The 44,937-nt window shown below is 45.0% G+C and carries 35 protein-coding genes and 1 pseudogene; 29 read left to right on the top strand and 7 right to left on the bottom strand.

The window, feature by feature from the left end:
- The coding region (gene ltrA, locus LKD42_RS08205; RefSeq protein WP_248835389.1) for a group II intron reverse transcriptase/maturase at positions 1 to 1,179 on the top strand (1,179 nt) is incomplete at its 5' end.
- Positions 1,180 to 1,310: 131 nt separating this feature from the next.
- Here the strand turns inward: ltrA and LKD42_RS08200 are convergent.
- Entirely contained in the window at positions 1,311 to 1,556 is a 246-nt protein-coding gene (locus LKD42_RS08200; protein ID WP_022117961.1) for a TIGR03905 family TSCPD domain-containing protein, read from the bottom strand.
- Positions 1,557 to 1,831: 275 nt separating this feature from the next.
- Between LKD42_RS08200 and LKD42_RS08195 the strand changes: the two genes are divergently transcribed.
- From LKD42_RS08195 to LKD42_RS08185, 3 genes are all read left to right on the top strand, one after another.
- On the top strand, positions 1,832 to 2,545 hold the full coding sequence (locus tag LKD42_RS08195; RefSeq protein ID WP_248835388.1) for a 5'-methylthioadenosine/adenosylhomocysteine nucleosidase: 714 nt from the start codon (positions 1,832 to 1,834) through the stop codon (positions 2,543 to 2,545).
- A 200-nt stretch (positions 2,546 to 2,745) separates the two neighbouring features.
- Positions 2,746 to 3,672, top strand: a complete 927-nt coding sequence (locus LKD42_RS08190; RefSeq protein ID WP_248835387.1) for a magnesium and cobalt transport protein CorA — start codon at positions 2,746 to 2,748, stop codon at positions 3,670 to 3,672.
- Positions 3,673 to 3,724: 52 nt separating this feature from the next.
- Positions 3,725 to 4,654 carry a D-2-hydroxyacid dehydrogenase gene (locus tag LKD42_RS08185; protein ID WP_248835386.1) on the top strand — a complete coding sequence of 310 codons (930 nt, stop codon included), beginning with the start codon at positions 3,725 to 3,727 and terminating at the stop codon, positions 4,652 to 4,654.
- A gap of 46 nt (positions 4,655 to 4,700) precedes the next feature.
- Here the strand turns inward: LKD42_RS08185 and LKD42_RS08180 are convergent, their stop codons facing one another.
- A complete protein-coding gene (locus LKD42_RS08180) occupies positions 4,701 to 4,967 on the bottom strand; it encodes a hypothetical protein (RefSeq protein ID WP_022118153.1) in 267 nt (88 codons plus the stop codon).
- A gap of 125 nt (positions 4,968 to 5,092) precedes the next feature.
- Positions 5,093 to 6,250, bottom strand: coding sequence for a serine hydrolase (locus LKD42_RS08175; RefSeq protein ID WP_248835385.1), 1,158 nt, complete (start codon positions 6,248 to 6,250; stop codon positions 5,093 to 5,095).
- 283 nt (positions 6,251 to 6,533) lie between these two features.
- On the opposite strand from LKD42_RS08175, the gene LKD42_RS08170 reads away from it, so the two are divergent.
- The gene (locus LKD42_RS08170) at positions 6,534 to 7,589 is read left to right on the top strand and encodes a PTS sugar transporter subunit IIC (protein ID WP_248835384.1); all 1,056 of its coding nucleotides are present in this window, start codon (positions 6,534 to 6,536) and stop codon (positions 7,587 to 7,589) included.
- A gap of 100 nt (positions 7,590 to 7,689) precedes the next feature.
- Positions 7,690 to 8,226 (top strand): cob(I)yrinic acid a,c-diamide adenosyltransferase, encoded by a 537-nt coding sequence (locus LKD42_RS08165; protein ID WP_022118370.1) that lies wholly within the window; start codon positions 7,690 to 7,692, stop codon positions 8,224 to 8,226.
- Positions 8,227 to 8,543: 317 nt separating this feature from the next.
- On the opposite strand, the gene LKD42_RS08160 is transcribed toward LKD42_RS08165, so the two are convergent.
- Entirely contained in the window at positions 8,544 to 9,548 is a 1,005-nt protein-coding gene (locus LKD42_RS08160) for a S1 RNA-binding domain-containing protein (protein WP_248835383.1), read from the bottom strand.
- 207 nt (positions 9,549 to 9,755) lie between these two features.
- Here LKD42_RS08160 and deoD point away from each other — a divergent pair, with 207 nt between their 5' ends.
- The 4 genes from deoD to LKD42_RS08140 are packed head-to-tail and all read left to right on the top strand — an operon-like array spanning position 9,756 to position 13,186.
- Positions 9,756 to 10,469, top strand: coding sequence for a purine-nucleoside phosphorylase (gene deoD, locus LKD42_RS08155; protein ID WP_248835382.1), 714 nt, complete (start codon positions 9,756 to 9,758; stop codon positions 10,467 to 10,469).
- Between the two features lie 16 nt (positions 10,470 to 10,485).
- Complete coding sequence (locus LKD42_RS08150; RefSeq protein ID WP_022118373.1) at positions 10,486 to 10,890, top strand: cytidine deaminase; 405 nt, start codon at positions 10,486 to 10,488, stop codon at positions 10,888 to 10,890.
- 16 nt (positions 10,891 to 10,906) lie between these two features.
- Positions 10,907 to 12,565: a putative manganese-dependent inorganic diphosphatase gene (locus LKD42_RS08145; protein ID WP_248835381.1), complete on the top strand. Its 1,659-nt coding sequence runs from the start codon at positions 10,907 to 10,909 to the stop codon at positions 12,563 to 12,565.
- A 15-nt stretch (positions 12,566 to 12,580) separates the two neighbouring features.
- Complete coding sequence (locus tag LKD42_RS08140; protein WP_248835380.1) at positions 12,581 to 13,186, top strand: flavin reductase family protein; 606 nt, start codon at positions 12,581 to 12,583, stop codon at positions 13,184 to 13,186.
- A 4-nt stretch (positions 13,187 to 13,190) separates the two neighbouring features.
- Here LKD42_RS08140 and LKD42_RS08135 read toward each other — a convergent pair whose 3' ends face one another.
- Complete coding sequence (locus LKD42_RS08135) at positions 13,191 to 14,429, bottom strand: DNA polymerase Y family protein (protein ID WP_248835379.1); 1,239 nt, start codon at positions 14,427 to 14,429, stop codon at positions 13,191 to 13,193.
- 232 nt (positions 14,430 to 14,661) lie between these two features.
- On the opposite strand from LKD42_RS08135, the gene LKD42_RS08130 reads away from it, so the two are divergent.
- The 15 genes and pseudogenes from LKD42_RS08130 to ftsH all read left to right on the top strand — a co-directional run bounded on the left by LKD42_RS08130 (position 14,662) and on the right by ftsH (position 32,559).
- Positions 14,662 to 15,219, top strand: coding sequence for a hypothetical protein (locus LKD42_RS08130; protein ID WP_248835378.1), 558 nt, complete (start codon positions 14,662 to 14,664; stop codon positions 15,217 to 15,219).
- 250 nt (positions 15,220 to 15,469) lie between these two features.
- Entirely contained in the window at positions 15,470 to 16,621 is a 1,152-nt protein-coding gene (locus LKD42_RS08125) for a class I SAM-dependent methyltransferase (RefSeq protein WP_248835377.1), read from the top strand.
- Positions 16,622 to 19,084 (top strand): hypothetical protein, encoded by a 2,463-nt coding sequence (locus LKD42_RS08120; RefSeq protein WP_248835376.1) that lies wholly within the window; start codon positions 16,622 to 16,624, stop codon positions 19,082 to 19,084. It abuts the gene before it with no gap.
- A 116-nt stretch (positions 19,085 to 19,200) separates the two neighbouring features.
- Complete coding sequence (locus LKD42_RS08115) at positions 19,201 to 19,671, top strand: RNA polymerase sigma factor (RefSeq protein WP_147632871.1); 471 nt, start codon at positions 19,201 to 19,203, stop codon at positions 19,669 to 19,671.
- A 15-nt stretch (positions 19,672 to 19,686) separates the two neighbouring features.
- The gene (locus tag LKD42_RS08110; protein WP_248835375.1) at positions 19,687 to 21,744 is read left to right on the top strand and encodes a beta-propeller domain-containing protein; all 2,058 of its coding nucleotides are present in this window, start codon (positions 19,687 to 19,689) and stop codon (positions 21,742 to 21,744) included.
- 66 nt (positions 21,745 to 21,810) lie between these two features.
- Positions 21,811 to 22,740: pseudogene (locus LKD42_RS15385) on the top strand (Mbeg1-like protein); the annotation flags it as partial.
- Between the two features lie 246 nt (positions 22,741 to 22,986).
- Entirely contained in the window at positions 22,987 to 24,378 is a 1,392-nt protein-coding gene (asnS, locus tag LKD42_RS15380; protein ID WP_243871942.1) for an asparagine--tRNA ligase, read from the top strand.
- A 174-nt stretch (positions 24,379 to 24,552) separates the two neighbouring features.
- Complete coding sequence (gene vanR, locus LKD42_RS08095; protein WP_248835374.1) at positions 24,553 to 25,248, top strand: VanR-ABDEGLN family response regulator transcription factor; 696 nt, start codon at positions 24,553 to 24,555, stop codon at positions 25,246 to 25,248.
- Positions 25,238 to 26,395, top strand: coding sequence for a sensor histidine kinase (locus tag LKD42_RS08090; protein ID WP_248835373.1), 1,158 nt, complete (start codon positions 25,238 to 25,240; stop codon positions 26,393 to 26,395). Before vanR ends, LKD42_RS08090 begins: the two co-directional genes overlap by 11 nt.
- A complete protein-coding gene (gene srtB, locus LKD42_RS08085; RefSeq protein ID WP_248835372.1) occupies positions 26,396 to 27,187 on the top strand; it encodes a class B sortase in 792 nt (263 codons plus the stop codon). It begins immediately after the preceding gene.
- A gap of 50 nt (positions 27,188 to 27,237) precedes the next feature.
- On the top strand, positions 27,238 to 27,951 hold the full coding sequence (locus tag LKD42_RS08080) for an NAD-dependent protein deacylase (protein WP_248835371.1): 714 nt from the start codon (positions 27,238 to 27,240) through the stop codon (positions 27,949 to 27,951).
- Positions 27,952 to 28,007: 56 nt separating this feature from the next.
- Positions 28,008 to 28,190, top strand: a complete 183-nt coding sequence (locus tag LKD42_RS08075) for a DUF951 domain-containing protein (protein ID WP_147632865.1) — start codon at positions 28,008 to 28,010, stop codon at positions 28,188 to 28,190.
- A gap of 248 nt (positions 28,191 to 28,438) precedes the next feature.
- Complete coding sequence (locus tag LKD42_RS08070) at positions 28,439 to 29,950, top strand: sensor histidine kinase (protein WP_248835370.1); 1,512 nt, start codon at positions 28,439 to 28,441, stop codon at positions 29,948 to 29,950.
- The gene (locus tag LKD42_RS08065) at positions 29,922 to 30,611 is read left to right on the top strand and encodes a response regulator transcription factor (RefSeq protein ID WP_022119239.1); all 690 of its coding nucleotides are present in this window, start codon (positions 29,922 to 29,924) and stop codon (positions 30,609 to 30,611) included. The genes LKD42_RS08070 and LKD42_RS08065 overlap by 29 nt, the downstream gene beginning before the upstream one ends.
- 94 nt (positions 30,612 to 30,705) lie before the next feature.
- Complete coding sequence (gene ftsH / locus LKD42_RS08060) at positions 30,706 to 32,559, top strand: ATP-dependent zinc metalloprotease FtsH (protein ID WP_248835369.1); 1,854 nt, start codon at positions 30,706 to 30,708, stop codon at positions 32,557 to 32,559.
- A gap of 133 nt (positions 32,560 to 32,692) precedes the next feature.
- Here the strand turns inward: ftsH and LKD42_RS08055 are convergent, their stop codons facing one another.
- Entirely contained in the window at positions 32,693 to 33,325 is a 633-nt protein-coding gene (locus LKD42_RS08055) for an SGNH/GDSL hydrolase family protein (protein WP_248835368.1), read from the bottom strand.
- 161 nt (positions 33,326 to 33,486) lie between these two features.
- A complete protein-coding gene (locus tag LKD42_RS08050) occupies positions 33,487 to 36,432 on the bottom strand; it encodes a glycoside hydrolase family 3 N-terminal domain-containing protein (protein WP_248835367.1) in 2,946 nt (981 codons plus the stop codon).
- A 596-nt stretch (positions 36,433 to 37,028) separates the two neighbouring features.
- Here LKD42_RS08050 and ileS point away from each other — a divergent pair.
- The 4 genes from ileS to LKD42_RS08030 all read left to right on the top strand — a co-directional run bounded on the left by ileS (position 37,029) and on the right by LKD42_RS08030 (position 44,860).
- Complete coding sequence (ileS, locus tag LKD42_RS08045; protein WP_248835366.1) at positions 37,029 to 40,172, top strand: isoleucine--tRNA ligase; 3,144 nt, start codon at positions 37,029 to 37,031, stop codon at positions 40,170 to 40,172.
- Positions 40,173 to 40,184: 12 nt separating this feature from the next.
- On the top strand, positions 40,185 to 42,644 hold the full coding sequence (locus tag LKD42_RS08040) for a glycogen/starch/alpha-glucan phosphorylase (protein WP_147632859.1): 2,460 nt from the start codon (positions 40,185 to 40,187) through the stop codon (positions 42,642 to 42,644).
- Positions 42,645 to 42,788: 144 nt separating this feature from the next.
- On the top strand, positions 42,789 to 43,709 hold the full coding sequence (locus tag LKD42_RS08035; protein WP_248835365.1) for an Abi family protein: 921 nt from the start codon (positions 42,789 to 42,791) through the stop codon (positions 43,707 to 43,709).
- 344 nt (positions 43,710 to 44,053) lie between these two features.
- Positions 44,054 to 44,860: a peptidoglycan DD-metalloendopeptidase family protein gene (locus LKD42_RS08030; protein ID WP_248835364.1), complete on the top strand. Its 807-nt coding sequence runs from the start codon at positions 44,054 to 44,056 to the stop codon at positions 44,858 to 44,860.
- Positions 44,861 to 44,937 lie beyond the last annotated feature (77 nt).

Raw genomic sequence — 44,937 nt, 5'->3', positions numbered from 1 at the left:
ATTGAAGAGGCTCTTCCATATCTAAAGGAGCATCAACAAGAGATAACCGACCGCATTTATCGTGGAAAGTATACTCCGTCTCCAGTAAGACGAGTTGAGATTCCCAAACCAGAGGGTGGTGTGCGAAAGCTTGGCATACCAACGGTGATAGACCGTACAATCCAACAGGCAATCACGCAAGAGTTAGTGCCAATCTATGAACCGCTGTTTGCAGATGGTAGCTTTGGCTATCGTCCGGGCAGAAGTGCGAAGGACGCAATACAAAAAGTGAAAGAGTATGCAGAACAAGGATACACATATGCAGTATCCTTAGATTTATCAAAATACTTCGACACACTGAACCATGAAATTCTCCTTAACTTACTCCGTAAGAATGTAAAGGACGAACGGGTGGTGCAGTTGATTAAGCGATATCTGAAAAGCGGGGTAATGGAGAACGGAGTAGTCATGGAAACAGAGGAAGGTTCGCCACAAGGAGGAAATCTATCCCCACTACTGGCGAATATCTATCTCAATGAGTTTGACCAGGAGTTTTTGAAGAGAGGAGTCCCATGCGTCAGATATGCAGATGACATCGTGCTCCTTGCGAAGAGCAAACGGGCATCGGAGAGACTTCTGGAAAGCAGTACGAAATACCTTGAAGAGAAACTGAAACTTACAGTCAACAGAAAGAAAAGCCGTACTGTCAGTGTGTTTGCAATCCGAAATTTTAAGTATCTAGGCTTTGCATTGGGAAGGAATGGAACGGGTATTTATGTTCGCGTTCATCCAAAGTCATGGAGAAAGTTTAAGTCGAGACTGAAAGAGTTGTCTTCCCGTAAACGATGTCAGTCAATCAAGCCAAGCCTTGAGAAAATCAAGATATATGCAAGAGGATGGCTGAACTATTACGGAATAGCAAGCATGAAGAACAACATCGAAGAGATCAACGGATGGCTCTACCACAGAATACGTATGTGTATATGGAAACAGTGGAAACTTCCAAAAACAAAGAAAAGAAATCTGATAAAGATGGGAGTACACGAATACTATGCGAATATGGCGGCAAACTGCCGAAGAGGACACTGGTATTGTGCGAATCTGACAACAGTTAAGAAAGCCATGACAAAAGAGAGACTGATAAACGGTGGCTTCTATGATTTAGCCACAGCCTATCAGTCCGTGCACGTCAACTATTGAAACCGCCGTGTACCGAACGGTACGCACGGTGGTGTGAGAGGACGGCGGTTAGTCACTGCCTCCTACTCGATTGCAATCATTATTGGGGACTTTTGACACCCACATCATATTATAAGAATATAATCCGGAAATTATGCATTGATTGCTTCTTTTAATGCCTTTGCCAGCTGATCCGGGCAGGAAGTTGGTCTTGGACCACAGTGGATGCCTTCCAGTCTGGCGATGGCATCTTTTACTTTCATGCCTTCTACCAGGCGTGCAACGCCCTGTGTGTTTCCGGAACATCCGCCGATAAAGTTTACGTGTTTGATGGTGTCTCCGTCCAGTTCGAACTGAATTGCCTGAGAACAGACACCTCTTGTTTTATATACCTGCATTTTAAATACCTCCTGTTTTTTATGCGAGTTAGGAAATACCTGTCATCTCACGGAGCAAGATTTCCTGATGCTTTGACTTGATTATACGCATTTTATCAGGCGGATGCAAGACATATTGTATTCTGCAAAAAATCCCACTGATATGAAATTTTGCTCAGCTTGACATAGACCTGATTTTACGGTAAAAATAGAAGTGTTGTAATAAAAATCTTAAATTACAGAAAAATGAATGGATTTTATAAGTGCCAAATTCATTAATATAGAAGGAGACAGACATGGGTACAATTGGAATTATAGGAGCAATGGAAGTTGAGGTAAAAGAGCTGAAGGAGCAGATGCAGATTACACGTCAGCTGACAAAAGCAGGCATGGAATTCTGCGAGGGCATTCTGGAAGGTCAGGATGTTGTTGTGGTACGCAGCGGTGTTGGGAAGGTAAATGCGGCGGTCTGCACACAGATCCTGATCGATGTGTTTGATGTAAAAGCAGTGATCAATACAGGAATCGCCGGTTCTCTGAAAGCGGAGATCAACATCGGTGATCTGGTTATTTCCAGCGATCTGGTTCATCACGATATGGATGCAGTAAGCTTTGGTTATCCGAAGGGACAGATTCCGCAGATGGATGTGTTCTCTTTTGAGGCGGACAAGGCACTTGCGGATCTGGCTGAGAAAGTATGTGAAGAGGTTAATCCGGAAATTCAGGTATTTCACGGAAGAGTTGTCAGCGGCGATCAGTTCATCGCAGACAAAGAAACCAAAGAGAACATTTCGACACTTTTCGCAGGATACTGTACCGAGATGGAAGGTGCTGCGATCGCACAGACTGCACACTTAAATGAAGTGCCGTTTGTTGTTCTGCGTGCGATCTCAGATAAGGCAGATGACAGTGCATCCATGGATTATCCGACGTTTGAGAAGCAGGCAGTTGCTCACAGCGTCAGACTGGTTCGCGGCATGATGAAGAATCTGGCTGCAAAAGAAGCGTAGAAAAAAGAACGAAAACTGAAGAACTTCATAAAAAAATCCCCCGATTTTCGAGCCATAAGAGCAGAAATTGTCGAACGATTCTGCTTTTCAAATGCAAATTCTGAGGCTATAATGTGCCTGCAACATTCATCCGGAGAATGTGACTGCTGCAGCAGCGAAACGTGAAATGAAAACAAGCAGGATCAGAAGGGGGATTATCCATGTTACAGTTTTTAAGTCAGCAGACAATATTGTTCTACACAATGGCATTGATCTGTGCCTGGGGAGTGATCAGCCAGGTGGTACTTCGTTCGATGTATGGAAACCTGCTCAGAGATGTCAGAAGGCAGGGCATGGCGAAAGGTAAGTTTATGAAACAGCTTCGCCAGCGTTATCAGAACGTATGCAGAATGAAACAGAATACGGTCAATGCTTTTAACACGGAAGCATTTATACGCAAAAATCTGCTGGAGTACCGTCTTTTTGGAGGATCTTTGCATACCTGGAAACGGATGGCACAGATGGCTGCCATATTATGTGCGGCACTGGGAGCGGTCGGATGGTATATCAGCCAGCCGCAGGCGGTTGGCGGCATGCGTCAGACTTATCTGACAGGCACTTTGCTGATGGAGGGAATTTTTCTTCTGGTCTTTGGCGTTCTGGATACAGGATTTGCAAAACAGTCATTGGAGATTACTTTGCAGGACGAGCTGGATAATGTGCTGGTGCTTCATGCTTCTTCTGGTGTACAGGCTACAAAATCTTCTGTTGCAAGACAGAAACAGCCGGAGCCGGTGCAGCCGATACTGGCGGAATTTTCAAAACCGGCAAATCAGGTGGAAATGGCAAAATGCGATGCATCGTCAGAAGAAGTGGCAGTTTCTGCTGAGTCGGAAGACGTATCCGGACATTTCGGAAAAATGGTTTCCATGCCGGGACGGAAAAAGAAGAGCGTAAAGAACAGCAAGGATGGTATCAGAGACAAGCAGGAGCTGAAGGAGAATCTCGGAAAAATCCGGGAGGGTATCCGTGAGACAGCAGCTGCGGCGGATACACCTAAAGAGCAGACGGCGAAGATTCTGCGGCAGATGGATTCGGATGAGCAGGAACGTGTGATACGGGAAGTTCTGAAAGAGTTATTGTCATAATGGAGCAGGGATTTCCCCTGCAGACTAGCATTACGAAAGAGAGGAAACTGCTATGGAGATTGTATTTCTGGAGACCATATCGCTTGGTGATGACATAAATCTGGACAGATTTGACGAACTGGGACATGTAACAAAATACAGAGACACACCGGTGGAAGTGGTGCCGGAGCGGGTAAAAGATGCAGATGTTGTTGTAATCAACAAAATTCCGATGAATGAAAAAACGCTGGCAGGTGCTTCGCATCTGAAACTGGTAGCCGTAACGGCTACGGGAATGGACAATATTGACCGGGCATATACAGACAGCCACGGCATCCTGTCAGCGAATGTAGCCGGCTATTCTACGGAAGCAGTGGCACAGCATACATTTGCACTGATGTTCTATGTTCTGCATAAACTGGCCTATTATGATCACTATGTAAAATCAGGTGCGTATTGTACCTCCGTTCAGTTTTCTCATTTTGAGCAGAAATTTTCAGAGCTTGACGGAAAGACCTGGGGTATTGTCGGCATGGGAGCGATCGGAAAACGTGTGGCATCCCATGCACAGGAATTTGGCTGCAACGTTATTTATTATTCAACATCCGGGAAAAATACGGATCAGCCGTATGAGAGCGTAAGTTTTGAAGAACTGCTGAAACGTTCGGATCTGATATCGGTGCATGCACCGCTGAACCCGGCCACAAGAAAACTTTTTGACAGAGCGGCTTTTGAGAAGATGAAGAAGTCCGCAATTTTTATCAATGTGGCACGCGGAGCGATCGTGGATCAGGAAGCACTTACGTGGGCTTTGCAGGAAAATAAGATTGCGGCAGCGGCTCTGGATGTGCTGGACGGAGAGCCGATGAGGGAGGACAATCCATTAAGGCAGATCCAGGACAGCGGCAAGCTGATCATTACGCCTCATATTGCCTGGGCACCGAAAGAGACTCGTGAAAGACTGCTGGACGGAGTCTATGAAAATATCAAAAAAATCCTGTGATACCAAACAGTTCGATATCACAGGATGCACATAGCTGAAACAGTTGTCAATCCTCTTCGATTACCTGAAGTTCAAGGTAGTCGAAGGGGATTTCTTCTATAAAACTATCCTGGTAAAAACGAGTTTTGCTGTGGCGTTTGAATTCCTGAATATTGGAATCGAGCCAGATCGGTTTGCCGAGATCAAAGTCGTAGCAGATCTGATCTAAAGAATCAAAGATTTTGTGTGTGCGTGTGTCATTTCGGTCATCTTCTATGACGGTATCTCGAAGCATATGGTTGTCTTTAAAAATTTTCCCCCATAAACGGAACATAACATTTCTACCTCCATATAAAAGCTGCCATAAAGGGCAGAAGTAATCGATTTCAAGTATAGCGGATTTTAAAATGAAAGTAAAGGAAAGTTATGAAGCAATCAGAGGGTTTTCGTATATTAAATCTAATTGGTTTCTTTCGCAGTAGCCTCCACCTGGCGGCTGACTTTTGAGGTGTCACGGTTCATAAAGTAGCTGTAGATCAGGGAGGACATTTCCTGAAGAGAATCTACGGCAGAATTTTTGCTGGAAACCTCGCAGGACATGATACATAAAATATAATCGCCTTTTGGTGTGTAGACGATCGCTGCATCGTTTTCGCAGTCGGAAGTCTCACCGGTTTTGTTTGCAACACGCGATTCCGACGGGATCGTGGATGGGATTTTGTAGGTAACCTGCTGATTTAACAGAAGTTCTTCCATCTGGCGGGAAGCGAGATGAGAGACAAATTCTCCGCGGTAAATACGTTCCAGAAGGCGGCCGCAGTCTTTGGCGGAAGTTGTGTTTTTGGTATCAGTGTCGTACCACAGACTGGTGTCCTCCAGACCGTTGTATTCGTGCGTATATTCAAATCCCTGTGCTTTTATGAAAGCATTTACTTTCTTCATGCCTTTCTTGTGGTCGTGATCTTTGTTCAGATAACGGACCAGCTCATTTGTGGCAGAATTATCGCTGACTGTGATCATTTCATCGAGAAGATGTTTGGTCGTGTCATTCATTTCCAGATTGCCGTTCTGGATTTCCTGCATTACGGCTCCCATCACATAAAGTTTGATCAGGCTTGCGGACTCCTGGGCACGTTCGTTGATGCTTATCACATTTCCGGTGGTCAGGTCTTTCAGATAAACAGACCACTTGGAAGAATAGCTGTTGATGCGTCTGGTAAGCTCTGTTTTCAGCTCTTTCCAGGAAAAATCCTGATTCAGAGAATCAAAAGTATAGGAAGGTGTAAGAGTGGCTTCCTGCAGAATCTGTGAAAAGGTATCGGAATTATCAGCCATAAGAAAAGAAGCTGTGTTATTGGAAGACTTGCTTTCTTCCGGGATTTCCGTTTCCGCTTCGGTCTGAAAAGTGCTTAATGTTTCAGGGGATACCGTTTCGGTTTCGGACGGAACGGATTCTGTCTGAGTACTTTTTTCAGTTGTTATATCCTGTCGGAACGGCGATTCCTTCAGCCAGTCTGTTGTATCAGAAGCAGCTGCCAAAGCAGGAAAATTCTGTAAAAGAATACTGCCGGACAAAAAGGCAGCAGTAAAAGTTTTTTTCAGTTTCTTAGAGGTCATGCTACATCCTTTCTCCTGAAAAACAGTTTGATGGATCAAGATACAAGACAATGTCTGCCAATGCTCTGACATCATTCTGAATCATACAATAAACTTTCCGTTCTGTAAAGAGTTCAGACAGAAAAATATTCTTGATAAATGCTGGAAAATATGCTACATTCTCAAGGTGACAAGACACCTGAAATGACATTGTTGAAGAATCAATATAAAGGTGTAAACTCACTCCGGGAAGTGCATACAGGCAGTCTGACCGGGAAAACTTTATCGAGGAGGAAAGAAAGGCATGAAAAAATTACTGAACCACATTTTTATTGATGGTTTGAGCGGCATGGCTTTGGGCTTGTTTTCTACACTGATTGTTGGTACAATAATCCAACAGATTGGAAACCTGATCGGTGGAAACATTGGAGACATGCTTTTTATCATGGGAAAGATGGCAGCAGCGATGACCGGTGCGGGTATCGGTGTCGGTGTGGCACACCGTTATCAGGAAAGTCCGCTGGTGGTGCTTTCTGCGGCAACGGCCGGCATGACAGGAGGATTTGCAAGTAAGATTCTGGCAGGTTCACTTCTGGTTGACGGAAGCGTTGTTCTGGCAGGACCTGGAGAACCGCTCGGTGCATTTGTAGCGGCATTTGCAGGAATTGAACTGGGACATCTGGTTTCCGGTAAGACAAAAGTAGATATTCTGGTAACACCGATCGTGACGATCGTAACCGGATGTGCAGTCGGTCTGATCGTAGGACCGCCGATCTCCAAATTTATGACCGGACTTGGTGCAATCATCAACTGGGGAACAGAACAGCAGCCATTTATCATGGGAATCGTGGTTTCCGTGCTGATGGGAATGATCCTGACACTGCCGATCAGTTCTGCGGCTCTGGGTATTATTTTAAATCTTTCCGGACTTGCAGCCGGTGCGGCGACGATTGGATGTTGCTGTAACATGGTAGGATTTGCGGTGGCAAGCTATCGTGAAAATAAAGTTGCCGGACTTCTGGCACAGGGCGTTGGAACATCTATGCTGCAGGTGCCGAATATTGTAAGAAAACCAATCATATGGATTCCGGCGATTGTTTCCAGTGCCGTTTTGGGACCGGTCAGCACAATGCTGGTCAAAATGACGAGCAATGCAACAGGATCCGGTATGGGAACCGCAGGATTTGTAGGGCAGATCATGACCTATCAGACGATGGCACCGGAAATCGGAGGTACCATGACGATGATCATCATTGTGGTATTCCAGATTGTGCTGCCGGCAGTGATCACACTGGCAGTATCCGAATTTATGAGAAAAAAAGGCTGGATCAAAGACGGCGATATGAAACTGGAACTGTAGGAGTGAGTTTAAGCCTCCTGCAAAGTGATTCCGACAGAATCATGTATCAGATTTCCTATGCATCTGATTTGATCAAATATGCAGGAGGTATAAAAAAATTATGAATCGAAAAGGAACAGGGCTTGTCCATATTTATTTCGGGGACGGAAAAGGAAAGACAACAACAGGAATGGGACTCTGTGTGCGGGCAGCCGGTTATGGCTACCGTGTACTGATCTATCAGTTTATGAAAAACAACAAGACGAGTGAACGAAACATTCTGGAAAAGATAGAGAATGTTTCAATCGTAAACGGACTGGATCAGGAGAAATTCAGCTTTCAGATGACGGAACAGGAAAAGAAAGAACGTCTTGCTTTCTATAACAGTCAGTTTGAGAAGGTGACAAAGAAAGCGGTGGAGGAAGACTTCGATGTGCTTTTTCTGGATGAGACGATCTATACGATCAGTGCGGGACTGCTGGATGAAAAGCTGGTACTTGACTTTCTGAAAAAGAAACCGGACAAGCTGGAAGTGATCCTGACCGGAAATACACCAAGCGAGGCGATGATCGCTGCGGCAGACTATGTATCGCAGATCAAAAAGATCAAGCATCCGTTTGATGAGGGTCAGGCATCCAGAATGGGGATTGAAAAATAGAAACGTGTCGGAGAGTGTGTGAAATCCGGCACAAAAATATCCGTAAAATGAGGAGTGCCCCCAATGTCTGGTACATTGGAGGCTATTATGAAAAAATTTATTGCTTTGTGTAAAGTGTATCAAAAGCTTTCGCTCTTGAACTGTTTACATAGTAACAATGATGTATGAATAGAATATGAACGCTCTGTGAAAAGTGTGTGAAAATAACAAAAACAGGTCTTGAACAGACCTGTTTTTTGTTGGAATGTACTAATACATGACGGAATTGTTGGAGTACAAAGTACAGAACAATTCGTATGCATCTTTTCATCGTAACATCAAAGCTTAATGTTTTTGAACAGGGAGCCAAGACTTGTGGTAGCGGCTTCTGTCTCCGGAAGTTCGAAAGTCTCTTCTTCGACTTCTTCTGCGGCTACATCGTTCAGGGCTTTCATGCTCAGACTCAGTTTTCCGTCTTTGATCGCAGTGATCTTGACTTTTACAGTATCACCTTCGGACAGAACAGCTGCCGGTGTTTTGATACGTTTTTCGCAGATCTGAGAAACGTGCAGCAGACCGGACAGGCCATTTCCAAGGTTGATAAATGCACCGTAAGGTTTGATAGTCTCTACGGTTCCTTCGGTAACGAGTCCGACCTGAACGTTGGAAACTTTTGCTTTGCGTTCTTCATCTGCTTTCTCACGCAGGATCTCTCTTGCGGAAAGGACGAGACGTTTGTTTTCAGCATCAGCATTGATGACACGGACTTCCAGTTCTTTGCCGAGCCAGTCGTTCAGAGCGTCTTCTTCTACATAATTCAGGGAAAGCTTGGATGCCGGGATGAAACCGCGGATGCCGTCCAGGTATGCAACCACACCGGATTTTACGATGCCACCGACCTTAACGGTCAGGTTGGTGCCTTCTTCCATGTATTTTTTGAATTTGTCCCATGCGAGAATGTCATTCGCTTCTTTGGAGGAGAGCAGAATGTGGCCTTCTCCGTCATCTCTGCGGATCACGGTTGCGGAGATCTCATCACCGATGTGAACATCTTCTTTGAGATTAAATCCAGGATCGCTTGTGAAATCTTCCAGACGGATGATACCTTCGGTGTAGTATTTCAGATCCAGTGTGATCTCAGATTCGGAAACACCGATTACGGTTCCGGTGAGGATATCGCCTTCATGGATCTGTTTGAAAGAAGCTTCCAGTTCTTCAGCGTAATCAGCCATGGTTTCTGCCGGTTCTTCCGGTGCGGCAGTTTCGGTGGTTCCCGGTGTTTCAGCAGCCGAAGTTTCGGCTTCTGCTGCGAGTTCTTCAGATGTTTTTAATTCTTCTGACATTGTAATACCTCCTGTTGATTTTGTGGTGTTAAGGCAAAAAGATGCAGACCGGAAGACTTGCTGCCGGGTCTGTAAAATATGATTCCAATATACCTTTTTGCGATGAATTTGTAAAGCAACTTGGGAAATAACTTTTGACCATGACATTCAAAAATGCTAAAATAATAAAAACAGGAGCAGACGGGTGTCTGCGGAAAGGATGGACTTATGAATATTCCGACACCTCATATAGAGGCAAAAAAGGGTGATTTTGCAAAAACAGTACTGATGCCGGGTGATCCGCTGCGGGCGAGATTTATAGCGGAACATTATCTGGAAGATGCAGTTCTGGTCAACTCGGTGCGCCAGATGTCAGGTTATACGGGAACTTATAAGGGCAAGAGAGTTTCTGTGATGGCGAGCGGCATGGGAATGCCTTCAATGGGCATTTATTCTTATGAGCTGTTCAATGGTTATGATGTGGAAAATATTATCCGGATTGGCACGGCAGGTGCACTCAGGGAAGATCTGCATCTGCGGGATCTGGTATTTGGCATCGGTGCCTGCACAAATTCGAATTTTGCGGCACAGTATCAGCTTCCGGGAAGCTTTGCTCCAACGGCATCTTTTCCACTTTTGAGAAAAGCAGTAGAAGCGGCAGAAAAAAGGGAAGGTCTGCATTATATGGTCGGAAATCTGCTTTCTTCGGATACATTTTACAGCGATTCCAACCTGGATGTGAACTGGCGGAAAATGGGCGTACTGGCCGTGGAAATGGAAGCGGCGGCATTGTATATGAATGCGGCGAGAACCGGAAAACAGGCTCTTGCGATCTGTACGATCTCGGACAGCATTGTTACCGGAGAGGCGACAAACTCAGCAGAACGTGAAAAGAGTTTTCGTGATATGATGGAACTGGCACTTGAAATCGCACCTGAATAACGGAGGGATTTGCAGGATGGATGACAGAGATAGAAAAGAGCTGGTAAGACAGGCTTTTCTGGCACAGCAGCAGGCTTATGCACCGTATTCAGAGTTTCTGGTCGGGGCGGCACTGCTCACGGAAGACGGTAAGATCTATCAGGGCTGCAACATTGAGAATGCGGCATATTCGCCGGGCAACTGTGCGGAGCGGACAGCATTTTTTAAGGCAGTGTCAGAAGGCAGGCGGGATTTTACGGCGATCGCGATTGTCGGAAATAAACGGGGCGAAGCCGGAGATTATTGTCCGCCGTGCGGCGTGTGCCGTCAGGTGATGGCAGAATTCTGCAAAGCAGATTTTGAGATTCTGCTGGCAAAGGATACGGAAAACTGGAAAAGTTATACACTGGAGCAGTTACTGCCAGAGCGTTTTACGTTATAATCATATGGAGGCTATTATGGAAAACAATAAGAGGAAAATTTATGTGATCGGACACAAGAATCCGGATACGGACTCGATCTGTTCTGCGATCGCTTATGCAGATATCAAAAACAGAACGGAGGAAAATCCTATTTACGAGGCAAAGCGTGCCGGTCAGATCAACGAAGAAACGCTGTATGTGCTGAAACGTTTCCAGATGAATACACCGGGCTATATGCCGAATGTCGGTACGCGTGTCAAAGACATGGATGTACGTAAAGTCGGTGGAGTGGACAGTAAAATTTCTCTGAAAAAAGCATGGACGCTGATGCGGAATGAAAATGTATTTACCCTTCCGATCCTTAATCAGAATCAGGAGCTGGAGGGTCTGATCACGACAAACGACATTACAGAATCGTACATGGATGTTTACAACAATGCAGCACTTTCTGAGGCAAGAACGCCGTATCGCAACATTCTGGAAACAGTAGATGGAACGATGATCGTTGGAAATGAGCATGCACATTTTACGGATGGAAAGGTGCTGATCGCGGCATCCAGCCCGGAAGTGATGGAACAAAGTGTGGAGCAGAATGATCTGGTGATTCTGGGAAACCGTTATGAAGCTCAGCTTTGTGCGATCGAGATGGGGGCGAGCTGCATCATCGTCTGTATGGGCGTTCCGATTTCGAAGACGATCCGCCGACTGGCAGAGGAGAGAGAATGTTTTGTGATCAGTTCTCCGCATGATACTTATACGGTTGCACGACTGATCAATCAGAGTATGCCGGTGAAACATTTTATGACCAGTGAGAATCTGGTGAAATTCAGTATTGACGATTATACGGATGATATCAAAGAAGTCATGGCAAAACTGCGTCACAGAGATTTCCCGGTTCTGAATAAACACGGAAAATATGTGGGAATGGTTTCCAGACGTAACTTGCTGGGTATCAAACGCAGACAGCTCTGCCTTGTGGATCACAATGAAATTTCGCAGGCGGTTGACAACATCGAAAGTGCAGAGATTCTGGAGATCATCGATCACCACAGGATCGGATCTTTGCAGACGATGGCTCCGGTTTATTTCCGCAATCAGCCGGTTGGATGTACGGCAACGATTCTGTATCAGGTTTATCAGGAAAAAAATCTGACGATTGAACCAAATATTGCCGGACTGCTCTGTTCTGCGATTCTTTCGGATACGCTGATGTTCCGTTCTCCGACCTGTACGGCGATGGACAAGGCAGCGGCAGAAAAGCTGGCGGAGATCGCCGGTGTCAAATGCGAAGAGCTGGCATCCGAGATGTTTGCAGCGGGAAGCAACTTAAAGAATAAATCACCGGAAGAAATCTTCTATCAGGATTTCAAGAAATTTGAGTTAAATAAATCCAGCTTTGGCGTTGGACAGATCACTTCTGTAAATGAGGATGAGCTGACCGAGATCAAGAAAGAACTGCTTCCATATATGGAAAAGGCTCTGGGAAGCCACGGAGAATCCATGCTGTTCTTTATGCTGACAGATATTATCAACGAAAGCACAGAGCTGCTGTTCTACGGCGGAGACAGCAAAAATGTGGTAAGCGAAGCGTTCCACAAAGAGCCGCAGGAAGGCGAGCAGTCTGTGATCCTGCCGGGTGTTGTTTCCAGAAAGAAACAGCTGATCCCGAGCTTTATGACGGCAATGCAGCAATAGGAGGCAATTATAATTATGGCAAAGCAAATCTGGAAACCGGGAAATATGATCTATCCGCTTCCGGCAGTGATGGTCAGCTGTCAGAGGGAGGGCGAGAAACCAAACATCATCACGGTGGCGTGGACGGGAACCGTCTGTACCAACCCGCCGATGGTTTATATTTCGGTAAGACCGCAGCGTTATTCGTATGATATTCTGGATGAGACAGGAGAATTTGTCATCAACCTGACAACAAAAGAGCTGGCACGGGCAACTGACTACTGCGGCGTACGTTCCGGCCGGGATGTCGATAAATTCAAAGAGACCGGGCTGACTGCGGTGGAAGCAACGAAGGTCAAAGCACCGCTGATCGCGGAAGCACCGGTCAATATCGAGTGCCGTATCACCGAGAAGAAAGAACTCGGTTCGCACCATATGTTCCTCGCAGAAGTACTGGCAGTTCATGTCGATGAAAAATATCTTGATAAGAATGGAAAATTTCAGCTCAATAAGAGCGGGCTGATCGCATATTCGCACGGAGAATATCTGGATCTCGGAAAAGAGATTGGGACGTTCGGGTATTCTGTGAAGAAAAAGACGAAAAAGCCACAGAAGAGAAGAAAGAAGAAAGTGGAGAGGTAGTTTTTTACTCCATCTCACTTGCTCGTGTCACCGCTTTTTTTCCATATTTTTTGCGAATAGAATCAAGTGCTGCATCCAGTTTTTTCTGTTTTTCCGGGGATGGTTTTTTCGGAAAATCGGCATTGGCATTTGTTTTGTTTGCAGAAATATCGGAAAAATCCAGGTCAAACAAGGAAAGCTGGACGGGCTCGTTTTCATCAACGAGTTTGGTAGTGCGGATACCTAACAGGCGAACGGGCTGCTGATTCCAGAGTTCGTGGAAGAGCCGTTTAGAGGTCTGAGTGATCAGGTCGGTAGAATTTGTTGGAATATCAATCTGGGTTTGTCTGGAAACAGACTGAAAATCGTAGTATTTGATTTCCACACAGATGCTGCCGGCTTTTTTGTGTGCTTTTCGCAGGCGGGATGCAACACTTTCTGCAAGGGAGTGCAGGATCGGTACAGCCTCGCATTCTTTTGTCAGGTCACAGGACAGAGTGGTAGAGTTTCCAATCCCTTTTGCTTCCGCCGGGGTGGAACAGACCGGGCTGTTATCGATGCCATTTGCGTAATTCCAGAGCATGGTTCCATGGCTTTTCAGATTGAGCGTGATCAGTTTCGGGTCTGAGGCAGCAAGTTCTCCGATGGTGCGGATGCCGAGGTTGTTCAGAGCTTTCACGGAAGATTTGCCTGCCATGAACAGTTCTCCGATCGGAAGAGGCCACATTTTCTGCGGGATTTCGTCCGGAAACAGAGTGTGTATTTTATCCGGCTTTTCAAAATCCGATGCCATTTTTGCCAGAAGTTTATTGGAAGAAATACCGACATTTACGGTAAAGCCAAAGCGGCCGTGGATTTCGTCCTTGATGTATCTGGCAGCGGCGTAAGGTGACGGATAGCGATGGGAAATCCCGGTAAAATCCAGGAAACATTCATCAATGCTGACCTGTTCAATATCAGGAGTCAGGCTGTGCAGAAAGTCCATCATGCGGCAGCTGTACGCATGATAAAGGTCGTGGTTGGGCGGTGCCATTACAAGATTTGGGCATTTTTTTAAGGCATTCACGACAGGTTCGCCTGTGTGGATGCCGAATTTTTTTGCCGGAATGGATTTGGCGAGGACAACGCCGTGGCGTGTCTTCTGATCGCCGCCGATGATGGCAGGGATTTCTCGCAGATCCGGACCGTTTCCTGTTTTTAAATTTTCGACAGACGTCCAGCTTAGATAAGCGGAATTTACATCAATATGAAAGATCGTACGCATGTGGGGACACCTCGGTTTGCTTTTGATTATTTAGAGCCACATCATTCGCAAAATCGCCTCTGTAGAGGCTTTCCTTTTGCTCATGTATGGCTTTTCGCCATATAGATTTATCAGAATAGTCCTTTGTGAGCAAGCTCCCAAAGTCCATTCATGTTAAATCTGCATGGCTCTAAATAATCATATTGTACCACTTTTTTCACGTCTGCACAGGGGAAAGCATATTTTATAGCAAATGTTTTGCGAGTGGAGTGAGACAATCGTGGATTCTTTTGAAGAAAAATTTCCGTGGAATTTTATGTCATATCATCAGGGTTATCCGATGCCGGGAGCGATGATGCCGGTGGAAAGCCCGATGGCACCGTGGATGGGCATGGCAGGTGGTTATCCTGTTTATCCGGCAAACATGTATCCGCAGGCGTATCTGGATGAGATGCAAAATGAGCGGGACATGAAGAAGATGAAGGAACTTTATCCGGAGGTGGCGAAGGATGTTCTAAGTGTGGTGGAGGATGAGTGTGACCAGATGGAGTACGACGGCAGCATGATGTTTGATGAGTATCCGGATAAGGTGATGTTTGAGCGGATCAAAAACCGGATTTATGATAAGGTTCAGGAGAAATATCCGGTCGAAGAGGAGGATGACCGGGATCAGGCGATGGTCATGCAGCAGGAGGTAAGGAGACGTTATCCGCCGCATAAAAACTGGCTGGGGGATATGATCGAGGTGCTGTTGTATCAGGAAATGTACCGCAGACGCTGCAGACGGCGAAATTGCTGCAGGAGATACTGAATTCAAGTCGAACGCACGTGGAACCTGGGATACTGCGGTCAGTTTAAAAAAATTTAAGTTGTGGTTTTAAAGCAAAGACATTACAATGGAGGGGACTGCTGGGGTCATACAGCAGTTCTCATCTCCGACTGAGATAAACGCTCCGCGAGTATGTGCAGTGATTCTGAGAAGAATATGTCAGCTTTCGCTGACCAGAATCACGCACCAAGTCTCACGTGCGTTCGACTTGAAAAGAAAGGGTACAGGATATATGGAAGAATTAAAAATATTGCTGGAGGAGTGTGTCTGTGAAAAGCTGATACATATGACAGCAAGCGGGGCGAGGGACAAGGATGGCATTTCCAAAGTGCGTATCCGGCCGGTTCTGCAAAAAGGAAGTCTGATGTTTCAGTCTGCAGCACGCAAGGGGAAGCAGGAGTTTCACAGCAACCGCGATCGTGATGAGCTGATCGGGGATGTTCTGAAATTTATGGAAGAGGATTTCCGGCAGCTTCAGATCCAGATGCAGGACGAGCTGATCACAGTTCTGATCAGCAAAAAGGGAAAAGTGACGATCAAACGTAAAAAGAGTGTGACAAAACTGGATGCACCGGTTCTGATGCACAATCGTAAGAAACATTACATTCTGGAGGAAGGGATTCCGGTGCCGTTTCTGATTGATCTTGGAGTGCAGACTGCAGAGGGCAGGATCGTGCATGCCAGATACGACAAATTTCGCCAGATCAACCGTTTCCTGGAGTTTGTGCAGGATATCCTGCCACAGATGGAAAAGGGCAGAGAGCTTACGATTCTGGATTTCGGATGCGGCAAATCTTACCTGACGTTTGCACTTTATTATTATCTGAAGATTTTAAATGGCTATGATATCCGTGTGATCGGACTGGATCTGAAAGAAGATGTGATCGCACGCTGCAATGCCCTTGCGGAAAAATACGGCTATGATAAACTGACTTTTCTGACCGGAGATATTGCAGATTACGAGGGCGTTTCCAAAGTGGACATGGTTGTGACGCTGCACGCCTGTGATACGGCCACAGATTATGCCCTGGAGAAGGCTCTGGAATGGGATGCAAAAGTAATCCTGTCTGTGCCTTGCTGTCAGCATGAACTGAATAAACAGATGGAAAATGAGATTCTGAAACCAGTTCTGAAATATGGTCTGATCAAGGAGCGGATCGCTGCACTTGTGACGGACGCACTCCGGGCAGGAAGACTGGAAGAAGCCGGATATCAGGTGCAGATCCTTGAGTTTATTGATATGGAGCATACTCCGAAAAATATTCTTATAAGAGCAGTGAAAACCGGAAAACCATATGAGATCAAAGAACTGGATGCCTGTGAGAAATTTCTTGGTGTTGATCCGCTGCTTGGACGTTTGAGAAAAGAAAAAGGGGAAATGTAAATGAAGAAAATATTGATAAGGATCGTAGTTCTGGTGCTTGTTTTTGCGGCGGCTGTCTTTGGTACATCCAAAATCCTCGGAAAAAAAATGGCAGATACCTCTGAAGTGATGGCACAGGCTACGTTTCCGCTGGTTTATGTTGATCTGAACGGAAAACAGATCAACTGTATGCATGGTTATGCACAGGAAATGGATGTCATTGCCATGCGGGATACACTGACACCGCTCAGTAATGATAAAACAGTAAATATACAGATCCAGCCGTTTGAAAACCAGATCAGCAGCGTCAGCTACGAAGTACTGTCTGCGGATGGCAGCAAATCACTGGAAAATACGCTGGTAACGACACTTGGCAACCAGGATGATTATGTGACGGCAGAACTGAAAGTTAATAATAAGATCCTGATCAACACAGAATATATCATGAAGATCAAAGTGACTGCCGGTGTCAGGGATATTTATTATTACACACGCATTATCAACCAGGCGAACCTGAATACAGAAAACTACCTGAATTTTGCAACCGGATTTTATGAGAGATGTTTAAACGGGAATGATGAAGACGGAATGATCTCACAGACGATCGAGCCAAATGAAGATGCCGATAACACAACGCTTGCCCATATGGACATCCACAGTTCCGGTGCACAGCTGATGTGGGGAAAGCTCACGCCGCAGGCATATTTAAAACCAATCCCGAGCATCAAGGAATTAAACGAAAACACGGCAACACTGGAAATGGATTATGTGATCACAGCCACCGGTGATACCGAGGATATGGAAATGTATCATGTGACAGAATATTACCGTATGCGATACGCAGAATCGCAGGTCATGCTGCTTGATTTTGAGCGTGATACAAATGAGATTTTTGATCCGGAAAATTCGATTCTTGTGACAAATGGTATCCGCCTTGGCATCAACAGCCGGGATCTGACCTACAAAAGTGATACCGACAAAAAATATTTTGCATTTGCACAGCAGGGTTCCCTGTGGCTTTATGAAACGGGGACGAAAAAGCTGACGCAGGTGTTCAGTTTCCTTCAGAATGGAAAGCTGGATGCGAGAGATATTTATGATGAAAATAATATCCGCATCATAAATATAGATTCCAGCGGAAATATGACCTTCCTTCTGTGCGGTTATATGAACCGTGGCAAACATGAAGGAGAGTGCGGCGTTGCGGTCTATACTTACGATGCAGCGACAACGAGCATCACGGAGCGACTTTACGTGGAAACACAGGAAGCATTTTCCCTGCTGGATAAAGATGTCGAAAATCTGGGTTATATGTCAGCGGATCGGACACATTTTTATCTGACACTGGAAGGAAGTTTTTACGATATCAATATCACAGATAATTCAGTGACAGAACAGTTTTCCAACTTAAGCAGCGGATGTTATGTCGGCTCTTCCACCGGAGGAAAATTTGCATGGCTTCAGGAAAATGAAAAATACGATTCTTCTACGCTGAATCTGCGTGATCTGGAAACAGGAAACGATACTGCATTTACCTGCGACAGTGATGAACGTCTGCAGCCAATCGGATTTATCGATTCTGACCTGGTGTACGGCGTGGCGAAGGGTTCGGATATTGACACAGAAGACAAAGGAAGCGAAGTATTCCCGATGTACAAAGTACTGATCGTAAATTCTGCGGGAGAGACATTAAAGACTTATGAGCCGGACGGCTGTTACGTGATCGGCGGAAGCGTAAATGACAAACTGCTGACGCTGGACCGTGTCAAGAAAACGAAACGCGGCTATACAGAGACCAGCCAGGATCACATCGTAAACAGCAGTGCGGACGATGAAGCGGCTTATGGATTTGCGTATGCAGAAAGCGACAAAAAACAGACAGAAACCATTCTGAAAACGGGTGAGACGATCGAGGAAGGTACAACACCGCAGATCCTTTATGCAAAACAGGTCAAGGCAGAAGGCGAAGAGGTTGCAGAAGTATCGATTCCGGCCCAAAAACAGACAGAAGAACTTTACTATGTCTATGCGAAAGGTCATCTCGACAGCATGTACACCACGATCAGTGAGGCGGTACAGAGAGCAGATGATCAACTTGGCGTTGTGGTAAACAACAAACAGCAGCTGATCTGGGAGCGAGGCAACAAACAGACCACCTGCAAGCTGGATATCAGTACGTTTCCGGATGTGATTTTAAGCGGTAAGATGAACATCAAAAAACTGTCAAAAAATCTCGGCAAACAGGTACTTGACCTGACCGGATGTACACTCGACAGTGTGTTGTATTATGTAAGCGAGGGCACGCCGGTTCTGGCAAAAACAGCAGACGGCGTTGTGATCATTGCCGGATATGACCAGTACAATACGATTCTGTTAAAACCGGGAGAAGCCGAGACCTATTATTACGGACTGGAAGAAAGTGCCGATATGTTTGAAGCAGCCGGAAATCAGTTTATCACGTATTTTGATCCGCTTGAGGAGTAAAAACAGAAAAAAATTTTCCATGCAACAAAACACGAAAAAAATGACACTGTATAGATGAGAGGCGGGAAGGCTGCAGACGGAACGCCTCCTGAGCATAAAAAGAATGGGGTGATCATATGGAGCGAAATGCAGAAGATTTTGCTGCAAAATACGAGAAAGTATATCAGGATATGTTTCGATTTGCATTATATACCCTGAAAAACAGGCATGAAGCAGAAGATGTTGTAAGTGAGACAGTACTGGATGCCTGGAAGGGGATTGAAGGGTTAAAAGACGAAAATGCTTTTCGTGCCTGGATTTTCCGGATTCTTGCCAACAAATGCAGACAGAAGCTGAAATCCTATCTGAACCGTGCCGTGGAGCTTCCGGCCGATCTGGCATGGCGGGAACGTGACACGAGCGAAGATATGGATGTGCGGGCGGCATTTTATAAATTAAATGACGAAGAACGTCTGATACTTTCTTCCAGTCTGTTTGGCGGATATACCGGAAAAGAGATTGCCGCCATGCTGGAAATGAATGAGAATACCGTGCGTTCTCTGAAAAGCCGTGCTCTTAAGAAAATGGAGCAGATGCTTAGTGAGTGAGAGGAGTTGGATTGTATGGATGAAAAAAAGATTTTGGATATGATAAAAAAATCCGGTGAAAATGTCGATGCACCGGAAGAAATCCATCCAGAGCAGATTAAACGTCTGCTGGAAGAACAGCCGGTGGATAAAAAAAGCCGGTTTCGAAGATATGCCCAGTGGGGAGCAGTTGCGGCAGTCTTCGCACTGGCGATCATCGGAGGGGTGACGGGTCTTACCAGACTTTCCGGCACAAATGGCGAAAACAGCCAGAATGAAGCCGGAACGATGTCGCTTGCAGACGCATCGCAGAGTACAAAAGCGACAGGTGAGACAGAAATTTTTGAAGTTACAACAGAAAATACAACGGAAGCAACAACAGAAAAAACAACGACGGCCCAGACGTCAGCGGATGTTGAATCCGGTAATTATGCTTTTGCCGGTGCAAAGAGTTATCAGGAGATTTTTGATGCCCTGAAAAAAACAGAAAGCGGATATGGCGGGTATGAGACAGCAGAGCTGGCAAGAGGTACGACAAACGAGCATATTGTGGAAGATTCGGCGATGACGGCCATGGATATGGGAAACTCGGAGACAAATGCGGGAGCGGGACTTTCTTATTCGAAGACGAATCTGCAGGAAGCAGGCGTGGATGAAGCAGATGTAGTCAAAACAGACGGTAAATATCTGTATGTGATGAAAGCAACCGGCAGTGTCCGTCTGATCCGTGCAGAAGACAAGGCTTTGCAGACAGAGGGAACGATCATGCTGGATGCATTGAATGAGACACCGCAGGAAATGTACGTGGACGGCGACACACTGAGCCTGATCGTGACCGGAAGCAAGACTACGCTGAACAGTGATGCTGAAGAAGATACTTACACGGCGGATACGGAAAATTATACAAAACTTTACACCTATGATATTTCCGATCGTTCCCAGCCGCAGCTCACCGGTGTGGTTCAGCAGCAGGGACACTACAGCACTTCCAGAAAAAACGGCGATATCGTTTATCTGTTTACGCAGTTTGATCCGCAGGTCAGCGATGCATCGGAAATTGATGAGTACATTCCGGCAGTAAATGGTGCAAGAATGGAGTCCTCGGATATTTTTCTTCCGGAGTATCAGAACAGTACTTCCTGCCTGGTAATCTCTTCTGTGAGCACCGGAAAACCGGATGCGATCATAGATCAGAAAGCAGTTGTATCTGCAGCGGAGAATTTTTATGTAAGTGAGAATAATATTTATATCAGCAACACAAACTGGAGCAGTGATGTGACGATGACACAGATTCTGAAATTCTCCTGCCAGAAAGGGAAGATCCAGGCAAAAGGTGCGGCAGATCTAAAAGGTTCTCTGAACGACAGTTTTTCTATGAATGAGTACAACAGTTATCTCAGAGTTGTTCTGACAGACTACAGTGGGGAGACACAGAAAAATGCACTCTATGTGCTGGATGATGCGATGCAGGTCTGCGGAAACATTGGAGATCTGGCAGAAGGAGAAGACATCCGTTCCGCAAGATTTCTCGGTGATATCGGATATTTTGTGACATTTCGCAATACAGATCCGCTGTTTTCGGTTGACTTAAGCGATCCGTCTGATCCGAAAATACTTGGAGAACTGAAAATCACAGGATTTTCCTCGTATCTGCATTTTTACGGAGAAAACAAACTGCTCGGTGTGGGCAACGAAGTTGATCCGGAGACAGGAGCTTATACAGGTATCAAACTTGCGATGTTTGATGTATCCGATCCGTCCAACGTAAAACAGCTGCACAAGTTTGTGATCAAAGACACTTACGACTGCCCGCTGTTCTACAATTACAAAGCGGCGATGATTGATACGGAAAAAAATGTTTTTGGCTTCATGTGTGATTCCAGCTATATGGTCTTTTGCTATGATGAAGAAAAAGGATTTGAAAATGTCTTCACGGAAAATCTCGGAGATTCTTACTATGGCTACTCTTACAACGGACTTCAGGAAGTCCGGGGCTGTTTTATCGGCGATAATTTTTATCTGGTCGGCGGCGGACAGATCCGTATTTATGACATGGCAAACGATTACAAAGAAGTCGGAAGACTGGAACTTTGACAGCGGCAGTTCACAGAAATCGGTGAACGGAAAGCTTTTATCTTTAAAATCTGCAGGTGATAGAATATGAAACTTACGGATAATACATTAAAATATTTAAAGGAATATGGAGGTCTTTCTTTCGGGGAAAGACCTTTTTCCCACGTAGACAGTCTGATCTTGTGTCAGCTGTCTTATTTTAAATTTCAGGATCTGGTGCCGGATCTTGTCGAAAAAATGGATGGAAATGACATCAGAGGAGTGACGATGCGTTCTCTTCGCAAACATCCGAAATACAACAGTCTGTATGTGTCAGACTGGTACGAAAAAGACAATCGCAGGCTCTATGCGGCGGTTGCCAGAAGCAGGCGTTTTGCAAAAATGCGGCTCAATTATTACACCAATCTCACGGACAAAGAAATGCAGATGCAGTTCTCGGCAGTTACATTTCTGCTGGAAGACGGAACGGTGTATGTGGCATTTCGCGGGACAGATGAGACGATCGTCGGCTGGAGAGAAGATTTTGATATGGCACTGAAAAGCCCGATTCCGTCGCAGACGGCGGCAAGGCTCTATCTGCGGCACATTGCAGAATACACCGGCGATGCCCCGCTGATGATTGGCGGACATTCCAAAGGCGGCAATGAGGCAGTCTTTGCAGCGATGGAGACAGAACCGCAGATCCAGGACCGGATCAGAGCCGTATACTGTTTTGACGGGCCGGGTTTCCGGGAAGATATTTACCGGAAAGAAGGTTATCTTCGGATCGAAAAGAAGATCATCAAAATGGTTCCGCAGGATTCCTTTGTGGGCATGCTTCTGCATACTGCGGGAAGTTATCAGGTTGTGGAAAGTTCCGGGAAAGGTGTGCTGCAGCATGATATGTTCACCTGGGTAGTAAAAGAAGGGGATTTTGTATACAAAGAAGAGATTAACCCGGCGACCGAAAAGAAAAATCAGCAGATCAATGAGTGGATCGCATCGTATTCTCCTGAGGAGCAGCAGGAGATCGTGGATGCCCTTTTTGAGATCATTGAAGCGACTCAGGCAGACACGGTTATGGATTTTACGCAGAACCGTTTACAGAAAATGATGAAGATGCTGAACATTTTTCATGGTCTGGAGGCAAAAACAAAGCGAAATGTACGCAAGCTTTTCCATATCCTGCTTGCACCGTCGGAAAGATTAGGATATACTGAGAGCAGTAAGAAAACGGCAGAACCAGATTCTGCTGTAAAAATGGAAAACAAAGGAGTTTATAAAATGGAATTGGTAACAGTAAGAGAAATTTACCGTGATACGGAAAAATATTTAAATCAGAAGATTACAGTAGGAGGATGGCTTCGAAGCGTCAGAGATTCCAAGACATTTGGATTTTTAGTGCTGCATGACGGTACTTTCTTTGAGACACTGCAGATCGTATACCACGATAAAATGGAAAACTTTGCACAGGTTTCCAAACTGAATGTAGGAGCAGCCGTTATCGTTACCGGTACGCTGATCCCGACACCGGAAGCAAAACAGCCATTTGAGATCCAGGCAGACGAAGTTGTGGTAGAAGGAGCTTCCGCACCGGATTACCCACTTCAGAAAAAACGTCACAGCTTTGAATATCTGCGTACCATCTCACATCTGCGTCCGAGAACCAATGCGTTCCAGGCAGTGTTCCGTGTACGTTCCCTGACCGCTTATGCGATCCACAAATTCTTCCAGGAGAGAGATTTCGTTTATGTGCATACTCCGCTGATCACCGGAAGTGACTGCGAAGGTGCGGGCGAAATGTTTCAGGTAACAACTATGGATCTGAATAACATCCCGAAAACAGAGCAGGGCGGCGTAGATTTCAGCCAGGATTTCTTCGGAAAACAGACCAACCTGACCGTAAGTGGACAGCTCAATGGCGAAACCTTTGCACAGGCATTCCGCAACATTTATACATTCGGACCGACTTTCCGTGCAGAGAACTCCAACACAACACGTCATGCAGCAGAATTCTGGATGATCGAGCCGGAGATCGCATTCGCTGATCTGAAAGATGACATGATCCTTGCAGAGTCCATGCTGAAATATGTGATCCGCTATGTCATGGAAAATGCACCGGAAGAAATGCAGTTCTTCAACAATTTTGTCGATAAAGGACTGATTGACCGTCTGAAACATGTAGTGGAATCCGAGTTTGCACACGTTACTTATACAGAAGCAATCGAATTGCTTGAGAAAAATAACGATAAATTTGAATATAAGGTATCCTGGGGATGTGATCTGCAGACAGAGCATGAGCGTTACCTGACTGAGAAAATCTTCAAACGTCCGGTATTTGTAACAGATTATCCAAAGGAGATCAAAGCGTTCTACATGAAACTGAACGAAGATGGAAAAACCGTTGCTGCTATGGACTGTCTTGTGCCTGGTATCGGTGAGATCATCGGCGGAAGTCAGAGAGAGGACGACTACGAAAAACTGCTCGCACGCATGAATGAGCTGGGACTGAAGGAAGAAGATTATGGATTCTATCTGGATCTGAGAAAATATGGATCTACAAGACATGCAGGTTTCGGACTTGGATTCGAACGTTGCGTTATGTACCTGACCGGTATGTCAAACATCCGTGACGTAATCCCGTTCCCGAGAACAGTAGGAAACTGCGAACTTTAATAAAAGCATAGTCTTACAGGCGGCACCCGGTTTTCTTGACAGAGCCGGGTGTCTGTAATCTTGGGTGGAGTTCAGACTCTTGCACAATTAAGGCTTCGCAGAACCGCATACCAGGTTTTGCCTGTGTTCGACTTGAAAAGTGGGTGCAAGCTGTATCAGGAGGAAAGTACAGAAATGGGAAACCGAATTTTAGTGGTTGATGACGAAAAGGAAATCGCAGATGTTATTGAACTGTATCTGAAAAACGAAGGCTTTGAGGTCGAAAAGTTTTATACAGGAAAAGATGCACTTGTATCGATTGAGAAAGCAGCACCGGATATGGCACTTCTGGATGTGATGCTTCCGGATATTGATGGATTTGAGGTTCTTCAGAAAATCCGTGAAAAATATAATTTTCCGGTTATTATGCTGACGGCAAAAACAGAATATATGGACAAGATCAACGGTCTGATGCTCGGGGCAGATGACTACATGGCAAAGCCATTTAATCCGCTGGAACTGATTGCACGTGTCAAAGCACAGATGCGTCGGTTTACCAAGTACAATACAGGCGGAAGGGCACAGGAAGATGTGATTGATTTTGGAAATATGTTTCTGAACCGTACCACGCATGAGTGTATTTACAATGAAAAGCATCTGACTTTAACACCGATTGAGTTTGATATCCTCTGGCTGCTGTGTGACAACCGCGGGCAGGTCATCAGTTCTGAGCGGCTGTTTGAAGAAGTCTGGAAAGAAAAATATTATAAAAACAGCAACAATACGGTTATGGTCCACATCCGTCACCTGAGAGAAAAGATGAGCGGACCGGCCGGCAAGAGTAATTTTATCAAGACCGTATGGGGAGTGGGATACCGCGTTGAAAAATAAATATCGCAGGCTGAAATGGAAAATGATGCTGCAGACGATGGGCATTATGATGATGAGCCTGGTGGTCGGAAAAATGATCGTCACACTGATCCTTGACGGATTGTTTCAGGGAAAGCTCTTAAACCTGATCATCGGTATTCTGATGAAAATGAATCTTTCGCAGGCAGAAGCAGATGTGATCTATCAGAATATATTTCGGGCAAACCGGGATGTGTTTCAGTGGATCGGATTTATGCTGCTGTTTCTGGTCGGATATTATGCGGCACTGTCAAAGACTGCTAATTATCTGAAAAACATCGGAGATGGGATCGACAATGTTTTATCAAATTCAAAACAGCCGATCGAGCTGGAAACAGAACTGGAGCCGATCGCAGAGAAATTAAATACCATGAAAATGACGCTGGCACGGAAAGAACGCATGGCACAGGAAAGTGAGCAGCGGAAAAATGATCTGGTCGTTTATCTGGCACACGATCTCAAAACGCCTCTCACATCTGTGATCGCGTATTTAAGTATGCTGGACGAAAAACCGGATATGCCGCCGGAAGAACGCAAAAAATATATCCATATCGCACACACCAAGGCGATCCGTCTAAGTGAACTGATCAGCGAATTTTTTGAGATCACAAAGTTCAATCTCCAGAATATCCGTCTGGAGAAAGAGACCATCAATCTTTCACTGATGCTGGAGCAGATCATGGATGAATTTTATGCCGTGTTTGCCGATAACAATCTGACCGGAAATATTTATACGGAAGAAGATCTTATGGTAGAAGGTGATCCGGACAAACTTGCCCGTGTGTTTGATAACCTTCTGCGAAATGCGGTTGCCTATAGTTACCGCGGCACAAACATTGATGTGCGTGCATACGGGGAAGGTGTTGCCGTTGTCATCGTATTTTCTAATCAGGGTGAGCCGATCCCGAAACAGAAACTGCAGACCGTATTTGAAAAGTTCTACCGTGCGGACAATTCCAGATCGAGCCAGACCGGAGGAGCCGGACTTGGACTTTCGGTGGCAAAAGAGATCGTGGAATTGCATGAAGGAACGATCGAAGCTTTTAGTGACATTCAGTCCACCCGTTTTGTGGTGCGTCTGAAGCGACTTTTGCCGAAGGGACAGCGGCAATCGGGAGGTGTTATTTAAATGGAAGAAAACAAGAAAAAGAAGCGTACCGCCGGAGATGTGATCCGGACGCTGATCATGATCGTGGCACTTGGCGTGTTCTGTTATTCCGGCTATCAGCTGCTTTCGATTTATCAGGAATATAAAAAGGGCAGTGATGAGTATCATGCACTGGAGAATAAATATATTGATGAAAAGGGTATGTTTGAAGAAATCAACACGGATGCGGCGGAGCCGACGATGAAAAATCCGATCGATTTTACCGGACTGAAAGCCGTGAATGAGGATATTATCGCCTGGCTGAAGGTCGGTGCGATCGATATCAGTTATCCGGTCACGCAGGGCAAGGATAACGATTACTATCTGCACAATACCTTTGAAAATCAGCCGAATATTGCCGGATGTATTTTTATGGATCACGGCTGCAAAAAAGATTTTTCCGATCCGAACACGATCATTTACGGACACAATATGCGAAATCTTTCCATGTTCGGAAAATTAAAACAATTCCGCGATCAGGCAGTGTTTGACTCGGATGCATATTTCTGGGTATATACGCCGGAGAAGATTTATAAATACGAAATTTTCTCCTGCCAGGAAGTCGGTGCGACAAGCGAAACCTATCAGCTTCAGTTTTCCGACAAAAAGAAATTTCAAGAATATATTGATTCCTGTTTTGAACGTTCCGTTTTGAAACGTGACATCGAAGTGACAAGCGATGATAAAATCGTGACACTTTCTACCTGTACCGGAAATTCCGAGACAAGATTTCTCGTGCAGGGCAAGCTGATCGAAACCTACAAGGCAGTGTAAGAGATTTTGCCTCTGGCATCATATAATTTGGGTATGAAAGGGTGATTTGTATGAATGGCACAGAAAAACTGAAAGAACTCATCAATAGAAGCAATAATATTGTATTTTTTGGCGGGGCCGGTGTCTCGACAGAAAGCGGGATTCCTGATTTTCGAAGTACGGACGGACTTTATCACCAGGAGTATGATTATCCGCCGGAAACCATTCTGAGCCATAGTTTTTTCATGCGAAACCCGGAAGAATTTTATCGTTTTTACAAAAATAAAATGCTCTGCCTGGATGCAAAGCCAAACATGGCACATAAAAAGCTGGCAGAGCTTGAAAAGGCCGGAAAATTAAAGGCAGTCATCACGCAGAATATCGACGGACTGCACCAGGCGGCAGGAAGCAAAGAAGTGCTGGAGCTTCACGGAAGCGTGCATCGCAATTACTGTATGAAATGCGGAAAATCTTATGATGCAGAATATATGCTTCATGCAGAAGGTGTGCCGACCTGTTCCTGTGGCGGAAGGATCAAACCGGATGTGGTGCTCTACGAAGAAGGGCTTGATATGACCGTCATGGCAAGAGCCATTCAGGCGATCCAGGATGCAGATATGCTGATCATCGGCGGAACATCCCTGATCGTCTATCCGGCAGCCGGACTGATTGATTATTACAGAGGAAATAAACTGGTCGTGATCAATATGAGTGTTACATCGCAGGATAAAAATGCAGATCTGGTGATCCAGGAACCAATCGGAAAAGTATTTGCCGGCATCTGAACATATAACGATCTGTAAGAATATATGAGATCATTTTGTAGATTGGGAGGGACAGGATGGATTATGAAGTAGGCGATATCGTGAAACTGAAAAAACAGCATCCGTGCGGAAGTAAAGAGTGGAGGATCCTCAGGGTAGGAGCGGACTTCCGACTGGAGTGTATGGGATGCTCACATCAGATCATGATACCGAGAAAACAAGTGGAGAAAAATACCAGGGGGCTTCGCAAGGAGGAGTAGGAGTTGTGAACGTGCAAATGAACGAATTCTCCGAAGGCACTTTTACGTGCCCTTCGGAGAATTCGTTCATTTGCACATGCATATTTTTGGAAGCCAGCACTTTATAACACCTTCATCCCATTCTTTTACACTGAAAAAGAAAAAACGATAATTTTTTTTTGTCTTTTTTTAGAAAAACTTTATGTGTATATCCAACAGCGATATGCTATACTGAAAGGGATTTAAAACCGAGGCAAGGAGCGATTTTTATGAAATTAAAAACGAGGCTTATCATAGCCTTTTTTGTTATTATCTGTGTGCCTCTTTTGCTTGCAGGAGTATCGCTGGTTGGTTTTTCTACGTATCAGATCCGTAATCTGGAGGATCATCTCGGCATTTCCGGTGTGACTTATGAAAATATGTCGGATTCGGTGCAGGTTCTGAACAAAGCGACGAACTCCAATTTTGAACAGATCAAAGCAAAGGGCAGTGAAAATCCGGATGCATTTCTGAATCGTGATTATCTGGATCAGCTGAATGATGAGCTGAAAGAGAAATATTCTTTTCTGATCGTAAGAAAGGGCGACAGTCTTTATTATTCCGGAAGTGATGAGAGCGTGAATAAGCTGTTTCCGGAACTGCCGGAGTATAGTGACGTGGTCAGCCAGTCGGACAGCGGCGTTTATATCGGTAAGGATGTGAAGGCGTTCGTCAAGCAGATGGATCTGACGTTTTCAGATCAGACAGAAGGCAGTGTTTTTGTAATCACCAGCCTGACGATGGTGCGTCAGATGAGGACTCTTACAAGAGATATGCTTGTTTCTATCGTGATCATTCTGATCATGACAGCAGGTATGCTGACGATGTGGATTTACAATGGAATCAACATTCCGCTGAAAAAGCTTAAGGAAGCAACGCAGAACATCAAAGAGGGAAATCTGGAGTTTGTTCTGGATGCAGAAGGTGACGATGAGATCAGTGAGCTGTGCCGCGATTTTGAGGAAATGCGGCAGAGACTGAGGGAATCATCTGAGGAAAAGATACAGTACGACAAGGAGAATAAAGAGTTGATCAGCAACATTGCACACGATCTGAAAACTCCTATCACAGCCCTGAAAGGTTATGCGGAGGGGATCATGGATGGTGTGGCGGATACGCCGGAGAAAATGGACCGTTACATCCGCACGATTTATAATAAAGCAAATGATATGGATCGTCTGATCAATGAGCTGACGTTCTATTCAAAGATCGATACAAACCGTATTCCATATACATTCAATAAGATCAACGTCCGTGAGTATTTTGATGACTGTGTGGAAGAGGTCGGACTGGATCTGGAATCCAAAAATATTGAGCTGTCTTACTTTAATTCAGTTGAAAATGATGTGCTTGTGATCGCCGATGCAGAGCAGCTGAAGCGAGTCATTAACAATATTGTCGGAAACTCTATCAAATATATGGATAAGCCAAAAGGCTATATCAGCATCCGTGTCAAAGATGTGGGTGATTTCATCCAGGTTGAGATCGAAGATAACGGACGAGGTATTGCGGCAAAAGATCTGCCGGCAATCTTTGACCGGTTCTTCCGGGCGGATGCATCCAGGAATTCTTCCAAAGGAGGAAGTGGAATCGGTCTTTCCATCGTACGCAAGATCATCGAAGATCACGGCGGAAAGATCTGGGCAAACAGTAAACTCGGATGTGGTACAGTGATGTACTTTGTCCTTAGAAAATATCAGGAGGTGCCTGTAAATGAGCAGAATACTAATCATAGAAGATGAGGAGAGTATTGCAGAGCTGGAGAAAGATTATCTGGAACTGAGCGGATTTGAAGTTGAAATTGAGAGCAAGGGAGACGTTGGACTCAAACGTGCCCTGGAAGAAGAATTTGATCTTTACATTCTCGACCTGATGCTGCCGGGAATGGACGGATTTGAGATCTGTAAAGAGATCAGAAATCACAAAAATACGCCAATTCTGATGGTTTCTGCAAAGAAAGATGACATTGATAAGATCCGTGGACTGGGACTTGGAGCAGATGACTATATGACCAAACCGTTCAGCCCGAGTGAACTGGTAGCGAGAGTCAAAGCACATATGGCACGTTATGAGCGTCTGGTCAGCACAAATATGCCGAAGAATGATATCGTAGAGATCCGCGGCATCAAGATCGACAAGACAGCACGCCGTGTGTGGGTAAATGGAGAAGAAAAAGCATTTACCACAAAAGAATTTGATCTGTTGACCTTCCTTGCGGAGCATCCAAACCATGTATTCACAAAAGAAGAGCTGTTCAGTGAAATCTGGGATATGGAGTCGATCGGAGATATTGCGACCGTTACGGTACATATCAAAAAGATTCGTGAGAAGATTGAGTTTAACACAGCCAAGCCACAGTATATCGAGACAATCTGGGGCGTGGGATATCGATTTAAGATTTAAAGATGCCAGGGTCAGAAGCATGAAACCACGATGTGCTTGCACAAGAGTGGTTTTATGGCATCGTTTAACCCTAGTATTTACAAGGAGGAACATTATGCAGGAAATAAAAACTCCAAAGAAGCCGTTTATCTATTACCTGATCATTGCGGCAACGATCATGATACTGCTCAACACACTTGTTTTTCCGAATGTGCTGAAGCATCAGGTAAAGGAAGTCGGCTACAATGTTTTTATGCAGATGACAAATAATCAGGAGATCGGCTCGGTAAATATCACCGATTCTGAGATCTTCTTTACAAACAAAGACAATTCGCAGATGTACAAAACCGGCGTGATCAACGACCCGGAACTGGTAGACCGTCTGTACAAAGCAGGTGCAACTTTTTCCACGGAGATCACAGAAGAAATGTCTCCGATCGTTTATCTTCTGCTCGGCTATGTACTGCCAATCTTTATTTTTGTTGCACTTGGCAGATGGCTTTCCAAAAAGATGATGAGCAAGATGAGTGACGGGGCAAACCCGATGAACTCCATGATGTTTGGCACAAAGAGCAATGCCAAGATCTATGTAAAATCCACAAGCGGCATCAAATTCTCCGATGTGGCAGGAGAGGAAGAAGCAAAAGAACTGCTTACAGAGATCGTAGATTTCCTTCACAATCCCGGCAAATATCAGGAAATCGGAGCATCGATGCCAAAAGGTGCACTGCTTGTAGGCCCTCCGGGAACCGGTAAAACATTGCTGGCAAAAGCAGTTGCAGGTGAGGCGAATGTACCGTTCTTCTCGATCTCCGGTTCTGAGTTTGTTGAGATGTTTGTCGGTATGGGTGCTGCAAAAGTGCGTGACCTGTTCAAACAGGCAAGCGAGAAAGCACCGTGTATCGTCTTTATCGACGAGATCGATGCGGTTGGCAAGAAACGTGACGGACGCATCGGCGGCAACGATGAGCGTGAGCAGACGCTGAATCAGCTGCTCACGGAAATGGATGGATTTGACGGTTCCAAGGGTGTTGTCATTCTGGCAGCGACCAACCAGCCGGATTCTCTTGACCCGGCACTGCTCCGTCCGGGACGATTTGACCGCCGTATTCCGGTGGAACTGCCGGATCTTCAGGGTCGTGTGGATATTCTGAAAGTCCATGCAAAAAAGATCAAACTTGCGGATAACGTAGATTTCAATGCGATCGCCAGAGCTGCATCCGGAGCATCCGGAGCGGAACTTGCAAATATCGTGAATGAAGCAGCACTTCATGCTGTACGCTGCGGACGCAAATTTGCAACACAGGCAGATCTGATGGAGAGCGTGGAAGTTGTTATCGCAGGATATCAGAAGAAAAACCGTATCCTGTCGGATAAAGAGAAACTGATCGTTTCCTATCATGAGGTTGGTCATGCACTGGTTGCTGCCATGCAGACTAATTCCGCACCGGTTCAGAAGATCACGATCATTCCGAGAACTTCCGGTGCACTCGGCTATACGATGCAGGTAGAAGAGGGCGAGCATTTCCTGATGAACAAAACAGAGATGGAAAACAAGATCGCAACCTTTACCGGCGGCCGTGCGGCAGAAGAACTGATCTTTGGTGAGATCACAACCGGAGCTTCCAATGATATCGAGCAGGCAACGAAATTTGCAAGAGCCATGATCACACGTTACGGTATGAACGAAGAGTTTGATATGGTAGCCATGGAAAGCGTTTCTAACCAGTATCTTGGCGGAGACAGCTCTTTGACCTGCTCCATGGAGACACAGACGCTGATCGACCAGAAAGTCGTTCAGCTGGTCAAAGAACAGCATCAGAAGGCAAAGAAAATTCTGGAAGACAACGTTATGAAGCTGCATGAGATCGCAAAATTCCTCTACGAGCATGAGACGATCACCGGAGAAGAATTTATGGAGATTCTGAACAGCGACAGCCAGAAGATCATCGAAGAGAAACAGCAGTAAAAAAGAAACACAAATAAATGAAAGAAATAAAAAATCCGGAACGGACAGTAAAAACTGTTTTGTTCCGGATTTTTTTTGCGGCAGGATCACTGTATATATCTGCGGAGTGATTTCGTTGAAAATACTGCTCCGGTTAAGATGCAAAACATACAGTTTCAGCCAGTTTCTGGAGCTTGAATGCAGTCATCACATCAAGAGTTCCGGTATAGGGGATGCCCATTGAGGATCTCGAAAAAACAGTGTTGTAAATGACGCATGCTGCCAGGTAACTTCCTTCTACGGTCGGGTGCGAATAGTCACCCATCAGAAGTTTGATCCCATACGAAGAATGGCTGCAGAGCAGAAATGCTGTGCCAACCGGAGCGACGAGAGCATTGTGCTCTTCGGCGATCTCCGCAATCGTACGGTTAAGAATACTCTGGTAATCAGAGCGGTTTGACACGGAATCGTACCGGTTATAATCATTATGCCATTTCCCCGGGGCCCATGTCTGATAAAGGACCATCTTTGCACCGCTGGCCTGAATATAAGGAGCCAGCTTGCGGATGGTTCTTTTCATACGCTGTGGTTTGGAAATCGGATAATAGCGTCGATCCTGCAAAATGACGTAATCCCATCGCTGCATACGCAGAAGCCGGTAAAGTTTTCTGCCGTTGGCAGTTGTAGGATTGCTTGTATTTTTCAGGGAATGTCCCGGATTGGTGAGTGACCTTACGATCACGTTCTGCCCGGAACTCTTGCACAGTTTCCGAAAAATATTTGGCATATGATTTCGCTGTGTATAGCTGTTTCCCACAAATAAAATGCGTGTGGGAGATGTTGGTGCTTCCCTGTGCCCTGCGGCATGTGCTGTGACAGGAATCCAGCACAGCATCATGGCAAGACAAACTATAAAAATCGATTTTTTGATCGGTAAAAACTTCTGCATCAGAATTCAGCAGCTGTCTGCAGGATCAGAACGGCATCGGAAGTGTCTGCAATACCGTCCTGGTTCATATCTGCACTTACGGTTGCAGCATCGTCCAGAGTATCAAGTTCAGCGGCAGAACGAAGCAGCAGTGCACTGTCGGCAGTAGTTACGCTGCCGTCGTTATTTACGTCGCCAAGCAGACGAACGTTTGCAACTTTTTCGGTCAGCAAGGTAACTGCATTGTTGATTGCATCCTGAAGTGCATTCGGGTTGTCATTCACTGCTTTTCCGGCAGCCAGAGCTTCTTCCAGACCGTTCAGTGTAGAAGATACATAGCTGTCTTTTGCAGCAACGATGGCTTCTGCTTTTGCGATGACAGCAACCAGAGCAGCTTTGTTTCCGACACGTTCCAGATTGGTGATCGCAGTGATGATATCAGCATATGCCTTGCCGATCGCCTCCGGTGTACGGTTCAGGTCATCAATGACGTCTTTTGCAGCATCCATTGCATCTTTCAGATCTTTATAGCTGTCGGATGTAAAGTCTTTTTCTTCCAGACCGCCTGCGGAAGCAACCAGTTTTTTCAGAGCGGCGAGGTCAGCTCTTTCAGCCATAGCAGCCAGTGCATCCAGCAGTGTGGAAGCAGCACGGTCAACTTCTGTCTGAGTAGCAGATGTGTTTGCATAAACAGCTTTTGCAGCTGTCAGAGCAGCTGTCAGATCTTCGGTGTTTTCATAATCAGCAGCACGTTCCAGAAGCTTGTCAGCAGCAACGATGGCAACGTTCAGATGTGTTTTCTGAACACCGTATGCCAGGTTGTTGACTGCATCGACCAGAGCGGACACAGCACTGTCCATTTCTGTGATGGAAGCATTGGATTTGTCAAGAACAGCTTTTGCAGCAGTTAAAGCACTCTTCAGTGCAGCTGCGGAATCTGCTGTATAAACAGAAAGATCAGCGTCTTTCCATGTATTGTAGAAGTTCAGCAGTGAGTTTTCAACTGCATAATAGGAACTTGGTTCGACTGCATCGTAAGTCAGACCATAACCGAAAGCGTATTTGATATCGGATGTCATCTGACCATTTTCGATAACTGGAACATTAACCGGAAGTTTACCGGATGCAGCGAAGCGACCAAAGATAACTTCTACGCCGGCGATGATGTTCGGACCAAATGCATTATCCGGTTTCAGAGCTTCTGTCGGATCCATACCTTTGTTTCCGTATACAGCTACGATCGCATCAGAATCAGCGTAGTTTGCAACATCATAAGGTTTGGAAATACTCATAACGATGGATTTCTTGCCCTGTGCTTTTGCGTATTCTGTGATAGCGGTCGGCTGTGTGGTCAGCCAGTTGGAAAAGTTTGTGGAAACTTCGGAAATAACGATCACGTAGTCTGCATCGTCAATTTTCTGTTTTACCTGGTCAAGGTTTGCAGAAGTGTAACGAAATGTCTCATAATCTACTTTTCCGCTGATGATGTGATCTGCGATCACACGTCTCATACCAAGTGCGAGTCCCGGAGTTTCGTTGTTGTATGCACCAAGCAGAAGCACTTTCTGTCCTGCCTGCGGTTTCAGCGGCAGAATATTGTCGTTATTTTTGATAACGGTAACAGCCTGGGCAGAAATATTTCTCTCAATGTCACGATTCTGTTCAGAACCAACCTGCTCGTTTGCAACGGCAAGTTTTTCCTCGTAAGTACGAGTATCGCTTGTGTAATTCAGGATGCCTCTCTTTTCTTTCAGAGAAAGGATTCTCTTAACAGATTCGTTGATGCGATCCACAGAGATCTCTCCGGAATTAACAGCAGCTTCTACGCCGTCCAGGATTGCATCCATTTTCGGCATATCTGCCTTGCTTCTGAGGATAGTCGGCATCAGGCAAATGTCAACACCGGCTTTGATGGCACGGATGCAGGCATCGGTTTCGCCGAAGTTCTGAGAAATCGCATCCATGTTCAGGGCATCGGTTACGATGATGCCGTCATAGTGCATTTCGTTTCTTACAAGGTCAGTAAGAATGGTTTTGGAAAGCGTTGCCGGGAGACGGATCTCGGAACCGTCTTTCTTGGAAATGGCAGTTTCTTTTTCAACCTGTGGATACTGAATGTGTGCTGTCATCAGCATGTCTACGCCGTTGTCGATCATTTTCTGGAACGGAACGAGTTCACACTGTCTGAGTTCGTCCAGAGATTTGTCTACACAAGGAAGACCTGTGTGGGAGTCTGTAGCGGTATCGCCATGACCCGGGAAATGTTTGGCAGCAGTAGCGATGTTGTACTCCTGCATACCTTTCATGGCAGCAGTTGCCATGCTTCCTACCAGTTCCGGATCGCTTCCGTAAGAACGAAGGCCGATAACCGGGTTGGAAGGATTGCTGTTGACATCGGCAACAGGTGCAAAGTCTACGTTGATGCCGAGGGCACTCAGCTCGCGTCCGATCACTTCTCCGGACTGTGTTGCAGCGTCCGTGCTTCTGGTTGCACCGAGAGCCATGTTTCCAGGAAGAGCTGTTCCGCTTCCGAGACGGTAAACAATACCGCCTTCCTGGTCGATTGTCAGGAGCAGCGGGATGTTGCTGCCGTCCGTTCCGCTTGTGGCAGCTTCCTGAAGATCCGTTGTCAGTTTCAGTGTCTGATCTGTCTGAGCTACATTTTCAGCGAAAAGAATAACTCCGCCGAAATCATAATCCTTGATGATCTGAGCCACTTCATCGTTCATCACCTGGAAATTTTTCTGTCCCGAGTCCGATTCTGTCTGCCATTTACGGAAATCAGGCATCATCATCTGGGCGATCTTCTGGCGGAGCGTCATTTTGCTCATCAGATTGTCGACAACAGAGGTTTCAGCAGCCGGGTCAGCAGGAGCAGCATTTACAGCTAATGTTCCAAGTGAGCTGACACACATAACGGCTGTCATTGCAGAAGCCATAAAGCGTTTGAGTGTGTTCTTCTTCATTTCTTTTCTCTCCTTTCATAAGATAAATATTAAAGATGTTGAGAATAAAAATGATGCCGGCGAATTGCTTCGTTATAAAGTGATGGGCCCTCTCACTCTGGCATCATAATTCAAATTTATCATAGCATATTTAACTGAAAATTCAATGATGATATATGAAATATTTAGTACCTTTTGGCAAATATAAGATTGAGAAAATGACAAATAGAAAAAGAATATGTTTGTCAGGCAACTCTTATAGCTGAACAACTTTTTTGCCTTGACTTTTCCGGAATTTCTACTATATAATAGGGACAGACTAACAGGAAAATAACGCAGAAGAAGACAAGTACGTCTGTCGTAAAAGACACAGAGAGCTCCGGTGGGTGGGAAGGAGTACAAGTAACACAGGCGGAATATCACTTCGGAGTTGCAGACTGAAAGCTGTTTTATAGCATCGCTGAAAGTAAGTCGTGCCGGATTCCCCCGTTATCGGGAACGCATATCGCATTTTGTCGGTATGTTGTAACAGGTGGTTATGAGAGTATTGGCTGTCATCCTTTTACAGGATGGCAGCTTTTTGATTTATTCCTTATAATAAGGACAGGAGGTTACTTATGTACGAAAAAGTTTCGACAAATCTGAATTTCGTAGGCAGAGAAAAAAATGTTGAGAAATTCTGGGAAGAAAATCACATCTTTGAAAAGAGTATGGAAAACCGTAAAGAAGGTGAAACTTACACCTTTTATGACGGACCGCCAACAGCTAACGGCAAACCGCATATCGGACATGTTCTGACCCGTGTTATCAAAGATATGATTCCGAGATATCAGACCATGAAAGGCAAAATGGTTCCGCGTAAAGCCGGATGGGATACACACGGTCTGCCGGTTGAGCTGGAAGTAGAAAAAATGCTCGGTCTGGACGGAAAAGATCAGATCGAAGAATATGGACTGGTTCCTTTCATTGATAAATGTAAAGAGAGCGTATGGAAATACAAAGGCATGTGGGAAGATTTCTCCGGAACGGTTGGTTTCTGGGCTGACATGAAAAATCCGTATGTTACCTATGATGATAACTATATCGAGTCTGAATGGTGGGCACTGAAAACCATCTGGGAAAAAGGCCTGCTGTACAAAGGATTCAAGATCGTTCCTTACTGCCCGCGCTGCGGTACTCCGCTTTCTGCCCAGGAAGTGGCACAGGGTTACAAGGACGTAAAAGAACGTTCTGCTGTTGTACGTTTCAAAGTCAAAGACGAAGACGCTTACATTCTGGCATGGACAACCACACCATGGACACTGCCTTCTAACCTTGCACTTTGCGTAAACCCGGATGAGGATTATGTAAAAGTTCAGATGAAAGAAGACGGTCGTGTTTATTACATTGCACAGGCTCTGGCTGACAAGGTGCTCGGCGAAGATGCTTACAATGTACTGGAGAATTACAAAGGAACCGACCTGGAATATAAAGAGTACGAACCACTGTACAGCTGTGCAGCCGTTCATGCAGAAAAACAGAACAAAAAAGCATTTTATGTTGTTTGTGATACTTACGTAACACTGACAGATGGTACCGGTATCGTTCATATCGCACCGGCATTTGGTGAAGACGATGCGAAAGTCGGACGTAAATACGGACTGCCGTTTGTACAGTTGGTTGACGGCAAAGGTAACCTGACGGAAGATACACCGTTTGGCGGTATCTTTGTAAAAAAAGCAGATCCGCTCGTGCTGAAAGACCTCGATGAGAGAGGACTTCTGTTTGATGCACCGAAGTTTGAGCACAGCTATCCGCACTGCTGGAGATGCGACACTCCGCTGATCTACTACGCAAGAGAATCCTGGTTCATCAAGATGACAGCTGTCAAAGATGACCTGATCCGCAATAACAACACCATCAACTGGATTCCGGAAAGCATCGGTAAAGGACGTTTTGGCGACTGGCTGGAGAATGTTCAGGACTGGGGTATCAGCCGTAACCGTTACTGGGGAACTCCGCTGAACATTTGGGAGTGTGAGTGCGGACATCAGCATTCGATCGGAAGCCGTCAGGAACTGTTCGAAATGAGTGGAAATGAAAAGGCAAAAACCGTAGAACTGCATCGTCCGTACATCGATGAGATCACGATCAAGTGTCCGAAGTGCGGAAAGCCGATGCACCGTGTACCGGAAGTGATCGACTGCTGGTTTGACTCAGGAGCAATGCCGTTCGCACAGCATCATTATCCGTTTGAAAATAAAGACGTGTTTGAGAAACAGTTCCCGGCACAGTTTATTTCCGAGGCAGTTGACCAGACAAGAGGATGGTTCTATTCTCTGCTGGCAGAGTCCACGATCCTGTTCAACAAAGCACCGTATCAGAACGTTATCGTTCTTGGACATGTACAGGATGAAAACGGTCAGAAGATGAGTAAATCCAAAGGAAATGCCGTTGATCCGTTTGATGCACTTCAGACTTACGGAGCAGATGCGATCCGCTGGTATTTCTACATCAACAGTGCACCATGGCTGCCGAACCGTTTCCACGGCAAAGCCGTTCAGGAAGGACAGCGTAAATTCATGGGAACTCTGTGGAATACTTATGCATTCTTCGTTCTGTATGCGAATATTGATGAATTTGACGCAACAAAATATACATTAGACTACGACAAACTCTCCGTAATGGATAAATGGCTGCTCTCCAAGATGAACACCATGATTCAGACCGTGGATGACAACCTGGCAAATTACCGTATTCCGGAAACTGCAAGAGCACTTCAGGAATTTGTGGATGATATGAGTAACTGGTATGTACGCCGCAGCCGTGAACGTTTCTGGGCAAAAGGCATGGAGCAGGATAAGATCAATGCTTACATGACACTTTACACCGCTCTGGTAAATGTTTCAAAAGCAGCTGCACCGATGATCCCGTTTATGACAGAAGACATCTACCGCAACCTGGTATGCAGCATTGACAAGACTGCACCGGAAAGCGTACATCTGTGTGATTTCCCGAAGGCAGATATGGCTCACGTAGACAAAGAACTCGAAGCAAACATGGATGAAGTACTGAAGATCGTTGTTATGGGACGTGCATGCAGAAATACTGCAAACATCAAGAACAGACAGCCGATTGCAAATATGTTTGTAAAAGCTCCGAAAGAACTGCCGGAATACTTCGCAGACATTATCCGTGACGAGCTGAACAGCAAGAAAGTCACCTTTACACAGGATGTAAAAGACTTTACTTCTTACAGCTTCAAACCGCAGCTGAAAACCGTAGGACCAAAATACGGCAAACTGCTTGGCGGTATCAAACAGGCACTTTCTGCACTTGATGGCAATCAGGCAATGGATGAGCTGAAAGACAAAGGCTCCATCACGCTTGACATCAATGGCAGTGAAGTTGTATTATATGAGACAGATTTACTGATTGATACAGCACAGATCGAAGGCTATGTATCTGAGCAGGATAACGATATTACCGTTGTTCTGGATACCAACCTTACTCCGGAATTGATTGAGGAGGGATTTGTGAGAGAACTGATCAGTAAAGTCCAGACCATGCGTAAAGAGGCAGGTTTTGAGGTGATGGACAGAATCCGCCTGTATGCAGCTGATAACGAAAAGATCCTTACCGTCCTGAACGATCATATGGATGAGATCAAGGATGAAGTCCTTGCAGATGAGATTGTTCTTGGAAGTGTTGCCGGATACGAAAAAGAATGGAGTATTAACGGTGAAAGTGTACGCATGGGTGTTGAAAAGACACAGAAATAAGGAGGATTTGCTGTGAGCAAAAGATTTGACAAAGAAGTATTTATTGAGAGTGTGAAAAGCAACCTGAAAACACTGTACCGTCAGACACTGGTTGACGCAACAAAACAGCAGGTATTTCAGGCAGTATCCTATGCAGTCAAGGATACGATCATTGACAACTGGATGGAAACCCAGAAAGTTTACGAAGAAGAAGACCCGAAAATGGTTTATTATATGTCCATGGAGTTCCTGATGGGACGTGCCCTTGGAAATAACATGATCAACCTGACAGAGTACAAAGAAGTAAAAGAAGCTCTGGAAGAGCTGGGCTTTGACCTGAACGTGATCGAAGACCAGGAACCGGATGCAGCACTTGGAAACGGCGGTCTTGGCCGTCTGGCTGCATGCTTCCTTGACTCTCTGGCAACACTTGGTTATGCAGCATACGGCTGCGGTATCCGTTACCGCTATGGTATGTTCAAACAGAAAATCGAAAACGGTTATCAGATAGAAGTGCCGGATAACTGGCTGAAAGACGGTAATCCATTTGAGCTGCGTCGTCCGGAATATGCAAAAGAAGTAAAATTTGGCGGCTATATCCGTGTAGAATACGATGAAGCAACAAAACGCAACAAATTTATCCAGGAAGGATATCAGTCTGTACGTGCGATCCCGTTTGATATTCCGATCGTTGGTTACAATAACAATGTAGTAAATACACTGCGTGTATGGGATGCAGAAGCAATCAACGACTTCCAGCTGGATTCTTTCGATAAAGGTGATTATCAGAAAGCCGTAGAACAGGAAAATCTGGCAAGAAATATCGTAGAAGTTCTCTACCCGAACGATAACCACTACGCAGGTAAAGAACTGCGTCTGAAACAGCAGTATTTCTTCATTTCTGCAAGTGTTCAGGCAGCTGTTGCAAAATATAAAAAGAATCATTCTGACATCCGCAAATTCTATGAGAAAGCAACCTTCCAGCTGAACGATACACATCCGACTGTTGCAGTAGCAGAACTGATGCGTATCCTGCTTGACGAAGAAGGTCTGGAATGGGATGAAGCATGGGAAGTTACCACAAAGACCTGTGCATACACCAACCACACCATCATGGCAGAAGCACTGGAAAAATGGCCGATCGAGCTGTTCTCAAGACTGCTTCCTCGTATCTACCAGATCATCGAGGAGATCAACCGCAGATTTGTGGAAGAGATCCAGAAAAAATATCCGGGCAACCAGGAGAAAATCCGCAAGATGGCTATCATTTACGATGGACAGGTTAAAATGGCACATCTGGCTATCTGTGCAGGTTACTCTGTAAACGGTGTTGCTGCACTGCATACAGAAATTCTGAAAAATCAGGAATTAAAAGACTTCTATGAGATGATGCCGGAGAAATTCAACAACAAGACAAACGGTATTACACAGAGACGTTTCCTGCTTCATGCAAACCCGCTGCTGGCAGACTGGGTAACCGAACATATCGGTGATGAATGGATCACAGATCTGGCTCAGATCTCCAAACTGAAAGTTTATGTGGATGATGAAAAAGCACAGCAGGAGTTCATGAACATCAAATACCAGAACAAACTGCGTCTGGCAAAATACATCAGAGAGCACAACGGTATCGATGTAGATCCTCGTTCTATCTTCGATGTACAGGTTAAGAGACTTCATGAGTACAAACGTCAGCTGCTGAACATCCTGCACGTTATGTATCTGTACAATAAGATCAAAGATCATCCGGAAATGCCGTTCTATCCAAGAACCTTCATCTTTGGTGCAAAAGCAGCAGCCGGATATCGTCGTGCAAAACTGACGATCAAACTGATCAACTCTGTTGCAGATGTGATCAACAACGATAAGAGCATCAACGGAAAACTGAAAGTTGTATTTATCGAAGATTACCGTGTATCCAATGCAGAATGGATCTTTGCAGCAGCAGATGTTTCCGAGCAGATCTCCACAGCAAGTAAAGAAGCATCCGGAACCGGAAATATGAAGTTCATGCTGAACGGTGCACCGACACTGGGAACCATGGACGGAGCAAACGTAGAGATTGTTCAGGAAGTTGGAGAAGAAAATGCGTTTATCTTCGGTCTGTCCGCTCAGGAAGTTATCAACTACGAGAACAACGGCGGCTACAATCCGATGGATTATTTCAACAACGACCAGGATATCCGTCGTGTCCTGATGCAGCTGATCAATGGAGAATATGCTCCGGATGATCCAGAAAGATTCCGTGATATCTACGATTCTCTGCTGAACACAAACAGCAGCGACAGAGCAGATACTTACTTCATCCTGGCAGACTTCAAGTCTTACGCAGAAGCTCAGGAGAGAGTAGAAAAAGCATACCGTGACGAAACAGGCTGGGCAAGAATGGCAATGATGAACACCGCATGCAGCGGCAAGTTCACATCAGACCGTACCATCCAGCAGTATGTAGATGAAATCTGGCATCTGGATAAAGTGACCGTAGAAGCATAAAAGAATGATAAAGAAATAGCAAAAATGGGCAGTTGGATATGAAAAAGCCAACTGCCTGTTTTTATAAAAAAGAAAGAACATCATAGAAATATGGTTTCTTTTATGATAAAATCATTTTATATAACGAAAGAAATCAGGTGAAATATGAAACAACTGTTATCTATTGAGGAGTTAATTCAACATATGAAAAACAGAGGTATTACATTTAATGAAATTTCAGAAAATGATGCCAAACAGTTTTTGCAAAACAATAATTATTATATGAAATTGGCTGCGTACAGAGCTAATTATGACAAATGCGATACAGGTAAAAGACAAGGGCAATATAAAAAATTAGATTTTGGTTATTTAAAGGAATTATCCACTATTGATATGTATTTGAGATACATAGTAATGGATATGTGTTTGGACATCGAACATGTAATCAAAGTACGATTGATTAAAAATATTACAAATAACCCGTCGGAAGATGGATATGATATTGTACGTAAATTTATTGCTCAGGATGATAACCTGCGAATATTGAAAAATATCAGAAGCCATAAATCAGGTGAATATTGTAAAGATCTTATTGAAAAATACTATCCATATTTTCCAGTATGGGTTTTTGTGGAACTAATTTCATTTGGTGATTTATTATATTTCTGTTCTTTTTATGAAAAAATTTATGGAGTTCAGATTATAAATAACAAATTGATGAATACGGTACGTGATGTTAGAAATGCAGCAGCACATAGTAATTGTCTGTTAAATAAAATGACAGAAAAAATTGATTCAACCAAACAGGTAAATAATGAAATTTCAAGCTTCATTATTGGAATGAAAAATATATCAAAAACTTCAAGAGTTAATAATCTAAGCTATAAATTTACCAATAGTTTTGTAACGGTATTGTATGTATATGATAGTTTAATGAATGAAATACCAAAACAAAAACGTTATAAAGAAATCCAAGAATTTATGAATGGTCGTGTGGTTAAGAATAAACAGTTTTTTCAGAGCAACAGTAAGATAGTCGGAGTATATAATTTTCATAAAAAAGTAATTGACAATTTAGTAAAATAAACATATAATGTATAGCATAATTGAAAAGCGAAAGCCTTTGTAGAGAGTGGCACATTGAAAAATGTTCCGCTCTTGATTTTTTATATTTAAATTTATTGTAACTGTTCAGAGCCAACCTCCAAAATGCTACGCATTTCGTCGGTGTGGCGTATCCGCCAAATAAAATTTCAAAAACAGTTTTAAAAATGCAAGCATTTTATACCTGTCTTTTGAAATTTTGCTTGGCTCTGAACAGTTACAATTTATTTCTTTCATATTCACTTCGCATAAAAAACCCAAAATCGGAAAAAATGAGAATAAGGTAACTGTTTGGTTGCAAATCTGAATTTATGAGGTGAAGGGATATGCAGAAGAAGGATGGAAAATGGTTTACGCGAAAAAAAGGTGCGATGTTGGTTCTGACTTTATGTCTTGTAGGGGCGGCTGCGGCAACGACCTACTATGCTGTTGATCTGTCGGATACGGCACAGGAACCGGCAAAAGAGCATATGGTGGATCTGAATGAAAGTCCTGTCGAGACAGAAGCTGAGGCGGTGATTTCATCAGAAGCGGAAGCAAATCTGGCTTCTCAGGCAAATGAGATGGATGTTGATCCGGCATCACTGGCAGGCGGCAATCGTCAGATAAGGGCAGAACAGGAAACAGCCGGGCAGGAAACGGAAGCAGAGACAGAAGGCATGGAGACCGAAAAAGTTTCCTCCGGACAGGTCAACGCAGTGGTCAGTCCGACGGTCAGCTTTGCGTCCACACAGGAACTTCAGTGGCCGGTAGCCGGCAAAGTGCTCATGGACTACAGCATGGATTCTACCGTGTATTTTGCAACGCTGGATCAGTATAAATATAATCCGGCACTGATCTTCGGGGCGGAAGAAGGAGCACAGGTCGTATCTGCGGCAAAAGGAATCGTTGATTCCATCACAACAAACGACGAAACAGGAACAACGATCCGCATGAATCTCGGAGATCAGTACACGCTGATCTACGGCCAGCTTGAGAATGTAGCCGTAGCAGAAGGCGATGTAGTCGAGAGAGGACAACTTTTAGGATACGTGGCACAGCCGACCAAATACTACTGCAAAGAAGGCACAAATCTATATTTTGCCATGGAAAAAGACGGAGCAGCAGAAGATCCGTTTCTGTATCTGGACTAATATGATGCCAGGGTCAAAAGGTCTAAATCCACATGAGCTTGCTCATAGGTGGATGAAAGACCTTGGGACCCGCCCCG

The sequence above is a fragment of the Hominisplanchenecus faecis genome, assembly GCF_020687205.1.
Classification (GTDB): domain Bacteria; phylum Bacillota; class Clostridia; order Lachnospirales; family Lachnospiraceae; genus Hominisplanchenecus; species Hominisplanchenecus faecis.
This window is presented reverse-complemented; position numbering and strand designations above follow the sequence as displayed.

Bases quoted from the DNA above. Each gene is read 5' to 3' on its own strand.
- LKD42_RS08200 (WP_022117961.1), bottom strand. From the start codon at position 1,556: ATGCAGGTATATAAAACAAGAGGTGTCTGTTCTCAGGCAATTCAGTTC.
- LKD42_RS08195 (WP_248835388.1), top strand. From the start codon at position 1,832: ATGGGTACAATTGGAATTATAGGAGCAATGGAAGTTGAGGTAAAAGAG.
- LKD42_RS08190 (WP_248835387.1), top strand. From the start codon at position 2,746: ATGTTACAGTTTTTAAGTCAGCAGACAATATTGTTCTACACAATGGCA.
- LKD42_RS08185 (WP_248835386.1), top strand. From the start codon at position 3,725: ATGGAGATTGTATTTCTGGAGACCATATCGCTTGGTGATGACATAAAT.
- LKD42_RS08180 (WP_022118153.1), bottom strand. From the start codon at position 4,967: ATGTTCCGTTTATGGGGGAAAATTTTTAAAGACAACCATATGCTTCGA.
- LKD42_RS08175 (WP_248835385.1), bottom strand. From the start codon at position 6,250: ATGACCTCTAAGAAACTGAAAAAAACTTTTACTGCTGCCTTTTTGTCC.
- LKD42_RS08170 (WP_248835384.1), top strand. From the start codon at position 6,534: ATGAAAAAATTACTGAACCACATTTTTATTGATGGTTTGAGCGGCATG.
- LKD42_RS08165 (WP_022118370.1), top strand. From the start codon at position 7,690: ATGAATCGAAAAGGAACAGGGCTTGTCCATATTTATTTCGGGGACGGA.
- LKD42_RS08160 (WP_248835383.1), bottom strand. From the start codon at position 9,548: ATGTCAGAAGAATTAAAAACATCTGAAGAACTCGCAGCAGAAGCCGAA.
- deoD (WP_248835382.1), top strand. From the start codon at position 9,756: ATGAATATTCCGACACCTCATATAGAGGCAAAAAAGGGTGATTTTGCA.
- LKD42_RS08150 (WP_022118373.1), top strand. From the start codon at position 10,486: ATGGATGACAGAGATAGAAAAGAGCTGGTAAGACAGGCTTTTCTGGCA.
- LKD42_RS08145 (WP_248835381.1), top strand. From the start codon at position 10,907: ATGGAAAACAATAAGAGGAAAATTTATGTGATCGGACACAAGAATCCG.
- LKD42_RS08140 (WP_248835380.1), top strand. From the start codon at position 12,581: ATGGCAAAGCAAATCTGGAAACCGGGAAATATGATCTATCCGCTTCCG.
- LKD42_RS08135 (WP_248835379.1), bottom strand. From the start codon at position 14,429: ATGCGTACGATCTTTCATATTGATGTAAATTCCGCTTATCTAAGCTGG.
- LKD42_RS08130 (WP_248835378.1), top strand. From the start codon at position 14,662: ATGTTTTGCGAGTGGAGTGAGACAATCGTGGATTCTTTTGAAGAAAAA.
- LKD42_RS08125 (WP_248835377.1), top strand. From the start codon at position 15,470: ATGGAAGAATTAAAAATATTGCTGGAGGAGTGTGTCTGTGAAAAGCTG.
- LKD42_RS08120 (WP_248835376.1), top strand. From the start codon at position 16,622: ATGAAGAAAATATTGATAAGGATCGTAGTTCTGGTGCTTGTTTTTGCG.
- LKD42_RS08115 (WP_147632871.1), top strand. From the start codon at position 19,201: ATGGAGCGAAATGCAGAAGATTTTGCTGCAAAATACGAGAAAGTATAT.
- LKD42_RS08110 (WP_248835375.1), top strand. From the start codon at position 19,687: ATGGATGAAAAAAAGATTTTGGATATGATAAAAAAATCCGGTGAAAAT.
- asnS (WP_243871942.1), top strand. From the start codon at position 22,987: ATGGAATTGGTAACAGTAAGAGAAATTTACCGTGATACGGAAAAATAT.
- vanR (WP_248835374.1), top strand. From the start codon at position 24,553: ATGGGAAACCGAATTTTAGTGGTTGATGACGAAAAGGAAATCGCAGAT.
- srtB (WP_248835372.1), top strand. From the start codon at position 26,396: ATGGAAGAAAACAAGAAAAAGAAGCGTACCGCCGGAGATGTGATCCGG.
- LKD42_RS08080 (WP_248835371.1), top strand. From the start codon at position 27,238: ATGAATGGCACAGAAAAACTGAAAGAACTCATCAATAGAAGCAATAAT.
- LKD42_RS08075 (WP_147632865.1), top strand. From the start codon at position 28,008: ATGGATTATGAAGTAGGCGATATCGTGAAACTGAAAAAACAGCATCCG.
- LKD42_RS08070 (WP_248835370.1), top strand. From the start codon at position 28,439: ATGAAATTAAAAACGAGGCTTATCATAGCCTTTTTTGTTATTATCTGT.
- LKD42_RS08065 (WP_022119239.1), top strand. From the start codon at position 29,922: ATGAGCAGAATACTAATCATAGAAGATGAGGAGAGTATTGCAGAGCTG.
- ftsH (WP_248835369.1), top strand. From the start codon at position 30,706: ATGCAGGAAATAAAAACTCCAAAGAAGCCGTTTATCTATTACCTGATC.
- LKD42_RS08055 (WP_248835368.1), bottom strand. From the start codon at position 33,325: ATGCCAAATATTTTTCGGAAACTGTGCAAGAGTTCCGGGCAGAACGTG.
- LKD42_RS08050 (WP_248835367.1), bottom strand. From the start codon at position 36,432: ATGAAGAAGAACACACTCAAACGCTTTATGGCTTCTGCAATGACAGCC.
- ileS (WP_248835366.1), top strand. From the start codon at position 37,029: ATGTACGAAAAAGTTTCGACAAATCTGAATTTCGTAGGCAGAGAAAAA.
- LKD42_RS08035 (WP_248835365.1), top strand. From the start codon at position 42,789: ATGAAACAACTGTTATCTATTGAGGAGTTAATTCAACATATGAAAAAC.
- LKD42_RS08030 (WP_248835364.1), top strand. From the start codon at position 44,054: ATGCAGAAGAAGGATGGAAAATGGTTTACGCGAAAAAAAGGTGCGATG.